This window comes from Stenotrophomonas sp. Ker107b (assembly GCF_053847245.1).
Genome location: NZ_JBSPHX010000002.1, coordinates 56,348 through 111,013, shown reverse-complemented (window position 1 = coordinate 111,013; position 54,666 = coordinate 56,348). Strand labels below are relative to the sequence as shown.

Sequence of the window (54,666 nt, the reverse complement as noted above, 5' to 3'; positions counted from 1 at the left end):
GATGCCATCGCGCTGCAGGCCACGCGCCATCGCGAAGTAGCCCCTCAGCGGCTCGGCATCGACGAGCGCGCGGTAGCGGCTCGGGATCGCATCGAACAGGAAGGCCGCATCCAGCACCTGGTCATACAGGCTGAAATCGTTGCTCGGCGGCACATCCACGCCGGCCTCGCGCTGCAGTTGCCAGTGGCGTTCACGCAGCTCGGCCGCGGTGTCCTGCAGCGACGCGGCGGTGCTCTCGCCGGACCAGAAGGCTTCGAGCGCGCGCTTGAGTTCGCGCTTGGCGCCGATGCGCGGAAAACCCAAATTGGTAACAGTGGTCATTGGAACGTGTCCTCATTGCGTAGGGGCATTGAGGAACGAAGGAACCGCGCGCCGTCCGGGGCCTTGCAGCCCGTTCCGCCCCGCCAGCGACCTTCGCCCCCGCGGGCGAACCGGATGCCGTGAAGCGGACGCACGGGGGCAGCGCCATGCAGGCGACATGGCGGCAGGCCCCGGCAACCTCCCCGCGGACGTTCCAGGTCGAATCGGAGGACGGTCATGTCCTCCGGCCGGGGCCGGTATTCGGGCTGATGGACACGGGCGCGGGCGCCCACCTAGTACCTGCCGCTTCCCAGGCGCGAAGGCCCAGTGCTGTTGGCAGGAGTCGTTTCCATTCACCGCTGCGGGGCAGCTCCGGAATGGGCGCGCGAGGCGCCTTCACCGGATTCCCGTTTAAATCCATCCCTTCATCTGCATGAAGCGATGGATACCTTCGGCGAGCACAAGGTAGGCCGAAGGCGAGCGATGGTCAAGTGGCGAGGAGCAGCTCCACGCCCGTACTGTGAATGGCTGTGTCTGTTACGTGCCGTCAGGCCGCGCGGTGATGCGGCTCGATGGCGGCAAGTACGTCCGTCAATGCGTCTTTGGCAGCGGCCACATCGTGGGCGACCTGGAGATTCAGCCAGAACACGTCGGTCGTGCCGAAGAAGCGGGACAGACGAAGTGCGGTGTCCGCACTGATGCTGCGACGGCCGGCCACGATCTCACCAATGCGGGTCTGCGCCACACCGATTCCCTTTGCGAGCTTGTACTGGCTCAAGCCGAAAGGCACGAGGAATTCCTCTTGGAGGATTTCACCCGGATGAGGGTAGGGGATGGCGCGCATAGCGGGACCTCTCAATGGTAGTCGCAGATTTCAACATTGCAGGCGCCAGCATCCGTCCAGGTAAAACAGACACGGAACTGATCGTTGATGCGAATGCTCCACTGACCTGCGCGATCTCCACGCAGTGCCTCAAGCCGATTTGCGGGTGGAATGCGCAGGTCAGCCAGAGAATCCGCAGCATTCAACATCGCCAGCTTCCGCATGGCGACAGTGCCGATGCGTTCCAGCCGTTTGACCTTCGCACCTGAGAAAAAGCGTCGCGTCGCCATGCATCGGAAAGACAGAATCGGCACGAGGCTTCCTGCAGTGAGAATAGTAACGTGAGGCGATACTATCGTCAAACGTTATCATCAAAATGATTGGGTCCCGCTACTGTTCCTTTACCGGAACAGGAGTGCCAATACGTTCGTTCGATGCGAGTCCAGCCTCCAGTCGTCACTGCCGATGGCGCCCGATCTCCTCCGCGCTGCATCCAAACCACTGCCAACTGCGTATCTCCCTGCAAGCCCGCCCGTTTGGACTCCCATGCGCCAGCCCTTGTCCTGCCTGATCCTGCTGCTGTCGGTGATCGCCGCCCCCGTGAGTGCCGCCGCGCAGACCGTGCAGCGCCAGGAAGGCCGCGCGTATGCCACCGCAAATGGGCGCCTGCTCTACCGCGAGACCCATTGGCTGCAGGGGCCGGCAAGCGCACAGTCGCGGTTGGTGCTCTATCGCTGCAGCGATGGGCGTCCCTTCGCGCGCAAGTGGATGACCCCGCAGGGAAATCCGCAGACGCCGGATTTCACCCTGGACGATGGCCGCGACGGCTATCAGGAAGGTGTGCGCGGCGGTGCCGCCACCCGCCAGGTATCGGTCCGCGCCAGCGCGCAGGCACCGACGTTCAGCCGCGCGATCGCGGTTCCGCCGGGCGCGGTGGTGGATGCCGGTTTCGACGCGGCGGTGCGCAGCCATTGGGCGGCGTTGCAGGCGGGGCAGAGCGTGGCGTTCCAGTTCCTGCTGCCCAGCCGTCAGCGCCTGGTACCGCTGAAGCTGCAGCGCACGGGTGCGGTGACCTGGCAGGGTCAACCGGCCGAGCAGCTGCAGATGAAGCTCGATGCGTGGTTCGGTTTCGCGGTGCCCCCGGTCACCCTGGTCTATGCCACCGCGGACCAGCGGCTGCTGCAGTTCACCGGCACCGGCAACGTCCGCGATGAGAAGGGCAAGTACCCGCAGGTGCGGGTCGAGTTTCCGGCGGCTCCCGTTGCCACGCCTGCGGCCGAGTTGTCCGCCGCGCGTACGCAGCCGCTGGTGAAGACATGCGGTGCCTGAGCGCCCCCTTGCAGACAGCGGCGGGAGCAAGGAGGATGCCGATACGCCCGTTATCGACATTGAGCCTGCAATGCCCGAGCTGGACGCCGCCGCTGCCGCATCACACCGTCTGGACGAGCTGCTCGTCCGCGTCGCCGGCGGTGATCGCCAGGCGTTCGAATCGGTCTACCAATTGTCTTCGGGACGCCTGTTCGCGATCTGCCTGCATGTGCTGCGCGACCGCGGCGATGCCGAAGAGGTGCTGCAGGACGTCTTCATCACGGTCTGGAACAAGGCGGCGCAGTTCGACCGCGCCAAGGCGGCGGCCATGACGTGGCTGTCGATGATGGCGCGCAACCGCTCGATCGACCGCTTGCGGGCCGCGCCGCCGCGCGCGCTGGATGATCTGTCGGTGGCGGAGGAGATTCCCGATCTCGCGCCACAGCCTGCCGTTGCCGCCGAGCAGGCCTCCGACCACGAGCGCCTGCAGGCGTGCCTGGAAACGTTGGAACCGCGCCGTCGCTCCCTGATCCGGCTGGCCTTCCTCGATGGCGCCAGCTATGAAGAACTCGCGCGCCGCATCGGTTCGCCGCTGGGCTCGGTGAAGAGCTGGATCCGCCGCGGGCTGGGTCAACTGCGGGTGTGCCTGGAACGATGAACGTTCGCGACCTCCACGATCTGCACGACGACGGCGAGCCGCCGAGCGCCGACATCCTGGCCGGGGAATACGTGCTGGGCGTACTGGATGCCGCCCAGCGTGCCGAGGTTGAACGCCGCATCGCCAGCGATGCCGGCTTCGCGCGATTGGTCACCCAGTGGGAGAATCGCCTTGCGCCCCTGCTCGAGTCGCTGGGTACCGAAGCGGTGCCCGCGCATCTGTGGCCGCGCATCCGCACCTCGCTGGGCTGGCCAGCAGCAACGGCCCCCTCGCCACGGGTCTGGCAGCGCACCGGTTTCTGGCAGGGCATGACCGCGCTGGCCGCCGCGCTGGCCCTGGTGGCGGTGTTCAGCCGCCGCGATCTGGAGCCGACCGCGCCTTCGCCTACGCCCGTGGCGGTCACGCCGACCGCGCCGACGACACCGGCCGAGCCGGAGCAGGCCACCAAGCCGGTCACGCCGCTGTTGCACGACGATGGCACGCCGGGCTGGCTGGCGTCCGTCGACAAGGCCCAGGGCAAGGTGCTGATGGTGCCCGTCCCGGCCGCGGCCGATGCGTCCGGCCGTGCCCCCGAGCTGTGGTTGATCCCGGCCGGCGGCGCACCGCGTTCGCTGGGCCTGGTCTCCATCGACCGCGCGCATACCGTGGCCGTACCCGACACGCTGCGTGATGCGCTTGTGAACGGCTCGGTGCTGGCGATCACGCTGGAACCGTCGACCGGTGCGCCGCAAGGCATTCCGACCGGCCCGATCATCGCCAAGGGCGACATCGCCAACCTGTAATCGCACGGAGTCGCGGTTTTTTTCCGGATCCGTGCATCCAAACGTCATGCCCTGTCGTATCTCCTGTTAACGCCTCAGGAGAAGCGAGTCATGTCGGACAGCCCCACCCCGGACGCAGGACGCACCGCACAGCCACGTCGCTGGGCGACGCTGCTGCGCTGGTTCGACACCCGCACCGATGCGGCTGCCGTGACCGGCCAGCCGCAGCGTGTGGACTGGGTGCGGGCCATCCCGTTCGCGGCGATGCACCTGGCCTGCCTGGCGGTCATCTGGGTGGGTGTGTCGTGGGTCGCGGTCGGCGTGGCGGTCGCGCTGTACGCGGTGCGCATGTTTGCGATCACGGCCTTCTACCACCGCTACTTCTCCCACCGCACGTTCCAGACGTCGCGGGCCGTGCAGTTCATCTTCGCGCTGATCGGCGCTTCCAGCGTGCAGCGCGGCCCGTTGTGGTGGGCGGCGCATCATCGCAATCACCATCGTCATACCGATACCGCCGCCGATCCACATTCGCCCTCCGTGCATGGCTTCTGGTGGAGCCACATGGGCTGGTTCCTGACGGTGGAAGGCTTCCGCACGGATTGGTCACGCATTCCCGATCTCGCCAAGTACCCCGAACTGCGCTGGCTGGATCGCTTCGACACGCTGGTCCCGATCGCGCTGGCCGCGGCACTGTTCGGCCTGGGTGCACTGCTGGAACGTATTGCGCCGTCCTGGGGCACCAGCGGTGGGCAGATGCTGGTGTGGGGCTTCTTCATTTCCACCGTGGTGCTGTTCCACGCCACGGTGACGATCAACTCGCTGGCGCACCGCTTCGGCCGCCAGCGTTTCAACACCGGTGACGACAGCCGCAACAACCTGTGGCTCGCCCTGCTGACCTTCGGCGAAGGGTGGCACAACAACCACCACTTCTTCCCGGGCACCGCGCGTCAGGGCTTCTACTGGTGGGAAGTGGATGTCACCTGGTATGGCCTGCGTGCGATGGCCGCGCTCGGGCTGGTGCGTGATCTCAAACCTGTGCCGGCCTGGGTGCTGGCCAAGGCGGAGCACTGACATGCGTATCGCCGTGATCGGATCGGGTATCGCCGGCCTCTCCAGTGCGTGGTGGCTGAGCCAGCAGCATGAAGTGACGCTGTTCGAGGCCAATGACTACCTCGGGGGTCACACCCATACGCATGAGGTGGAGGTCGATGGCCGCACGCAGGCGGTGGACACCGGCTTCATCGTGTTCAACCCCGCCCACTACCCATTGCTGACCGGCCTGTTCGACGAGCTGGGGGTGGCGTCACAGCCGACCACGATGAGCTTTTCGGTGCACAGCGAGCGCAGCGGGCTGGAGTACAACGCGACCTCGCTGGACACGTTGTTCTGCCAGCGTCGTAATCTGCTCTCGCCGCGCTTCTGGGGGATGCTGCGGGATCTGCGCCGGTTCTACCGCGAGGCGCCTGCGCTGCTGGAGCGCGACGACGAGGGCCCGTCGCTGGGCGAGTTCCTCGCACAGGGCCGTTACGGCCGTACCTTCATCGACGAACACCTGCTGCCGATGGCCTCGGCGCTGTGGTCGTCGCCGACGGCCAGTCTGGCCGCCTTCCCGGCGCGCTATCTCGTGCAGTTCATGGCCAATCACCAGATGCTGCAGATGACCGGGCGCGCGCCGTGGCGGGTGGTGCAGGGCGGTTCGGCCAGGTACGTCGATGCACTGCGCAGCCGCTGGCAAGTGCGCGAGCGCTTGGAGTGTCCTGTGTTCGGCGTGGAGCGGCATGAGCATGGCGTGCGCGTACACAGCGCTGCCGGCCTGGAAGGCTTCGACCAGCTGGTGCTGGCCTGTCACAGCGACCAGGCACTGGCGTTGCTGTCCGATGCCGATCTCACCGAGCGCGCGGTGCTGGGCGCGATCCGCTACCAGCCCAACGAGGTCGTGCTGCATACCGACGCCAGCCTGCTGCCGCGTGACCGCAAGGCGTGGGCGGCCTGGAATGCGCATGTACCGCGCGACCCGCTCGCACCGTGCACGGTCAGCTACTGCATGAACCTGCTGCAGGGCATCGACACGCCGACGCCCTTGGTGGTCACGCTCAACCGCAGCGAGGCGGTCGATCCGGCCACCGTGCTGCGCCGCCTGCAGTACGCCCACCCCGTACATGACCACGCGATGGTGCGGGCGCAGCAGCGCTGGGCCGAGATCCAGGGCCATCGCCGTACCTGGTTCGCGGGTGCGTATTGGGGCTGGGGCTTCCACGAAGATGGCATCCGCAGTGCCCGCCGCGTGGTCGATGCGCTGCAGGCGCTGGATGCAGAGTCTTACTGGCCGCTGGCCGAGGCACTGCCGGCATGACCGCCAGTGCGATCTACCGTGGCTGGATGCGCCATCGCCGGCACGCGCCGCATGCGCATGCGTTCGGCTATCCGATCGCGCAGCTGCTGCTGGACCTGGACGAACTGCCGCGTCTGTTCGAGCGTCGCTGGCTGTGGTCGGTGGGCCGTCGCAACGTGGTCGAGTTCCGCCGCAGCGACTATCTCGGTAAGCCCGATCAGCCGCTGGCCGATGCCGTGCGCGCACGCATCACCGAGGCATTGGGCCGCGCGCCCGCCGGGCCGATCCGCCTGCTCACGCATCTGCGTTATGCCGGGCATGTTTTCAATCCGGTGAGCTTCTATTACTGCTACGCCGCCGATGGCACCACGCTGGACAGCATCGTGGCGGAGATCACCAACACGCCCTGGAAGGAGCGCCACGCCTACGTGCTGCCGGTGGCGCAGGCCGATGCCCAAGGCCGCGCACTGTGCTGGTCCTTCGACAAGCAGTTCCACGTTTCTCCCTTCATGCAGATGGACTGCGAGTACCGCTGGCGCTTCACCGCGCCGGGCGATGACCTGCACGTTCACATGCAGGTGTGGCGCGAGGGCGTGTGCCAGTTCGATGCCGATCTGGTGATGCAGCGCCATCCGCTCACCGGTCGTGGCCTGGCCGGCGTGCTGCTGCGTTACCCGCTGATGACCCTCAAGGTCGTTGCCGCGATCCACTGGCAGGCGCTGCGCCTGTGGCTCAAGCGCAACCCCGTTCACGACCATCCATCTCTTGCCGGAAAATCCCCATGAACGACATGACCCGTGCGGTGGCCGTGCCGCAACCGTCCGCCCTTGAAGGGTTCCTGCGCGGGCGCCTGCTGGCGCAGCTGGCACCGCTGCGCGGCGGGCATCTGCGGCTGCGCGATGCCGTGGGCGATGTGGTGATCGGCGATCCGAAGGCCACGCCACAGGTGACGGTATGGGTGGACGATCCCGGTTTCTACCGCGCGGTGGCCGCGCAGGGCAGCGTGGGTGCGGGCGAGGCCTACATCCGCGGCGACTGGCGCTGCGATGACCTGGTCGCGCTGGTGCAGCTGCTGGTGCGCAACCGCGATCTGCTCGATGGCATGGAGGGCGGCCCGGCGCGCATTGGCGGCTGGCTGCTGAAAGGCTGGAACCGGCTGCGCCGCAACACGCGCGAAGGCAGCCGCCGCAACATCGCCGCGCACTATGACCTTGGCAATCCGTTCTTCTCGCTGTTCTTGTCGCCGGACCTGATGTACTCCTCGGCGCTGTATGCCAGCCCGGAAGACACGCTGGAGGTCGCGTCCGAGCGCAAGCTGGCCCGCATCTGCGAGCAGCTGCAGCTGACCGCGGCCGATCGCGTGGTCGAGATCGGCACCGGCTGGGGCGGCTTTGCGCTGTACGCGGCGCGCCATATCGGCTGCCACGTCACGACCACCACCATCTCGGTGGAGCAGTACACGCTGGCCAGGCAGCGGGTCGAGGCGGCCGGGCTGCAGGACAAGGTCACCCTGCTGCTCAAGGATTACCGCGATCTGGAGGGCCAGTTCGACAAGCTGGTGTCCATCGAGATGATCGAGGCGATCGGCGCGCAGTACCTGGACACCTACTTCGCCACGCTGACCCGCCTGCTCAAGGATGACGGTCTGGCGCTGCTGCAGGCCATCACCATCGAAGACCAGCGTTACGAGCAGGCGCGGCGGAGCGTCGATTACATCAAGCGCTTCGTGTTCCCCGGCAGCTTCATCCCCTCGATCAACGCCATCGTCGCCGCCAAGACCCGCAGCAGCGATCTGCAGCTGATCGGCCAGCACGACTTCGGCCCGTCTTATGCACTGACGCTGCGCGCGTGGCGACAGCGCTTCCTGGCCCAGCTCCCGGCGGTGCGTGCACAGGGCTTCGATGCGGGCTTCATCCGCATGTGGGAGTTCTACCTGGCGTACTGCGAAGGTGGCTTCCTGGAGCGCTCCATCGGTGTCTCGCACCTGCTGATGGCGCGTCCGGGCTACCGGCCCGCATTGATTGCGGGGGAGGGCTGAGGTGCCACGTTTCTGGGCCAACGTGATCGGCAACCAGCTGGTCTGGCTGTGTGCCGTGATCGGGGCCGGCCATGGGCTGCGCTGGCCCGCGCTGTTGGCGGCGGCGGTCTACGTGGGCACTCAGTTGGTCTGGTCCGCGCAGCCGTCAGTGGAGATCAGATTGATGCTGGTGGCGATCGCCTGCGGGTTGGTCGTAGACGGGCTGGCCGGCGCCTCCGGTTGGGTGACGTACGCGGCCGGCAATGATCCGGCGTGGCTGGCCCCGGTCTGGATCCTCGCGCTGTGGGCCGCGTTCGCGATGACGCTCACGGTGTCATTCGCGGTGCTGCAGCGGCATCTGGTTGCGGCAGCGCTGGTTGGCCTGCTGCTGGCCCCGCTGGCGTATCTGTCCGCCGCGCGCGGCTGGTCGTCGGTGGTGTTCGCCGCACCGCAGTGGCACGGCGTGCTGCTGCTCGGCCTGGGTTGGGCGATCGCATTGCCGGTACTTGCGGCGTGCGCCCGTCATTGGCAGACCCGTGCGGTACCCCTCGCCACACTTGCTCCAGGAGACACGCGATGAAGATGCTGTGGGTGGTGTGGCTGTACGCCGCCGTGATCATGACCTGGGGGTGGTGGTGGCAGCGCCGGCACCAGAACATCGGCGTGGTCGATGCGCTCTGGGCCAAGGGTGTGGGCGCCTCCGCCCTGTTGCTGGCACTGCTCGGCGATGGCGCGGCGATGCCGAGGATCGCGCTGGCGGTGCTGGGCGGTCTGTGGGGTTCACGCCTGGCGCTGCACCTGTGGCACCGCGTGCGCAGCGAGCCCGAGGATGGTCGCTACCAGCATCTGCGCAAGCATTGGAACAGCCACCAGGGAAAGATCTTCGGCTTCTTCCAGTTCCAGGCGCTGTTGATCGTGCTGTTCGCGTTGCCCTTCGTGGCGGTGTCGGTGAATCCGGAAGCACATGGCTGGGGTTGGGTGATCGCGGCCGTGGCGATGTGGCTGCTGAGCGTGGGCGGCGAATCGCTGGCGGATCGTCAGCTGGCGCGCTTCCGCGCCGATCCGGCCAACAAGGGCAAGACCTGCCGCGACGGGTTGTGGCGCTACTCGCGGCATCCCAACTATTTCTTCGAATGGCTGCACTGGTTCACCTATGTGCTGCTGGCCGCGCAGTCGCCGTTGTGGTGGCTGGCGTGGGCCGGCCCGCTGGTGATGTATGTGTTCCTGCGCTGGGTCAGCGGCATTCCCTTCACCGAGGCGCAGGCGCTGCGCTCGCGCGGTGAGGATTACCGCGAGTACCAACGCACCACGCCGATGCTGTTTCCGTGGTTCCCCTCCCGTTCGTCGTCTGCCCGCAAGGAATCTTCACCATGAATGTCGCCAGTGACCGTCTTCCGCTGCCGGACTACGCACCGGGCCTGACCGGCCTGGCCGAGCGCGGGGTACTTCCCGATGCGCTGTTGCGGCTGGGCATCCGCCGCCAGTGCGAGCAGCGCCTGCGCGAAGAGCTTGCCGGTGGCCAGCAGGTCCAGTCGCAGCGCTTTGCCGCGCGCATCGCCGGGCTGGCCAGCAGCGCGGTCGCGCTGCACGTGGATGCAGCCAATCGCCAGCACTATGAAGTCCCGGCCGAATTCTTCCACCGCTGCCTCGGCAAGCGCCTGAAGTACAGCAGCTGCTACTACGCCACCGGCACTGAAACCCTGGACGAGGCCGAAGAGGCGATGCTCGCGCTGTACGGTGAGCGTGCACAGCTGGCCGATGGGCAGCACATTCTGGAGCTGGGCTGCGGTTGGGGGTCGCTGACGCTGTGGATGGCCGAGCGCTACCCGAACGCGCAGATCACCGCCGTCTCCAACTCCAACAGCCAGCGCGAGTACATCCTGGGCCAGTGTCGTGCACGTGGCCTGATCAACGTCACCGTGCTGACCCGTGATGTGAATCACCTGACGCTCGATGCCGAGACCTTTGATCGCTGTGTCTCGATCGAGATGTTCGAACACATGCGCAACTACCCGCAGCTGCTGCAGCGCATCCATTCGTGGCTGCGGCCCGAAGGCAAGCTGTTCGTGCACATCTTCGTGCACCGCACGCTGATGTACCCGTTCGAGACCGAGGGCGACGACAACTGGATGGGCCGCCACTTCTTCACCGGTGGCCTGATGCCGGCGGCCGATACCCTGCTGTTCTTCCAGCAGCATCTGCAGCTGCAGCAGCGCTGGCTGTTGGATGGCACCCACTACGAGCGCACCGCCAACCACTGGCTGGCCAACCAGGACCGTGAGAAAGAGGCCGTGATGGCGGTGCTGCGGCAGACCTATGGCGACGCCTCGGCCGCGCTGTGGCATCAGCGCTGGCGCATGTTCTGGATGGCCTGCGCAGAGTTGTTCGGCTACCAGCAGGGCCAGCAGTGGCAGGTGGCCCACTACCTGTTCAACCGTCCGTGATCACCCCACGTTCCTGGAGGAAGCCGTCATGTCCATCCGTGCTCTCGTTCCCCTGCTGGTTGTCGGCATGATGCTCGGCGGCTGCAGCGGCAACACCCGTCCGATCCCGCCCGTGGCGCATGTGGACGTGCCGCGCTTCATGGGCGACTGGTATGTGATCGCCCATATCCCCAGCCGGCCCGAACGTGAAGCGTTCGATGCGGTGGAGTCCTACGCACTGCGTCCGGACGGCCGCATCCAGACCACCTTCCGTTATCGCAAGGGCAGCTTCCAGGCACCGATCAAGACCATGCACCCGGTCGGTACGGTCAAGGAAGGCACCGGCGGCGCGATCTGGGGCATGCAGTTCATCTGGCCGATCCAGGCCGAGTACGTGATCGTGGATCTGGACCCGGACTACAAGCAGACCATCGTGGGCCGCAGCAAGCGCGACTACATGTGGCTGATGGCGCGTACCCCGACCATCTCCGATGCGGATTACCAGGCCGCGATGACCCGCATCGCCGCGCTCGGTTACGACCTCTCCCAGGTGCGGCGCGTGCCGCAGTCCGGCAACGCCGAATAAGCCGTTCCGTGCCGCGCTTCTCAGGCCCTGAGAAGCGCGCAGGCGATACTGTCGCTATCGATCTCCCCGGTGCCTGCCTCGTGGCGGGTACCGCTGGGGAGGGTGCGTGGATCGGCCACGCACGGGCGGACAGAGGACGGCAACGTGGCGGACAAGTACTGCGATCTGGTCATGAAGGGCGGCATCACCAGCGGCATCGTGTATCCCAACGCGGTGCTGTCGCTGGCCCGTGAGTACCGCTTCAAGAGCATCGGCGGCACCTCGGCCGGCGCCATTGCCGCCGCCGTGGCAGCGGCGGCCGCGCTGGGCGATCGGCGCCGCCAGGCCGGGGAGCCGGCAACGGCGGCGGTGGGTTTTCCGGGGCTGGCCGAGGTCTCGGCGCAGCTGTCCCGACAGGGTTTCATCCACAGCCTGTTCCAACCGGCGTATGGCGCGCGTACCGCGTACCGCCTGCTGGTGATGTTGACCGGCAAGGCCGGCCTGCTGCGCAAGGTCGCCTGTCTGCTTGCCGCGGTATTCGCGATCGCGCCGCTGGAGGTGCTGGTGTCGCTGGCCGGCCTGCTGGGCATCGGCTATCTGGCCGGTGGCATCGACGGCATCTGGGCGACGTTGCTGCCCTCGCTGCTGTGCGCCTACGGCGCCGGTGTACTGGCCTCGGCGTTGCGCGTGGCCAGGGTGGCACGGCGTAACCTGCTCGGCCTGTGCAACGGCAGCACCCAGCCGAATGCCTCCGCGCCGGCGTTGACGGATTGGCTGCACACCCAGCTGCAGGCCTTGGCCGGCAAGCCGCATGACCAGCCATTGACCTTCGGCGATCTGCACACGGCGCCACGCTATCCGGGCGAACCAAGCGGTGCGCATGCGATCACGCTGCAGATGATCACCACCTGCGTGTCGCACAGCGAGCCGCGCACGCTCCCGTTCAACGCGGCGCACTTCTGGTTCCTGCGCGAGGAGTTCGCGCAGCTGTTCCCGGCCAGCGTGGTCGCGTGGCTGGTTGCACGGGCCGGCGCACCAGAGCGGGTCGATGGGCGCGATTACTACCGTCTGGTCGATGGCGAGGAACTGCCAGTACTGGTCGCCACGCGCATGAGCCTGAGCTTCCCCCTGCTGATCAGCGCGGTGCCGCTGCACGAGCCGGCCCGTCGCGAACGTCGCTGCGAGCCCGTGGCGGATGCCGAGCCACCGCGCGACAACACCAACGTGGCTGACAGCATGGAAGGGCTGACCAGCGGGGGTCAGAGCTGTGGTCCGGTGATCACCGCCTTCCGTGTGTGCTGGTTCTCCGATGGCGGGATCAGCAGCAACTTCCCGATCCACCTGTTCGATGCCGCGCTGCCGCGCTGGCCCACGTTCGGCATCAATCTGGTTTACGCGCAGGCCGCCGAGGCGATCAGTGCCGTGCCGGAGGGTGAGACGAACGCGCATGCGCGTGCGGAGCAGGCGGTGTTCCTGCCGACCGAGAACCGGCATGGCTGGCAGCGCACCTACCAGTCCATCGCGCGGCCGCTGGCCGCCGCGGAGATGTCCGGCTTTCTGTTCTCGATCGTGTCGACCATGCAGAACTGGCGCGATGTGCTGCAGGCCCGTGCGCCGGGCTACCGCGACCGCATCGTGCATGTCGCGCTGGAGGGCGACGAAGGCGGCATGAACCTGGACATGCCACAGGCCGTGCTCAGCCGCATCGCTGACAAGGGCAGCATCGCCGGGGAGCGCTTCTGCGATTTCTCCTTCGCCAACCACTACTGGATCCGCTGGCGCAATCTGGCCTCGGCCTACCAGCGTTACACGCTGGATGTGGCGCGTACCGATGACCCCGCACAACGCGTGGCGGCATACGAAGCGGCGTATCAAAGTGTGGCCACCGGCACGCCGGTGCCGCCGTCCTACCGCTTGGGCTCGGAAGACAAACGCCGCGAATCGCAGCAGTTGTGGCGGCACATGGTCGAGCAGGGCCAGACCTGGGAAGACCTCGGGCCGGACCTCACCGACGGCGCGCCGCGCCCGCTGCCGCAGATGAAGGTGACGCCGATCTACTAGACCAACCGCCACCGGTCCGCATCAGCCCCGCCCCGGCAGCTGCGGGAACGCGCGCTGCATGCAGTCCTCGCGCGGGCACACCCGGCAGCCCGGGCCGATCGAGACCGAGTTGCCCGGGCTCTGGATATCCAGCCCGCGCGTGTAGATCAACCGCTCGGCGTGCTGCAGATCGCAGCCCAGCGCCACCGCGAACGTTTTGCGCGGCTGCCCGTGCCCGATCGGGCCGCTGCTCACCTGCCGCGCCAGCCAGAAGTGGCGGCGTCCGTCAGGCATCCGCGCGGTCTGGGTCAGTACGCGCCCGGGTTGGTTGAAGGCTTCGTACACGATCCACAATGGGCACGAGCCACCCACTTGTGAGAAGTGGAAATCGGTGGCCGAATGCCGTTTGGAGACATTGCCGGCGCGGTCCACCCGGATGAAGAAGAACGGCAGGCCGGGCGCGCTGCGTCGCGCCAGCGTGCTCAAGCGATGGCAGACCGCTTCGAAGCCCACGCCGAAGCGGTGGGCGAGCGCATCGATGTCGTACGCGCTGTGCTCGGCCGCGCGCAGGAACTGCGCATACGGCATCACCAGCGCACCGGCGAAGTAGTTGGACATGCCGATCCGCGCCTGCGCGATCTGCTCTGCCTCGCCAAACCCCGCGCGTGCGATCACCGCATCGATCTGCGCCGCATACCCGAGCAGGGCCAGCTCGGCCGCCATCTGGAACGCCTGCTGGCCCGGCTCCAGGTAGTCGGGCAGCCACAAGGTGCGGCTGCCGCCGTCGTAGACGCGCTTCTCGCGCCCGGCCTGCAGCGGCCCCACTTCCACCAGCACGCCGTGGCGGTCGGCCAGCAGCTGGCGCAGTCGCGGCGCCACATGCCCGGCCACCAGCCCCCATTCGCCGAACAACTGCTCGGCCAGGTCGTCCAGCTCGGGGATGTGGTTGTGCATGCGGTTGAAGAAATCGCGGACCTGGTCGCCCGCGGGCAGCGCCTGCCCGGCATGCACATCGCCCAGCTGGAACTCCAGCGCGGCGGCATGCTCGCGCAGCATCAGGTGGCGGCGGTGCAGGTCGAGCAGGGCGCGGCTGATCTGCGGCAGGTTGCCGGCCATCGCGCGCAGTTCGGTGCTGCTGACATCGGCCAGGCCCAGGTCGCGCAGGGTCTCGCCCAGCGATTCCTGCAGCGCGCCGGGGTCATCGACCTCGAACAGCTCGCTGACGTTGCCCAGTACGTCGCGCAGCTTGCCCTGCACCGCCGGGGTCAGCGGCCGCTTGTTGCGCTCGATCTGGTTCAGGTAGCTGGCCGACAGCCCGAGCGCCTTGGCCAGCGCCAGCTGGCTGTAGCCGCGCTGCTCGCGCAGCTTGAGCAGGCGCAGGCCGATCTGGCGTTGGACGGGTTGGCTATTCACAGAATTCACAAAAATCGTAGCGGGCATTGGCCAGATTAAGCGCATACAGGCCGGAAATCGAGGGTGGCACTGTGAATAATGCAAACAACTTTCGACCCGCCGGGATTGTCCATGACTGTTGCAGCGCCCCGTATCCGTATGTTGATCGATGGCCAGTTCATCGAATCGGCCAGCTCGCAGTGGCAGAACGTGGTCAATCCGGCCACCCAGGACGTCCTGGCCCAGGTTCCGTTTGCCACCCCCGGTGAAGTCGACGCGGCCGTCGCCTCGGCCAAGGAAGCCTTCAAGACCTGGCGCAAGACCCCGATCGGCACCCGCGCGCGCATCTTCCTGAAGTACCAGCAGCTGATCCGCGAGAACATGAGCGAGCTGGCGCACATCCTCAGCGCCGAGCAGGGCAAGACCGTGCCGGATGCCGAGGGTGATGTGTTCCGTGGCCTGGAAGTGGTTGAGCACGCCGCGGCGATCGGCAACCTGCAGCTCGGTGAGCTGGCCAACAACGTGGCCAACGGCGTGGACACCTACACCCTGCTGCAGCCGCTCGGCGTGTGCGCGGGCATCACCCCGTTCAACTTCCCGGCGATGATTCCGCTGTGGATGTTCCCGATGGCCATCGCCACCGGCAACACCTTCATCCTCAAGCCGTCCGAGCAGGACCCGATGGTCACCATGCGCCTGGTCGAACTGGCGCTGGAAGCGGGTATCCCCAAGGGCGTGCTCAACGTCGTGCACGGTGGCGAAGAGGTGGTCAACGCGATCTGCGACCACCCGGATATCAAGGCGGTTTCCTTCGTTGGTTCCACCCGCGTCGGCACCCATGTGTACAACCGCGCCTCGCTGGCCGGCAAGCGCGTGCAGTGCATGATGGGCGCCAAGAACCACGCCGTGGTGCTGCCGGACGCCAACAAGGAACAGAGCCTCAACGCGATGGTTGGTGCCGCCTTCGGTGCGGCCGGCCAGCGCTGCATGGCCGCCTCCACCCTGGTGCTGGTCGGCGAAGCGCGCGAGTGGGTGCCGGACCTGGTGGCCAAGGCCAAGACGCTGAAGGTCAGCGGTGGCAGTGTCGCCGGTACCGATGTCGGCCCGGTGATCTCCTGCGCCGCGCGTGAGCGTGTCGAAGGCCTGATCGCCTCGGGCGTGGAGCAGGGCGCCAAGCTGGTGCTTGACGGCCGCAACCCGCAGGTCGATGGCTTCGAGAAGGGCAACTTCGTTGGCCCGACCATCTTCGCCGGCGTCAAGCCGGGCATGCGCGTGTACGACGAAGAAATCTTCGGGCCGGTGCTGGTGATCCTGGAAGCGGACACGCTGGAAGACGCCATCGCACTGATCAACGCCAACCCGAACGGCAACGGTACCGCGCTGTTCACCCAGTCCGGTGCGGCCGCCCGCAAGTTCCAGGAAGACATCGACGTCGGCCAGGTCGGCATCAACGTGCCGATCCCGGTGCCGGTGCCGCTGTTCTCGTTCACCGGTTCGCGCGCCTCCAAGCTCGGCGACCTGGGCCCGTATGGCAAGCAGGTGGTGATGTTCTACACCCAGACCAAGACGATCACCTCACGCTGGTTCGATGACGAGACGCTGGGTCATGGCGTCAACACCACCATCAGCCTGAAGTAAGCAACAGCAACAACGGAGTTCGACCATGAGCCACTCGATGACGACGGAACTCGACGAAGCGCAGCAGGCCTATAGAGAGGCAGCGCGTGACTTCGCCCAGGCCGAACTGGCGCCGCACGCCGCGCAATGGGATGCGGAGGGCATCTTTCCGCGCGAGGCGATCGCCAAGGCAGGGGAACTCGGGTTCTGTGGGTTGTACATGGACCCCGAGGTCGGTGGCAGCGGCTTGAGCCGTCTGGACGCCGCCGTCGTCATCGAGGAGCTCGCCAATGTGGATCCGTCCACGGCGGCCTATGTCAGCATCCACAACATGGCGTCGTGGATGGTGGCCAAGTGGGGCCAGCAGAGCCTGCGTGCCGCGTGGGGTGCAGAGCTCTCGTCCGGCACCAAGTTGGCCTCGTACTGCCTGACCGAGCCGGGTGCCGGCTCGGACGCGGCCTCGCTGAAAACCAGCGCGGTGCGTGACGGCGACGATTACGTACTCAACGGCTCCAAGGCCTTCATCTCCGGCGCCGGTGCCACCGAGCTGCTGGTGGTGATGGCGCGTACGGGGGGTCCAGGCGCGGGTGGCATCAGCGCGATCGCGGTGCCGGCCGACCTGCCGGGCATCAGCTACGGCCGCAAGGAAGAGAAGATGGGCTGGAACAGCCAGCCGACCCGTGGCATCACGTTCGAGAACGTGCGCGTGCCGGTCAGCCATCTGCTCGGCGAGGAAGGCAGTGGTTTCAAGCTGGCCATGAAGGGCCTGGACGGGGGCCGCATCAACATCGCCGCCTGTTCGCTGGGCGCTGCCCAGGGCGCACTGGATGCCGCCCGCCGCTACATGGGCGAGCGCCGCCAGTTCGGCAAGGCGCTGTCCGAGTTCCAGGCACTGCAGTTCAAACTGGCCGACATGGCCACCCAGCTGGTCGCCGCCCGGCAGATGGTGCACACCGCCGCGCGCAAGCTCGACGCGGGCGCCAGCGATGCGAATGTGTGGTGCGCGATGGCCAAGCGCTTCGCCACCGATGCCGGTTTCAACATCTGCAACGACGCGCTGCAGATTCACGGCGGCTACGGCTATATCCGTGAATACCCGATTGAACGGCTGCTGCGCGATTCGCGCGTGCACCAGATCCTGGAGGGCACCAACGAGATCATGCGTGTGATCGTGGCCCGCCACCTGCTCAACACTGAAGAGGAACTGCGATGATGGAGTGGCGCCAGCATGATCATGTGGGCCTGAAGGTCGAGGCCGATGGCCACGTCGCGGTCATCACCCTCAACAACCCGCCGGCGCATACCTGGACCGTGCACAGCCTGTCCGCGCTGCGCGATCTGGTCGGCGCGCTCAATGCAGACCGCGATATCTACGCGCTGGTGATCACCGGCGATGGCGAGAAGTTCTTCTCCGCCGGCGCCGACCTCAAGCAGTTCGCTTCCGGCGACAAGGCCGCCGCACGCGAAGCTGCACGTCGCTTCGGTGAAGCCTTCGAAGCGCTGTCCGGGTTCCGTGGCGTGTCCATCGCGGCGATCAACGGCTACGCGATGGGCGGCGGCCTGGAATGCGCGCTGGCGTGCGACCTGCGCATCATCGAAGAACACGCCCAGGTGGCGCTGCCGGAGGCCACCGTCGGCCTGCTGCCGTGTGCCGGCGGCACCCAGAACCTGCCGCGTCTGGTCGGCGAAGGCTGGGCCAAGCGCATGATCCTGCTGGGCGAGCGCATCGATGCGGATACCGCACTGCGTATCGGCCTGGTCGAAGAAAAGGTGGGCAAGGGCGAAGCCAAGGCGCTGGCCCTGGCATGGGCGCACAAGGCCGGCAAGCAGAGCCCGACCAGCATCGCCGCGTGCAAGACGCTGGTGCAGGCCACCCGCACCGGTACCCACGCCTCGGCGCTGGTGGCCGAGCGCGAAGCCTTCGTCGATCTGTTCGACAGCGCCGACCAGGCCGAAGGCGTGAACGCCTTCCTGGAAAAGCGCGCCGCGCAGTGGAAGAACGCATGAGCACGGTCGTCGCCAACGACGAGGCGCCGGTGCTGTTCGAGGAGCGCGCCGCCGCCAATGGCACGCGCATCGGCATCGCCACGCTCAACGCCGCGCGCACCCTCAACGGGTTCTCGCTGCCGATGGCGCACCTGCTGCGCGAGCGGCTGGAGGCCTGGGCCGTTGATGACGGCATCGCGCTGGTCGTGCTGCAGGGCGCGGGCGAAAAAGCCTTCTGCGCCGGCGGCGACCTGCACAGCCTGTACCGCAGCATGGTCGACTACCGTGAGAGCGGGAAGACCGACATCCGCGACAACGCCTACGCTGCTGAATTCTTCGACGTCGAGTACCGCGTCGACTACGCGATCCACACCTATCCCAAGCCGATCCTGTGCTGGGGCCATGGCATCGTCATGGGCGGTGGCATCGGCCTGATGTCCGGCGCCAGCCACCGCGTGGTCAGCGAGCGCTCCAAGCTGGCGTTCCCGGAGATCACCGTCGGCCTGTTCCCGGACGTGGGCGGCAGCTGGCTGCTGCCGCGCGTGCCCGGCCACGGCGGCCTGTTCCTGGCCCTGACCGGCGCGCCGCTCAACGCAGGCGATGCGATCTACGCCGGCCTGGCCGATATCCACATCGCCGAGGCACAGCGCGAGAGCGTGTTCAATGCGCTGGCGGACGTGCACTGGAGCCGCGAGGCCAAGCGCAACCACGAACAGTTGACCGCGCTGCTGCAGCAGCACGCCAGCGATGCGGCCACCGGCCCGTTGCTGCGCAATGCCGCCACCGTGGATGCGCTGTGCGCCGGTGACGACGTCGGCGCGATCGTCGAGGCGATCCTTGCCCTGGAGACCGAGGACGCCTGGTTGAAGACCGCGCAGGCCACGCTCGCCGCCGGTGCGCCCGGCTCGGCGCGGCTCGCGTTCGAGCTGCAGCGCCTGGCCGAGGGCGCCTCGTTGGCCGAGGTCTACCGCATCGAGTACATCGCAGCACTGCATGCGGCTGCCCACGGCGATTTCGCCGAAGGCATCCGCGCGCTGCTGATCGACAAGGACCGCACCCCGAAGTGGCAGCCGCGCACGCTGGCGGACGCCACGGCCGAGTGGGCCCGCACCTTCTTCGTTTCGCCGTGGTCCGATGCCGCGCATCCGCTGGCCGACCTCGGTGCCACCGTCCCTGAAAGGAGCCACGCATGAGCCGTATTGCATTCATCGGGTTGGGCAACATGGGTGGCCCGATGGCCGCCAACCTGGCCAAAGCCGGTCACGCCGTGCGCGTGTTCGATCTGGTGCCGGCTGCCGTGCAGGCCGCCGTCGATGCCGGCGCCACCGCCGCCAGCTCCGCGCTGGATACCCTGACCGACGCCGAGATCGTCATCTCGATGCTGCCGGCCAGCCGCCACGTGGAAGGCGTCTACCTCGGTGATGATGGCCTGCTGGCAGATATCCCGGGTGGCGCGCTGATCATCGATTGCAGCACCATCGCCCCGGCCACCGCCCGCAAGGTCGCCGAAGCGGCCGCGGCGCGTGGCCTGCAGATGCTGGATGCCCCGGTGTCCGGCGGTACCGCAGGTGCACAGGCCGGCACGCTGACCTTCATCGTCGGTGGCGAAGCAGAGGCACTGGAGCGGGCGCGCCCGCTGCTGCAGGCGATGGGCAAGAACATCTTCCATGTCGGCGCCAGCGGTGCCGGCCAGGTGGCCAAGCTGTGCAACAACATGGCGCTGGGCGTGATCATGGCGGTGACCGGTGAATCGATCGCGCTGGGCGTCGCGCACGGGCTGGACCCGAAGGTGCTCTCGCAGATGATGGCGGTCAGCACCGGCCGCAGCTGGGCCACCGAAGTGTGCAACCCGTGGCCCGGCGTGCTGGAAAACGCCCCGGCCTCGCGCGGCTACAGCGGCGGTTTCGGCAGCGATTTGATGCTCAAGGACATGGGCCTGGCGGTGGAAGCAGCGATGAGTGTCGGTGCCTCGATCCCGCTGGGCGAGCTGGCCCGCAACCTGTATTCGATGAATCACCAGGCCGGTCGCGGCAAGCTGGATTTCTCCAGCGTGGTGCAGCTGATCACGCACGACAAGTAAGACTCAGGACGCATCCCGTAGGTACGCCCACGGGATCCACCGCGGTGGGATGGGCGGTTGCCAGACGATCAAGTCCGGCAGCCGCCCATTTTTTTTTCAGACCACCGTCAGCGTCACGTCGATGTTGCCGCGGGTCGCGTTCGAGTACGGGCACACGATGTGCGCCTTCTGCACCAGGTCTTCGACCTGCTCGCGCGGCAGGCCCGGGACCGAGATTTCCAGCGCCACTTCGATGCCGAAGCCGGTCGGGATCTGGCCGATGCCGACCTTGCCGGTGATCTGCGTTTCAGCCGGCAGAGCGACCTTGGCCTGGCCGGCCACATACTTCAGCGCGCCCAGGAAGCAGGCCGAGTAGCCGGCGGCGAACAGCTGCTCCGGGTTGGTGCCCGGGCCGCCCGCACCGCCCAGCTCGCGCGGGGTGGAGAGCTGGATGTCCAGCACGTTGTCGGAAGAGACGGCGCGGCCGTCGCGGCCGCCGTTGGCAGTGGCCTGGGCGGTATACAGAACGTTGGCAATGGACATGGGAATCTCCTGCGGAGTGAAAGGGGTGGGCCAGATGGCAGGTGTACTTTGCGCGTCTGCTCCGTACTTGTGGCAACATTTCGTCCAGAAAACTTGATCTGGAGTCCGCCATGGTCGACCGACTGCAATCCCTGCTGGACCGTTTCGCGGTGTCCGCCGAGGTCTTCCACGCTGGCGCGCTGTGCGGCATCAACGATCTGCCAGCAGACGGTGAGCGCGGCCAACTGCATCTGATCCGCGACGGCGATGTACGCGTCGAGCACCCGGACGGCAGCACGCTGCAGATCACCACCCCCAGCGTACTGCTGTACCCGCGCCCGCTCGCGCACCGCTTCGTCACCGATGCCACGCGGGGCGCGGATTTCGCCTGCGCCAACCTGCAGTTCGAAGGCGGCCCCAACAACCCGGTCGCCGCTGCGCTGCCGCCGATCGTCTGCCTGCCGCTGGAGGGCTTGTACGGCGGCCAGCCGGTGCTGTCGCTGCTGTTCGAAGAAGCCTTCGCGCAGCGCTGCGGCCGCCAGGCACTGCTGGATCGCCTGTTCGAAGTGGTGCTCATCCAGATCCTGCGCGCGCTGATGGAAAGCGGCCAGATCCGCGTCGGCCTGCTCGCCGGTATGGCCCATCCGCGTCTGCGCCACGCGCTGGTGGCCATGCATGAAGCACCCGCCGATGAGTGGACGCTGGAGTTGCTCGCGCAGCGCGCCGGCATGTCACGCAGCGCCTTCGCCGACAGCTTCCGCGACACCATCGGCAGCACGCCCGGGCACTATCTGCAGGGCTGGCGTACCCGCCTCGTGCAGCAGGCACTGCGCCGCGGCCATCCGCTCAAGCGCATCGCGATCGATGTGGGCTACGGTAGCGAAGCCGCGTTGTCGCGCGCGTTCAAGGCACAGACCGGGCAATCGCCGCGGCAGTGGAAACAGGGCAGCGTGGCGACCGAGCGATAACGCGATGCGCGTCGCCAGCGCTCAGATCGCCCACTCCCGATCCGTCGTGAACATGATCGTCAGCCACCGGTCCGGCGACTCCTCACCCAGCGCCTCACCGATCTCATCGCGCAGGCGATCCCATTCGATCAGCGCCCGCGGCGGATCATCGGCGCGCACCACGAAGAACAATTCGATCTGCTCACCGCGCCCGACCTTGGCCACGTAGCTGCGGTATTCCAGGAAACCGTGCCTGGCCACGATGTCGCGCGCGACTTCGTCCACATGGGTCTGCAGATCCAGCGGGGTGATCAGCAGGATGTCCGACAGCGCCTGTCGTACCGTGCCCATCGGCGCGACGACCACGAACAGGCAGACCACCAGCAGGATCGCCGGATCGATGTAGGGCACCAGCCACGCCCAATGCGTGCCGCCCAATACATAGCCGCCGAGGAAGGCGACCAGATAGGCGGCTGACATGCTCGCCGCGACCACCCAGTTCTTCGCATCCAGCGCGATGAAGTCCGAGCCGATCGTTCGGTTCGCGCGGCGCACGAACAGCGCCAGACCGGTTTCGGCCACGATCGAGATCACCGCGAACAGGATCGCCGGTCCGAGCGCGATCTCGCGCCCGCCGGACATCAGTGCATCCACCGCATTGACCGCTGCGTACAGGGCGGCACCGATCATCAACGTGCCGCTGACCCCGAGCACGATCGGCTCCAGGTGCCAGAAGCCCATGGTGAAGCGCTGGTTCAAGCGCGACTGCAGGGTATCCACGTGGGTCGACAGGCTGATCAGGCGCACCACCAGCAGCGACAACCAGGTCATCACCACGTCGATGAGGCCGTAGATGCCGTCGAAGATGATCAGCGAGGAGTTGGCGAGCAGGCCAAAGGCCACCGCCGCGGCGGCCATCGCCAAAGAGGCGGCGATCGACAGGCGCAAGACGCCTTGTTCGGTGGTGGGGTCGAAGCTGGGAAGGCGGAGTGCGGGCATGGATGCCAGGGAAGGGCGTGCAGAGATGCATTGTCTACTGCCCTCATTGCAGCCGGGTACTCCGCGAGACCTCCGACGGCCGCAATAGCCCTCGGGCAGCATTCATCGGAAGCGGGTAAACTATTGATTGCGCTGGCAATGCCAGTGAATCCAGATGCGCCTGCAGCCGATGACCACCCAGCCCGCCACCGACGCCGCCGCGCGTTACGCCGCCTCCCTGCGCCTGTCCGTCGCCCCCATGATGGACTGGACGGACCGCCATTGCCGGTACTTCCACCGGTTGCTGGCACCGGGCGCGCGGCTGTATACCGAAATGGTGCACGCCAACGCGGTGATCCACGGCGACCGTGAGCGCCTGCTCGGCTTCGACGGCAGCGAGCACCCGCTGGCCCTGCAGCTCGGTGGCAGCGATCCGGCCCTGCTGGCCCAGGCCGCCCGTATCGCGCAGGAATGGGGCTACGACGAGGTCAATCTCAACTGTGGTTGCCCCTCCGATCGCGTCCAGGCCGGGCGCTTCGGCGCCTGCCTGATGCGCGAGCCAGCTTTGGTGGCCGAGTGCGTGGGCGCGATGGTCGCTGCGGTGGACATCCCGGTCACGGTGAAGTGCCGCTTGGGCGTGGATGACGACAACGACTACGAAAGTTTCCTGAACTTCGTCGATCAATCGGCCAATGCCGGCAGCGCGATGTTCGTGGTGCATGCCCGCAACGCGTGGCTGAAGGGCCTTTCGCCGAAGGAAAACCGCGAAGTGCCGCCGCTGCGCTACGACTGGGCGCACCGGCTCAAGGCCGACCGTCCGCAGCTGCAGATCGTCCTCAACGGCGGCTTGGCCACGGTCGAGGCCGCGCAGGCCCAGTTGCCGGCGCTGGACGGGGTGATGCTGGGCCGTGCGGCCTACCACGACCCCTACGTGCTGCATCAGCTGGAGGCCGCCCAGACCGGTGCCCCGCTGCAGTCGCGCGAGGCGCTGCTGCGCGCCATGCAGCCCTATATCGAGGCGCAGCTGGCCCGTGGGCTGGCGCTCAAGCACATCACCCGCCACCTGCTGGGCCTGTTCCATGGCCAGCCGGGCGGCCGTGCCTTCCGCCAGATCCTGAGCGAAGGCTCGCACCGGGTCGGTGCCGACTGGAGCCTGATCGAGCAGGCGTTGGCGGTCACCCGTGCCCAGGCCGAGCGTGTCGCGGCGTGAGCCGCGTCACCTTGTCAGCTTGACAAGGACCCCGGTTTAGCCGCCAATGTTCACTTAGATGAACAAAGCGGGGAGGCAGGCGGAAAAGTTCAGACCGGATTCACTGGCTAAAACCAAGAATTCGCTAAAGATTCGTAAAGCGCCGGCCCAGGCTGGCGGTTGCCGATTCACAACTTTTGAACGTTTAGCCGCGCTCCGCTAGGATCAGACCGATGTTCTCCGTGACCCGCCACCGCCGCATTGCCGCCTTCGCCCTTCTGGCGACGGGCGCAGCTGCCTCCACCAGTGCGTGGGCGCAGATGCCGCCGCCGGAAGCGGCCCGTGCCGAGATGCTGCGTACGGCCGAACGCGGCGGTCCGCAGGAGCGCTCGCTGTCCGATGCGGTGCGTCGCGTGCAGCGGACTACCGGTGGACACATCCTCGGCGCCGAGCGCGTGCCCTTCGATGGGCGCGACATCAACCGGGTGAAGTACATGGATGATCGCGGTCGCGTCCGCTATATGGACGATCCGGCGACATCGCGTTCACAGCCCCGCACGCCGCGCTCGGATATGTCATCACTACGCGGCGATAACCCCTGAACAGGGATAGTTGTCCGCAGTCATCTGCATTACCCACTGGCCCCATGGGGCCATACCCAGGACACTAGGGAGAGTTCATGCGTATCCTTCTGGTCGAAGACGAAGCCCCGCTGCGGGAAACACTGGCAGCCCGGCTCAAGCGCGAAGGCTTTGCCGTCGATGCTGCGCAGGACGGTGAGGAAGGTCTGTACATGGGCCGCGAAGTTCCGTTCGACGTCGGCATCATCGATCTTGGCCTGCCCAAGATGTCGGGCATGGAGCTGATCAAGGCCCTGCGCGACGAGGGCAAGAAATTCCCGGTGCTCATCCTGACCGCGCGTTCGAGCTGGCAGGACAAGGTCGAGGGCCTCAAGCAGGGCGCCGACGATTACCTCGTCAAGCCGTTCCATGTGGAAGAGCTGCTGGCCCGCGTCAATGCGCTGCTGCGCCGTGCCGCCGGTTGGAGCAAGCCGACGCTGGAGTGCGGCCCGGTCGCGCTGGATCTTGCCGCGCAGACGGTCAGCGTCAACGGCAGCAACGTGGATCTCACCAGCTACGAGTACAAAGTGCTGGAGTACCTGATGATGCATGCTGGTGAACTGGTCTCCAAGGCCGACCTCACCGAGCACATCTATCAGCAGGACTTCGACCGCGACTCGAACGTGCTGGAGGTTTTCATCGGCCGCCTGCGCAAGAAGCTCGACGCCGACGGCGAACTCAAGCCGATCGAAACCGTGCGTGGCCGCGGTTACCGGTTCGCCATTCCGCGCAACGAAGGCTGAGCTGCGGCTGGCGATAGATGATGTCCGGCCGTCTGTGGTTCTTTAAACGCTGGCGGCCGCGCTCACTGCAGGCGCGCCAGCTGTTGGCCGCCTCGGTGGGCCTGGTGGCCTTCCTGGCCCTGGCCGGCTACGCGCTGGACGCGGCCTTCGCCGATACCGCGAAGGCCAACCTGCGCGAGCGGCTGAAGAACTACGCCACAGCCTACGCGGCCGGCATCGACTTCACCCGCGACCGCTCGCTGTACATCCGCGAGCAGCCACCGGATCCGCGCTTTGACGTCCCGGGCAGCGGCCTCTACCTGCAGGTCGTGATGCCGGACGGCAAGGGCAACTCCATGTCTGCCGAGGGCCCGATGCTGCCCACGGTAGGCGGCGGCATGCTGGCCCCGCGCCAGGAAGTCTTCGAAGGCCCGTTGCCGATGATCCAGATCGATGGCAGCGAGGGCTCGGCCTACCGCTATGGCATGGGCCTGGTCTGGGATGCCGACGCCGACCCGGCCACCGAATTCCCGTACACGATCTACGTGCTGGAAGACTCGCGCGCGCTCGGCGCACAGCTGCGCGTGTTCCGCGGGCGCGTGTGGTTCTACCTCGGCGGCATCGGCCTGATCCTGCTGCTGCTGCAGACGGTCATTCTGCAGTGGAGCCTGCGCCCGATGCGGCGCGTGATCAACGAACTGACCAAGGTGCAGCGCGGTGAAACCGAGCGCATGAGCGAACGCCATCCGCGCGAGCTGGAGCCGCTGACCGACAGCATCAACGCCTTCATCGAAAGCGAGCGCGAGAACCTCGAACGCCAGCGCAACACCTTGGCCGATCTCGCGCACAGCCTGAAAACGCCGCTCGCGGTGTTGCGTACGCAGCTCGACAGCGGCGCACGCGATGAGGATCTGCGCGAAGAGTTCGACGTGCAGCTGCGGCGCATGAACAACCTGGTGTCCTACCAGCTGGCGCGCGCGGCTTCTTCGGGGCACAAGCTGTTCTCCGCCCCACTGCCGATCGAATCCAACGCCGAAGAAATCGTGCGGGGCCTGGAAAAGGTCTACGCCTCCAAGGGCGTGCTGTGCGAATTCGATATCGACCCGGCCGCGCGTTTCCACGGCGAGCCCGGTGATCTGCAGGAACTGCTCGGCAACCTGCTGGAGAACGCCTTCAAGTGGGCCAAGCGTCGCGTGCTGCTGACCGCGCATCCGTTGCCGGCCCCCGGTGCGCGTCGCGCGGGGCTGGTGCTGTCGGTGGATGACGATGGCCCGGGCATCGCACCGGAAGACATCGCCAAGGTGCTGCAGCGTGGCGTGCGTGGCGATGAGCGGGTGCAGGGTCACGGCATCGGCCTGTCGATCGTGCAGGACCTGATCAAGGATTATCGCGGCGAACTGCAGGTGAAGCGTTCGCCGGAATTGGGTGGTGCACGCTTTGAAGTGAAGCTGCCGCCCGGACCGTAACGCATCACCGCGTCAGCGGTGACGGACCGTAGAACCGCAGCAGATGCGCGGCGACTGCCGGCATCTCGCGTGCCAGCAGCGCCGGTGCGGAGAAGTGGTACTCGCTGACCACGGCAAAAAACTCCTCCGGCGCTTCGGAGGCATACGGATCGATCAGCGTCTCGCGACCCTGGTCCACCTCGGCGCAGAACGCGTCATAGGCCTGCTGGAAATCCGCCGCCCATTGTTGCTGCCACGCGCGCGGCAACGGCGGCGTGCCGTCGATCGCCCCGTCCAGCGCATCGATCTTGTGCGCCATCTCATGCACCGCCACGCAGAACCCGGCTTCCGGATCGGCGATGTCGGCCTGGATGTCGGCCCACGACAGAATCAGTGGACCGCTGTCCCACGATTCGCCGATCAGCGCGTCGTCCCATTCGTGCAGTACGCCGGCCGCATCCACCTGGCTGCGGTGCACGCGGAACGCCTCGGGATACACGATCAGCTGCGACCAGCCACGCAGGCCGATCTCGCCGATTTCCAGCAGTGGCAGGCAGCAGAGCGCGGCCAGCAACACGCCATCGGCGTCCTCCAGCTGCAGTTCGGCGGCGGGGCTGATGGTTTTCTCGTGCAGGAAGCGGGCCGCCAGGGCACGCAGGCGTTCGCGGCGGGCAGGATCCAGCTGCTGCAGCCAGGCGGCGCGGCGGCAGGTGGTGTCCCAGAGGGTAGGGTCGATCTCGCGTGGCGTGCGGCGCAGCCAGCCCAACAGTCGTTCGATCAGCGGAACATACCCGGCAGGAAGCTGTGCCACTTCGGCGCGCGCAGGCGCGGCAGCACGTCGTCATCGCCGCCACCGCCGGTGCTGGTACCGCTGCTGGCGCTGGGCTTCACCGTGGCCGGTGCCGCAGCCGCCGAAGCAGATGCCGGTGCGCTGCGCTCGTTCTCGTTGGCCGAATAGACACACGCGCCGCGGCCCGCCGTGGTGAGCGCATCGGAAGCATGCGCGGCCAGCGGGGCCATCAGGAGGAGCAGGCAATGGGCGAACGGGCGCATCGTCAACATCCAGCGGCGGGTCAAGTTCTCGATTCTAGCCCGATTCGGCCGGGGGATTGGAAGGCCCCCCGGCGGGCGCTGGCGGCGGCTTTCCCGCATACTTTTCCCGTTTACCCCGATGGAAGCTGCCGTGGACGACCGCCAACTGCTGGCCAAACTGGGCGCCGGGCGCCTGTCCGGCGACGCGCTGGCGCGCGAGCTGGGCCAGACCCGTGCCGCGATTTGGAAGCGGATTCAAGGACTTAGGGCGGCTGGCATCGATATCGACGGCCGCGCCGGTGACGGCTACCAGTTGCAGCAGCCGCTGGATCTGCTGGATGCCGAGGCGATCCAGGCCGCGTTGCCGGCCGCCGTCGGCGGCCAGCTGAGTTCCCTGCAGGTGGCGTGGTCGGTCGCGTCAACGAACACCGAATTGCTGCGCTGCAGCGCGCCGGAGCGCGGGGCGATGGTCCTGCTTGCCGAGCGCCAGACCCGTGGCCGCGGGCGCCGCGGGCGGGTCTGGGCGTCGCCGCTGGCGGCGCATATCTACCTTTCGGTGCTGCGCGGGTTTGCCGGTGGTCTCTCGCGGCTGGGCGGGCTGAGCCTGGTCGCCGGGGTCGCGGTGGCCGAGGCGCTGCGCGAGGCCGGCTACCCCGGTGTATCGCTGAAGTGGCCGAACGATCTCATTGTCGATGGCCACAAGCTCGGCGGTCTGCTGATCGAAGGCGGCGGTGAATTTGCCGGTCCGGCGCGCGCGGTGATCGGCCTGGGCGTCAACGTGCGCATGCCCGCTGCGTTCGCGGCGGAGATCACCCAGCCCTGGACCGATCTGGACACGCTGGCCGGCGCACAGACCTCACGCAACGCCGTGGTCGCGCACATCCTCGCCGCCCTGCTGCCGGCACTGGACGCGTTCGAGCAGGACGGCCTCGCGCCGTTCCTCGCGCGGTATGCCGCGTTGGACAGCCTGGCCGGGCGCGAGGTGCAGGTGGAAGAAGGCGGCGTACTGTTTGCCGGCACGGCGCTGGGGTTGGCCGATGACGGGGCGCTGCGCGTGCGCATCGACGGCAGCGAACGGGTTTTCCATGCGGGCGAAGTCAGCGTGAGGGCGCAATGAGCGACTGGTTGTTTGATCTGGGCAATTCGCGCTTCAAGTTCGCGCCGCTGCAGGGCGTGCGCGCGGGCGACGTGCAGGCGTGGCCGCATGGTGCTGAAGCGATGCCGGTCGCGGCGCTGGAGGCGCTCCCGTCGGGCGACACCGCCTACGTTGCCAGCGTCGCCGCACCCTCGTTGACCGCCGCCATGCTGGATGTATTGCAGGCCCGCTTCCGCCATGTCCGGGTGGCGCGCACCGAAGCCGACTACGCCGGTGTGCGGATCGCCTATGCCGATCCCACCCGCTTCGGCGTGGACCGCTACCTGGCGCTGCTGGCCGTGGCCGCGCGTGGCCAGGCCGTGCTGATTGCCGGCGTGGGCACAGCGCTGACCATCGATCTGCTGGATGCCGACGGCCAGCATCATGGCGGGCGGATTTCGGCCTCGCCCACCACCATGCGCGAAGCCTTGCATGCACGTGCCGTGCAGTTGCCGGCGGCGGGCGGTGACTACAGCGAGTTCGCCAATGACACTGCCGATGCGCTGGCCTCCGGCTGCGATGGGGCGGCAGTGGCCCTGATCGAACGCAGCCGTGTGCAGGGCGGCGAACGGCTCGGCGCGTTGCCGCACCTGCTGGTCCACGGCGGCGGTGCGCCGGCCCTGCTGCCGCTGCTCGGCGATGCCGAATTCCAGCCCGCACTGGTGCTTGATGGGCTGGCCCGCTGGGCCGTGCATCAACCGCCGTCGGCAGGCTAGGATCAGCCGATGCTTACCCGTGCCCTGATCGTCGTCCTGGTCATCCTCAACCTCGGTGTCGCGCTGTGGTGGCTGTTGCGTGGCGAACCGGCCAGCGCACCGCCGGCATCGCCGGTCGGTGTGGCGCAGCTGGAAGTGCTGCCGAGCACGCAGGCGCCGCCGGCCACGGCGACGCCGGTGACCGTCGCGCCGGCACTGCAGGACGTCACGCCCGCCTCCGCGTCCGCGCCTGTGACACAGCCGCCGGTGACCACCGCCGCGCCGACCACCGCCGTGGCCGACACGCCTGCGCCAACGCCGGCTGCCAGCGTGCCTGCACCGGCCCCGGTGGCCGCAGCGCCCACATCGGCCGCCGTACCCGTACCCGTCACCGCGACAGCCACTCCCGCCCAATGCGTGAGCCTGGGGCCCTTCGCTGACCGCGCTGCCGCCCAGGCCGCCCAGTCGCGCGCCGGGGGTGCCCTGCGTGGCGCCAAGCTGCGTGAGGTTGCCGATGCTGGCGCCACCCGCTACCGCGTTCTACTGCCGCCCGCCGCCAGCCGTGAGCAGGCGCAGGCCACGGTCAAGCGCATCGTCGCGGCCGGGGTGAGCGACTACTACATCATTGCCCAGGGCGAGGACACCAACGCCATCGCGCTGGGCCAGTACCGCAATCGCGAAGGCGCCGATCGCCGTCTGGCCGCCCTGAGCGCGGCCGGTTTCAAGGCGACCATGGTCGCCAGCGGAGGCGACGGCAGCGCGCAGTGGTGGCTGGATGCGACCCTCGCCGAGGGGACCGACCCCGCCGTGGCCCGCCAGCGCAGCGGTGCGGCCCAGCAGCGCTCGCTGGAATGCGTGCGCTTGCGCTAGAATCCCGGCTCCGCGACGGGTCGTCCCGCCGCGATGCCCATGCCGGCATAGCTCAGTTGGTAGAGCAACCGCCTTGTAAGCGGTAGGTCCCCAGTTCGAATCCGGGTGCCGGCACCATTGCTGCACGGTCGATGACGACTGCTGCAGCGCCGCGAGTCGTATCGCCCCGCGCTGGCTATGCTGGTCCTCTTTGCAATGGAGGCAACAGCGATGGCGATGTATTCCCCGGTTTCCCTGATTGGCGTGCCCACCGATGTTGGCGCGGGCCACCGTGGCGCGGGTCTGGGACCGGACGCCCTGCGCATCGCGGGCCTGGGTGACGCGCTCACCGCGCGCGGCGTGGACGTACGCGACCTCGGCAACCTGGCCGGTCCGCGCAACCCGTGGACGGCACCGGTGCAGGGCTACCGCCATCTGGATGAGGTGGTGGCCTGGAACCGTGCGTTGATGGACGCCACCTACGCCGAGCTGCAGGCCGGGCGCATGCCGATCATGTTGGGCGGCGACCACTGCCTGGGGATCGGCTCGATCACCGCGGTCGCGCGCTGGTGCCGCGAGCAGGGCAAGGACCTGCGCGTGCTGTGGCTGGACGCGCATTCGGACTTCAACACCAGCGAGGTCACGCCGTCGGGCAACGTCCACGGCATGCCGGTAGCCTGCCTGTGCGGGCTCGGCCCGGACGCATTGACCCGGCTGGGTGGCGATGCCCCGGCGATCCGCCCACAGCAGGTGCACCAGATCGGCATCCGCTCGGTGGACCAGGAAGAAAAGCGCCTGATCAAGCAGCACCAGGTGGATGTCTATGACATGCGCTACATCGACGAAGCCGGCATGAAGCGCACGATGGAGGCAGCGCTGGCCGGCATCGACGCCAACACGCACCTGCACGTCAGCTTCGACGTGGATTTCCTGGATCCGAGCATTGCACCCGGCGTCGGCACCACCGTGCCGGGCGGGGTCAATTACCGTGAAGCGCAGCTGGTGATGGAGATGATCGCCGACACCGGGCGCATGGGCTCGCTGGATATCGTCGAGCTGAATCCGCTGCTGGACAACCGCAATGCGACCGCCGAACTGGCCGTCGATCTGGTCGAAAGCCTGTTCGGGAAATCGACGCTGATGCGCGATTGAGAACGCTTGGCTGAACCGCGTTTTCCTGCGTTCACATCCGCTGCACGCCTCTCCAGCCAGATTGCACGTCACGCGGCGCCGTGTGTTTCGACTCACGGCACTGCAGGTCAGGAAGGGGGGCTGCGCTGGCGTGCTCTCCTGACAGGCGGGACCGGATTTCGGTATTGAATTTGAACAACCAGGAGAACCCCATGAAGCGTGTTATCGCACTGATGCTGTTGTCGATGTTCTCGGTGGCCATGCTGTCCGGCTGCAACACCGTTGCTGGTGCAGGCAAGGACGTGCAGAAGGCCGGTGAATCGGTCGAAGACGCTGCCAAGGGCAACTGATCCGCGGATCAGCAGTCAACGGAAAAGGCCGGGGATTCCCGGCCTTTTTCATGCGCGCGAGATAACCGCGCGATCACGGTGTGGCTGCATGCCGTAGTGAATCCATTCAAGCTCGTGAGCGCGTGTTTCATCGCTGGTTGACCGTATGCCAACGTGCACCGTCGCATTCTGGTCCCACGGCGAGATGGCCGTTGCAATCAAGGATGCGAACCCATGAACAAAGACATCATTTCCGGCAAGTGGACGCAGCTCAAGGGCAAGGCGCAGGCCAAGTGGGGCGACCTGACCGACGACGATTTCAAGGTGGCCGAAGGCAATGCCGAGTATCTGGCAGGACGCCTGCAGGAACGCTATGGCTGGGCACGTGACCGTGCTGAAACCGAGGTCCGCGACTTCGAAGCGGCCATGCGCAAGGATTATCCGGATTACCACTGAGTGGTGATCCAGTACGACGGATCAGCCGTCGGGGGTTGAAACCGGGACGGGCCGCGAGAGCGGCCCGTTTTTCATGCGCGTCGTTCGCGATCAGCGGCCTGGATACGGCGGCGGATCCGGCACGTACCGGTTGGGGAATGCCTGGGGTTCACCGCGTGCCGGTGTGCCTGTCCGTGGAATGATCCCGCGGGCGATCAGAGTGCGTTCGCTGTCGTAGCGGACCTGCACCTGCTGCGCCGGGTAGTGGGTATCGCGTTCAAAGGCGGTGTTGCGTACCCGCGAGGCCTCGCGCTCGCCATGACCGGTGCCGAGCTGGGGGGCCGGTGCGGAGGCGCCGGTGACACGCACACTTTCCAGTGAGGACGAGCGTGCCTGTGGGCGCGCCTTGGCATCGGCCGATCCCGCCGCCGCTGGGGCGACTGCCATGGACACCCGCCCGGCCTCGTGGAAGACCGCCACGCCGATCACGCCGATGTTGTCCGGGCGCCCGGTGCGGCCGGCGTAGCTGCGGTCCGGATCGGTGAACACGAACTGGGCGACCTCCTCCGACGACTTGCGCCAGCCGTGGATGTCCGTGGTCTGCCAGGGGTTGAGGACGTAGCCGGTCTGGCTGGGTGCGGCCACTTCACCGCTGATGGCGTTCAGCCCATCGACCGAAAGCACCACCAGCACGCGCTCGGCGCTGCCGTTGCGCAGGCGCACGCTGTAGCGGTGGCCCTGTTGCCCGGCCACCCAGCGCTGCGGGCCTTGGCGGTACTGGGTCAGGGCCTTGCCGCTGTCGCGGTCGATCACCGTCAGGTGGACTGGACCGGTGTCGTAGCGCAGTGGGAGCCCGGGTTTGAAGCCGCACAGGGCCAGCACGGCCAGCAGGGGCAGGATCAGACGCTTCATGGCAAGGCTCCGCAGGGCAGGTGCAGTATCAAACGCACGGCCCCGGCCAACGGGGTTGAGCGCGGGCAGGTAAACTGGGGCGGTTCACTTGTCAGCACTGATTCCCCCATGACGACCCGCGTTCTTACCGGCATCACCCCCTCCGGCACGCCCCATCTGGGCAACTATGTCGGTGCCATCCGCCCGGCGATCGCCGCCAGCCAGGCCTCGGATATCGAGAGCTTCTTCTTTCTGGCCGACCTGCACAGCCTGATCAAGGCGCAGGAGCCCGAGCGCACCCAGCGCTCCACGCTGGAGATCGCGGCAAGCTGGCTGGCCTGTGGGCTGGACCCGGACAAGGTGTGGTTCTACCGGCAGAGCGACATCCCGGAAACCACCGAGCTGATGTGGTTCCTGACCGTGATCGCCAGCAAGGGCATCCTCAACCGCGCGCACGCCTACAAGGCCGCCGTGGACAAGAACCGCGAGGAACAGCTGGACGACGACGCCGGGGTCAGCGCGGGGTTGTTCATGTACCCGGTGCTGATGGCCGCCGACATCCTGATCTTCAAGGCCAACCGCGTGCCGGTCGGTCGCGACCAGATCCAGCACATCGAGATGGCGCGCGATTTCGCGCAGCGCTTCAACCATGTCTACGGGCAGGCGTTCTTCCCGCTGCCGGAGGTGGTGATCGATGAGCAGGTCGCCACACTGGCGGGCCTGGACGGCCGCAAGATGAGCAAGAGCTATCACAACACCATTCCGCTGTTCGCCCCGCGCGCGGAGCTGAAGAAGCTGGTGTTCTCGATCCTCACCGATTCGAGCGCACCCGGCGAGCCCAAGAGCACCGAAGGCTCGGCGCTGTTCCAGATGTACCAGGCGTTTGCCACCCCGGAGCAGACCGCGGCGTTCGCGCAGGCCTTCGCCGACGGCATCAGCTGGGGCGATGCCAAGCAGCAGCTGTTCGAGCGCATCGACAGCGAGATCACCCCGCTGCGCGAGCGCTATGACGCACTGATGGCCGAGCCGGAAAAAATCGAGGCGCTGCTGCGTCGTCGTGGCCAGCAGCTGCGCGAGCAGTTGGCCGTGCCGTTGCTCAAGGAGCTGCGTCATGCGGTGGGCCTGCGCGATCTGTCCACCGCCGGTGACGTGCCCAGTGAAGAAAGCGGGGCCGCACGCGCTGCACCGCCGCTGTTCAAGCAGTACCGCGAACAGGATGGCCGCTTCTACTTCAAGCTGCAGGCCAGTGACGGCACGCTGCTGATCCAGAGCGAAGGTTTCGATTCGCCGCGTGACGCCGGCCAGCTGATCGGCGTGCTCAAGCAGACCGAACATGGCGACGGACTCCAGAGCGAATTGTTCAAGCTCGAGGCCGAGGTGGATGTCGTGCTCGCCGCCTTGCAGGCGCTGCGCGGGTAACCCCCGCCGCGGGCCGACAACCGGGCTATGGCATGATGCCCCTGCACGCCGCAGGGGCGTGTTCCTGCACGGGAGACTGCGATGGCCTGGTTGTCGTTGTTGTTGTTCCTGCCCTGGTTCGTGCTGCTGGGCACGTTGTACTGGCTGTTTCCGCGCCAGCCGCGTGGCACCGCGCGCCGCCTGTTCGATGGTGCTGCGCTGGTGCTGGCCTTCGTGCTGAGCATCCTGGCGATGTTGTGGGGCCACCACATCGGCGTGGTCCAGAACGATGCCGGGCCGATCTGGCGACAGGTGCTGGCGGTGCTCTATGCCTACGGCGCGTTCCTGGCGGTGATGGTGGCCGCGTTGCTGCTGCGAGGGCCACTTCTGAGCGCGACTGCGACCAAAGCCGCATCGAAGCCGCTGCACTGATCGACGTAAGATGGGGGCGTTTCGCGCCAGGGAGGTGGTGATGCACGTCGACCCCAGCATTCATACGATCGACACCGCGTTCCAGCGCGATGATTTCGACGCCGCCTACCTGATCGTCGAGAACGGCCGGGCGGCCTTCATCGATTGCGGTACCGGCCTGGCCGTCCCGGCGATGCTCGCCGCGTTGACGCGCGCCGGCTGCACGCCCGAACAGGTCGAGTGGCTGATCCTGACCCACGTGCACCTGGATCATGCCGGCGGCGCAGGCCTGCTGATGCAGCAGCTGCCCAACGCCACGCTGGTGGTGCATCCGCGCGGTGCGCCGCACATGGTCGATCCGACCCGCCTGATCGCCGGTGCGACCGAGGTCTATGGCGAAGCGGAAATCGCGCGCAGCTATGGGCCGATCCTGGCGGTCGCCGCCGACCGGGTGGTGATCGCCGAGGATGGCCATACCGTGGATCTGGCCGGCCGCCCGCTGCTGTGCATCGATACGCCCGGGCACGCGCGTCATCACCTGTGCGTGTGGGATGCGCGCAGCCGCAGCTGGTTCACCGGCGATACCTTCGGGCTGTCCTACCGCGAGCTGGACAGCGCGCAGGGGGCCTTCATCGTGCCGACGTCATCGCCGGTGCAGTTCGATCCCGAGCCGCTGAAGCAGTCGATCGCGAAGATGCTGGCCTACGATCCACAGGCCATGTACCTGACCCACTACGGGCGCGTGGCACCGCCGCGGAAGCTGGCTGACGATCTCGTCGAGCAGATCGATGCGATGGTCGAGATCGGCCGCCAATGCGACGGTCGGCCGGATCGGCATCGCTGCCTGGTCGCCGCGCTGACGGCGTTGTACCTGGAACGCGCACAAGCCCACGGCTGCCCGTTGGACGATGAGGCGGTGACCCGGGTGCTGGCGATGGACATCGAGCTCAACGCCCAGGGCCTGGCCTGCTGGCTGGATCGCGACCGCCGCTAGTGCACGGTCATGCGGGTGTCACGTTACACTCCGGTGTCCTGTTTTCCGTCCTGGTGTCTGCCGTGAATCCGATGCGCATGCTGCTGCTGTCGTCCTGCCTGTTCGTGGGCGGCCTGGCCCACGCCGCCAATGACCTGCCCGGCGGCGGCATCGACCCGCAGGCCCTGTCGCGGCACGTACGCATCCTCGCCTCGGACGAGTTCGAAGGCCGCGCCCCGGCCACGCCCGGCGAAGAGCGCACCGTCCAGTACCTGATCGAAGAATTCAAGACGTACGGCCTGCAGCCCGGCGGCGTTGACGGCGGCTGGGTGCAGCCGGTGCCGATGGTGCGTGCGCAGGTCGATGGTCCGGTGCGTGCGCAGCTGCGCCAGAAGGGCAAGCAGCGCGCCCTGGTCAATGGCGAGGACGTGACCCTGCAGAGCCTGCGTCCGCAGGATGCGGTGGCGATCAAGAACGCCCCGCTGGTGTTCGTGGGCTACGGCATCGATGCGCCCGAGCGCCACTGGAACGATTACAAGGACGTCGATCTGCACGGCAAGATCGCCGTGGTGCTGATCAACGACGCCGATTTCGAGGCCGACCAGCCGGGCGCGTTCGATGGCATGGCGGTGACCTACTACGGCCGCTGGACGTACAAATTCGAAGAAGCCGCGCGCCGTGGTGCGCAGGGCGTGCTGATCGTGCATGAGACCGCGCCGGCCGCGTACGGCTGGGCCACGGTGAAGAGCTCGGGCACCTCGCCGCTGTTCGATATCGAACGCACCCGCGAGCAGGCCTTGGCCCAGCACGTGCCGGTGCGCGGCTGGATGCAGCGCAGCCTGGCTGAGCAGCTGTTCCGCGACGCGGGCCTGGATTTCGAGGCCGAGAAGCGCCGCGCGATGACCCCGGCCTTCAAGCCAGTCGCGCTGGGCGATGCGCAGCTCTCGGTGGACTTCAAGCTCAAGCGCGAGCAGGTGATCACCCGCAACGTGGTGGCCAAGCTGCCGGGCGGCGCACACGCTGATGAAGCGGTGATCTTCTCCGCGCATTGGGATGCCTTTGGTATCGGCCAGCCCGATGCCAAGGGTGACCGCATCCGTCGCGGTGCGATCGACAACGCCACCGGCGTGGCCACCGTGCTCGAGCTGGGCCGTGTCTTCGCTGCCGGCCCGCAGCCGCAGCGCACCCTGTACTTCGTGGCGCTGACCGCCGAAGAGAAGGGCCTGCTCGGCGCCAGCTACTACGCCGCGCACCCGCTCGCCCCGCTGGACAAGACGGCTGCAGTGTTGAACATCGAGATGTTCAGCCCGGATGGCCCGACCCGTGATATCGCCTCGTGGGGCAAGGGCCGGGTCTCGCTGGAAGGCGACCTGGAGCGCGTGGCCAAGGCACGCGGCCGCACCTACTCGCCGGATCCGAATCTGGAAGCCGGCTTCTTCTACCGCGCCGACCACTTCGCCTTCGCCCGCCTCGGCGTGCCGGCAATCACCATCGGGCCGGGGCTGGACATGCGCGAGGGTGGGGTCGAGAAGGGCCGTGAACTGCGCGATGCGTATTTCGCCGCCTGCTACCACCAGGCCTGCGATGCCTGGACCCCGAACTGGGATCCGAGTGGCCATGCCGCCGACACCCTGCTGGTCTACGACCTGGGCGCGGAGCTGGCCAACAGCCGTCGCTGGCCGCAGTGGGAAGAAGGCTCCGAGTTCCGCGCCGAGCGCGAGAAGAGCGAATCGGCCCGCCGTTAAGGCGAGCCGTCGGCGGCGCTCAAGGCCGCCGCAACAGGCGCCAGGCGCCCCAGCCACTGGCCGCGAGCGCGGCCAGATAACAGGCGATCATCCAGCCGAACCGCGTCGGCTGGGTGTCGGCACTGGCGGCATGCCGGCCAAAACGCAGCTGCAGCGCGCTGTGACCGCTGCCGAGGTCGGCCGCCAGTTGCAGTGCCAGGGCGACCATTACCGCCAACAGCGCCAGACCGAAACCGATCCGCGGCCAGCGGGCCTGCGCCGATGGCCGACCCAGCAGCCACGCCACGGTCGTGCCGGCGGCGAGCAGGGCTGCCCCCCATAGCAATACAGCGCCCGCAGGGGCGCTGATTGCATGGGCAGAGCTGCTGGCCTGGGCAAACGCCGGGACCAGCACCGCGAGCATTCCCCCGCCCCGCGCGAGCGCGGGGCGGGCGGGGCAGCGCTTACTTGCGGGTGCCATCGAGCCAGTTCGGGCCCTTGTTGGTCAGGAAGAACATGTAGACCACCAGCGACACCGCGATGATCGCGGTGACGTATACCGCGAACAGGTTGACCTGGCCGGTCTTCAGCGCGCCCTGGTACAGCAGCGGCGCGGTACCACCGAACAGCGAGTTGGCCATCGCATAGCCGAAGCCCACGCCCAGTGCACGCACATGGGTCGGGAACAGCTCGGCTTTGACGACCGCGTTGATCGAGGTGTAGCCGGTCAGGATCACGAAGCCGATCCCCAGCACCAGGAAGGCCATGAACGGATCATGCTGGTTGGGCAGCTCGGTGATCAGGTACCAGCTGTACAGCACGCCGCCGATCCCGAAGAACACCAGCAGGCTCTTGCGCCCGACCATGTCCGACAGCCAGCCGCCGATCGGCTGCAGCACCATCAGGAAGGTCAGCACGCCGAGGTTGATGAGCGTGCCGGTCATGACGTCATTGCCCGCGAACGCGCTCTGGATCATCTTCGGCCCGTTCACCGAGTAGGTGTAGAACGCGACGGTGCCGCCCGCAGTGATCAGGAAGCACAGCAGCAGCGGACGCCACTGGTTGACGAACAGCTCACGCATCGAGCCGGAGGCCTTGGCACGGCCATCGCGTGCAGCTTCGATGGAATCGGACTGCAGCGATTCGTCCATGGTCCGGCGCAGCCAGAACACCACGATCGCACCGATGCCGCCGATGCCGAACGCCACGCGCCAGCCCCACGCGGAAATCTCCGGCTTGTCCCAGAAGGTCAGCATGCACAGCAGAGTCAGCTGTGCGAGCACATGGCCACCGACCAGGGTGACGTAATGGAACGAGGACAGGAAGCCGCGACGCCCGGGAATGGCGGCCTCGGACATGTACGTCGCGCTGGTGCCGTACTCGCCGCCGGTGGCGAAGCCCTGCAGCAGGCGCGCGAACAGCAGGATCACCGCCGCCCAGATGCCGATCTGCGACGCGGTCGGGGTGATCGCGATCAGGAACGAACAGGCGGCCATCATCGTGACCGACACCGTCAGGGCCAGGCGGCGGCCGTAGCGGTCGGCGAAGCGGCCGAAGTACCACGCCCCGATCGGGCGCATCAGGAAGGTGGCGGCAAAGATCGCCCACACGTACATGGTGGAGTTCTTGTCGGCGGCCGAGAAGAACTGGGATTCGAAGTAGACCGCGAAGACCGAGTAGACGTAGACGTCATACCACTCGACCAGATTGCCGGCCGAGCCTTTGAGGGTATTGGAGATGGAACGCCGCAGGGCGGCCCGGTCGGAAGGTGCCGCGGTGGCGGGGACGGATGTACTCATACAGGGTAGGGGGTCCTGGCGGGGAAGCGTTGATGGCTCTTGTTACCTTACCGCACGTCAAAAACGGGTGCGTGTCAGGCATCACGATGCGGCCTGATGAAAACAGCGTGCCACCTCAACGCGTGCCGCGCCATCGGCAACGGCCTAGAATTCCCCTTCCCCCGTACCGTGGTGGCCCATGGCCGTCCTACCGCACTCCCCGTCGGCCGCTCCCCGCAGCGGCCTGGTCGTCCTGGCGCTGCTGCTGGTGTACGTGGTCTGGGGGTCCACCTATCTCGGGATCCGGCTGGCGCTGGAAGGTGGCGCATTGCCGCTGACGATGGTCTCCGGGGGCCGCTTCATCATCGCCGGCACGCTGATGTACGCCGTGCTGCGCTGGCGTGGCTCGCCTGCCCCGACCAGGCGCCAGTGGCGCAACCTGGCGATCATGGGCCTGACCATGCTGGTGCTGGGCAACGGCATGGTGGTGCTGGCCGAGCGCACGGTGTCTTCCGGCCTGGCCGCCACGGCCGTGGCCTCGGTGCCGTTGTGGATGGCGCTGTTTGGCGCGATGCGCGGACAGAACGCCAGCCGCGGTGAGTGGCTGGGCATCGCGATCGGCTTCCTCGGCGTGGTCTGGCTCAACGCCGGCAGCAGCCTGACCGCCTCGCCGCAGGGCTTGATCCTGCTGCTGATCGCCCCGATCGGCTGGGCCTTCGGCTCGATCTGGGCGCGCGGCCTGGACCTGCCCAGCCCGTTCATGACCGCCGCCGGGCAGATGCTCTGCGGCGGCGTGATGCTGGTCGTGCTCGGCCTGCTCAGCGGCGAACGCCCGACCACCTGGCCCAGCATGAATGGGCTGCTGGCGGTGGCCTACCTGTGCGTGTTCGGCTCGATCGTCGCCTTCACCGCGTACGTGTGGCTGCTGCACAACGTGCGCCCGGCGCTGGTGGCCAGCTACGCCTACGTCAATCCCGTGATCGCGGTGATCCTGGGCGTGATCATCGGCAACGAGCATTTCGGCGGCCGTGACTTTCTCGCCATGGCCGTGATCCTGGCCGGCGTGGTGGTGCTGACCCTGGCCCGGACGCGCGCGAAGTGAGCCTGCCCGCCCAACACAGCCTGCAGGAACAGCGCCGCGGGTTCGCGATCACCGCCTTCACCTTCACCCTGTGGGGCCTGGTGCCGGTCTACTGGCACCTGCTCAAGGCCGTGCCGTCGCAGCAGATCATCGCCCACCGCATCATCTGGAGCACGGTGCTGGTGGTGGCCTGGCTGCTGCTGAGCAATGGCCTGGGCTGGTGGAAGGCCATCGCCGCGCAGCCGCGCGCGCTGCCGACGCTGGCGTTGAGCAGCGTGGCGATCGCGTTCAACTGGGGCCTGTACATCTGGGCGATCAACGCCGGGCATGTGATCGAGACGAGCCTCGGCTATTTCATCAATCCGCTGGTCAGCGTGGTACTCGGTGTGGTGGTGCTCAAAGAGCGCCTGCGCCGCCTGCAGTGGCTCGCGGTGGGCTGCGCGGCGCTCGGTGTGGCATGGCTGACCTTCGATGCCGGAACGCCGCCCTGGATCGCGCTGGGGCTGGCCTGTTCGTTCGGCCTGTACGGGCTGCTGCGCAAGATGATTTCGGTGGACCCGGTGGCGGGGCTCGGGATGGAGAGTCTGTATCTGTTCCTGCCGGCGATCGGGTTTGCGCTGTGGAGCGAGAACGGGCACGGCGGCGGGTTCTTCAGTGGCTGGGGCTGGCGCACCGATGCGTTGTTGATCTTCGGTGGTGCGGTGACGGCGTTGCCGTTGATCGGGTTTGCATACGGGGTGAAGCGGATTCCGCTGTCGCTGGTGGGGATTCTGCAGTACATCGCGCCGAGTATCGGGTTGTTGTTGGGCGTGTTCTTTTTCCGCGAGCCGTTCGATATGGCCAAGGCGGTGGGCTTCGCGGCGATCTGGACTGGGCTGCTGCTGTTCATCGGCGACGGGGTGTGGCGGTCGCGGGTGGGTGGTGCGTTGAAGCGCTGAAGGCTAAGAAGCTTGAAAGCTTGAAAGCTTGAAAGCTTGAAAGCTTGAAAGCTTGAGAGCTTGAGAGCGGGAGCGGGAGCCTTGGTTTGCCGGGCTGCTTGGCTGGGCGGGGTGTGGGTGGGTGCGCGGGACCCGCCGTGAACCCATCCATGGGGGCTCATATGCCGCCATCCATGGCGGCATATGGTCCCGCACACCCACCCACGCCCCGCCTCCGACAGTGGGCTGGTGGCCAAGGTCAACGCGACGGGCGGCTCGGCACTTCGGCGCCATTGCTGCTGCGCCAAGCGTATTGATCCGGTGGAAGCAACGACGGTCGAAGCGTGGACATGACAGAGCGCAGCCACGCACGTCGAGCGAACTGGCGCGGCGTCTGTGAGGCAGAGCAAAGCAACGCTGAGCCGATCAAGCTGGGCGGATCAACGCCGAGCAGATCAAGAGCCGAGTAGATCAAGAGCCGACGCCGCGGTGCCGCTTTTCCGTTGCGCACCAGCCCATTGTCAAAGGGTGGGCACGGGTGGGTTGGCGGGACCATATGCCGCCATGGATGGCGGCATATGAGCTTACATGGACGTACTTGCAGCGGGTCCCGACAACCCACCCGTGCCCGCCCAAGCCAGGGCGAGTCCAGCACTGAAGGCTCTTGCTCTGAAGGCCGTCGCTCTAAGCGCCGTTGCTCTAAGAGCCATTGCTCCAATAACGAAGATAAAAAAAAAGACGGCGCCCGAAGGCGCCGTCTTACTTCCACTCAGCGGCTTGGAGAGAGTAAGCCGCAGATCAGAAAAGGTTGATCAGGCGAACCCGATCAGAAACGCTGCTGATACTTCATGTACATATAGCGGCCGATATCGAACCCACCGTAGTACGTAAAACTGCTGTTCGGCTGGCTGTACATGATCGGACCCTGATGGTCGAACACATTGTTCACGCCCATCGACACCGTGCCATTCCACGGCAGCACATAACGCACCTGGATATCGTGGAACGTGTTCGAACCCACTTTGTTGATGCCCTGGCGGCCCGTGTACGCCGAACTGAAGCCCGGATTGCTGCACTCCGTCGTGTACGCACAGTTCTCCTTCATGCTGGAGTAGTAACGCGCCGTCCAGCCCAGACCGAAGTTGCCGAACTGATAGTCCAGATTGAGGTTCGAACGCACGCGGAAGTTGCCTTCCCAACCCGTGTACTGACGCACCGGGGTGGTGTCGACGTTGTCGTTCTTGCGCTCCAGATAATCCACGTACGTGGTGTTCCAGGAGACCGCGAACTTGCCGATCGCCAGTTCCGGCAGGCGGTAACGTACGGAGAGATCGTAGCCGGCCGTTTCCTGGTAGCCCGCGTTCAACAGCGTGCGGTCCAGACCGTTGACCTGACCGATCGTGCGGCCCGAACGGGCGCGCGTGAAGCGGTCGCACGCCGCGTCCACACCCAGCACGTAGCACTGGTTGAGCATGTCCGTGGCCGACTCACCGACGATCACGTCGTTGATGCGGATCTTCCACCAATCCAGGCTCAGGTCCAGGCCCGAGACGAACTCCGGGCTGTAGACCACGCCCACGGTCCAGGTCTTCGCGGTTTCCGGCTTCAGTTCCGGGTTGGAGCCCGAGCTGAAGTCCGTGCCGCCCTGCTGGCCCGGCACCGTCGCGGCAGTGCCGTCAGCGGCGAGCTGGCGGAAGTTGGCCGGAACACCGTTGGCCAGGCAGCGCGCCAGGACCTGCGGGTTGTTGGCGGCCGCGCCGAAGTTGGTGTCGCACGGATCGGTGTAGGAATCGCGCGTGCTGGTGGTGCCGCCGTACAGATCTTCCACGGTCGGTGCACGGAAGCCGGTGCCGTAGGTGGCGCGCACCAGCAGGCTGTCGATCGGCTTCCACTTCAGGCCGAACTTGGTGTTCGTGGTCGAGCCGAAGTTGTTGTAGTCCGAATAGCGACCGGCCATGTCCAGCGACAGTTCACGTGCGAAGGCCATGTCGGCCAGCAGCGGGACCTGCAGTTCCAGGTAGACCTCGTTGAGCGAGTAATCGCCCTGGGTCGGCTGGCCGGTGGTGCCGGCGATCTGGCCGTTGCGGACCATCAGGTCCGGCGAGTAGCTGGCTTCTTCACTGCGGTGCTCCACGCCCAGTGCACCCAGGATGTCACCGGCCGGCAGGCTGAACAGCGAGCCGGAGATGTTCGCGCTGGCCACCTTGGTGGTGCTCTGCATCGTGTCGGTGAAGCGGGTGAACAGGAAGTCCTGCACGTCCTGGTTGCTCAGCGAGCCCGGGCCGGTGTAGCCCATCGGGGCCAGCGGATTCCACGGGGTGCAGCCGGCGATCACGTTGCCGACGCTGCCGCAATGGGCGACGTTGTTGGCATCCAGGAACGACGGGCCGACCGACTGGTTCACGTTCGGCTGGAACATGCTGCCCGTGCCGATGCGCTCGCCTTCATTGCGGTTGTACATGTAGCTGACGTTCCAGTCCCAGTACCGCGAACCGGTCTCGAAGCTGCCTTCCAGGCCCAGGCTGGCGCGCTTGGTGGTCAGGTTGTTTTCGGTGCCGCGCGGCAGCTCTTCGGTGCGATGCGCGAAGGCAACGTCACGACCGAACGGATTGAACGCGCTGTCCTTGGACAGCAGCGCACGCGAACCGGTGCTCTGGTACGGATAGCCGGCCAGCTGCTTGCTGGACTCGCGCTCGCTGTACAGCGCATCGGCGACCAGACGCAGGTTGTCAGTGATCGAGAAGCCACCGTTTGCGAACACCGACTTGCGCTGCAGACCGGTGAGCAGGCTCATGTTGGTCTTGGTGTTGGCGTCGTTGGCCTTGTCCGCCGGCTTGAAATTGCCCAGCTGGGTCGGATCGCCGCCCGGGCCCACGCTGAGGTTGCTGCCGTTGACGGTCGCATAGCCCCACGGGGTGACGCCGCTCAGGCCGTCGCCGGTGTGGCGCGGGCCGTTCGGGTACGCGGTGAACGCACGCGTGCCGCCCAGGACCGGATCTTCGTCGGTGTACTCGCCACCCACGGTGACCCAGCCACGGTCGAAGGTCTTGCCGAAGGTCGCGCTGTAGGCGGTCTTCTGGCCGTCGCCCTCGCTGTACTGGCCGACGTAGGCGCTGACTTCGGCACCGTCGAAGTTCTTGCGGGTGATGATGTTGACCACGCCGGCGATGGCGTCCGAGCCGTACAGGGCCGAGGCGCCGTCGGTCAGCACTTCCACGCGCTCCACGATCGAGGACGGGATCGAGGCCAGATCGGAGTAACCGCCGGCGCTGACGCCCATGCGGCGGCCGTCGATCAGCACCAGGCTGCGTTCCGGGCCCAGGTTGCGCAGGCTCACGTACATGCCGCCGAAGTCGCGACCCGATTCCAGCGAGGAGGCACGGCTCATGCTCGGCGAACCGGCGGCGGTGACGTCCTGCAGGATGTCGGCGACGTTGACGTAGCCCTTCTTCTCGATCTCGGCGCGGTTCAGCGCGACGACCGGCTGGGCCGATTCGACGCTGGCCTGGCGGATGCGCGAGCCGGTGATCTCGATGCGATCGAGGTTGGTGGTGCCGTCATCGGCACTCTGTGCGAAGGCGGGGGCACTGCAGCTGGCGACAAGCGCGATGGCAATCGCGTTGCGCAGCGGATTGGTCTTCAAATACATCCGTGCGTTTCTCTTTCTCTGTAAAAACATTCGCCCGTTCGGGCGGCGTGGGGAACAACACACCACGACGTGGGGGGCGGGAGTCTAATGACTTTTCAAAATTTTTACTTTCATTTGAAAGCGTAAAAAGCGCTGTAAATGAACGATGGCTGACAAAATCACGCATTCAGACGAAACCTTTTTCACTTCGTCATGCCGCGCACGAAAAAACGTCGCGCTGTGTTGGGCAGAGGCACCGATAGCGGCGAGGCGCGCGGCAACTTGAGCGCGTGCGGGATCGTGTCGCAGCGTGCGTACAGCCGCGCCTTTACGTGCGCGCGCTACACCTAAACGCGCAGTGAATGCGGCACGCAAAAAAAGAACCGCACTCTTGCGAGTGCGGCGCCGGAGTTGCTATGTCGCGTGCGCGATCACGCGCACGCGCGTTGTTCAAACGTCTCGCTCAGGTCTCACGCAACGCCGTGGTGATCGGCAGCCGCGCCGCGCGCAGCGCCGGGAACAGACCACCGACCAGGCCGATGCCCAAGGCCCACTTCAAGCCCGTCCACAGCAGCTGCGGCGAGACCTGGAACTGGAACACCACCTGGCTGAAATTGTTGCCCAGCGTGGAGACGGTGTAGTTGTTGAACACCAGCCACGCCACCAGCCCACCGAGCAGGCCGCCGAGCAGGGCCAGCAGCATCGTCTCCAGCATCACCGCGGTCACCACCGGCACGCCGCGGAAGCCGATCGCCCGCATCGTCGCGATCTCGCGGGCACGTGTGGCCACCGCCGCATACATGGTGTTGAGTGCACCGAACACCGCGCCGATTGCCATGATCGCGCCGATCACCGTGCCCAGGATGCTGATCAGCTTGCTCAGGCCGCCGGACTGCTTGCGGTAGTAGTCGCGGGTGGTCTCCACATCCAGCTTCAGGCGCGGGTCGGCCTCCATGGCGTCCTTGAACTGCTTGAAGCCCGCCGCCCCTTCGGTGCGCACGTTGACCGACTGATACGCACTGCGGTTGTAGGTGGTGGACAACGTCTGCGTGTCCGACCACAGCTCCGACTCATGCACATCGTTGGAGGCGAACACGCCCACCACCGTCCATTCCTGCTTGCCCAGCTGCAGGGTCTTGCCGATCTCCAGGCCCTCGAACTGCGCCTGGGCGCCCTTGCCGACCACGATCTCGCGCAGGCCCGGTTTGAACCTGCGGCCGGCGATGATGCGCACGTTGTCGCGCACGGCCCACGCCTGCTCGCCGACGCCGCGGAACTGCACGTTGGTATCGCTGTGGTCGCTGCGCGAGAGCAGGCTGATCACCTGCGACAGCTCGGCGGAGATCAGCGGCTTGCCGTCGCTGCCGCGGGCCACGCCGGGCAGGTTCTCGATCAGCGGGACCTGGTCGCGCATGATCACCGAGTTGGTTTCCGCCTGCGAGCCGCCGCGCAGCACGATCGCCACGTCATCGCTGCCGCTGCGCTCCAGGGTGGCCTTGAAGCCATCGCCCATGGCCAGCATCGCCACCAGCACCCCGACCACGCCGGCGATGCCGACCACGATCACCGAGGACGCACCCCAGCGCTGCGGCAGGCTGGCAATGCCGATCCGTGCGGCTGCCAGCGACAGCCGGCCACTGCGGGTAAGCACCAGCCACGCGGCCAGCAGCACGGCGATCGCCAGCACCATCCACCACGGCAGCACGATCCACACCACCAGGGCGACCAGCAGCGCCACCACAGTCAATACGTTCCACATCCAGTGCGTTTTCATGGTGGTCTCCTCAGCGCCCGGCCAGTGCATCGACGATCTTCAACCGCTGCGCGCGCAATGCCGGCAGCAGGCCCACCACGATCCCGATCACCGCCATCAGGCACAGCGCCACCACCCACGTCTGCGCCGGTACGCCGGGCAGGCTGATCATGCCCTGGCTGCTGGCGCTGATCACCGGCATCACGACCGAGGCCAGGCCCATGCCGATCAGCCCGCCGAGCACGATCAGCAGCACCGACTCGACCATCACCAGCACCAGCACGGTGCCGTCCTTGAAGCCCAGTGTCTTGAGGATCGCCAGCTCCGGGATGCGCTCGCGCACGGCCTGGGCCATGGTGTTGCCGGTCAGCAGCACCAGAGTGAAGAACACCGCGGCCATGATGCCGGTGACGATCAGGCCGATATCGGCGAACTGCTTGGCGAAGGCCTGTGAGAACGACGCCTCGGTCTGCGACTTGGTTTCGTGATCGGAGTTCAGCGACAGCGCATCGATCGCCTGGGCCACGCGCGAGGCGTGCGCGGGGTTCTCCAGCTGCACGGTGTAGAAGCTGACCTGGTTCTTGATGTAGTCGTTGGATTCGTCGAAGTAGCTCCAGTGCAGCAGCAGCTGATTCTCCGCACCGGCGTTGTTGCGGTCCTTGGCCCGGTAGATGCCGCTCAGTTCCAGCGGCCAGTCGTTGCTGCCCTTGCGCGGGAAGATCGTGGCCTGCATCGGAATGGTGTCGCCCACCTTCCAGCCGAAACGCTTGGCCAGGGCTTCACCGACCAGTGCACCGGTGCGGTTGTTCTTGAATGCCTCGGCCTGCTCGGGCGGCAGCTCGAACTCGGGGTACAGGTCCATGTAGTTGTCCGAGACCGAGAAGCTCGGGAAGAAGTTCTTCTGGTCCTGGTAGATGCCGCCGAACCACATGGCGTAGTTGACCTTGCGCACGCCCGGGGTGGCTTCGATGTCGCGCAGCAGCCGCAGCGGCAGGCTCTGGGTGATCGAGAGCTTGGAGGAGACCACCAGCCGCTTGGCGCCTTCGATGGTGTCACCGCCGGAGTTGAACGCCACCCGGACCGAATCGAGCATGCCGAACAGCAGGAAGGCCGCCACCACCGACAACAACGTCAGCAGGGTGCGGGTCTTGCTGCGGAACAGCTGTGCCCAGACCAGCGAGAAGTATTTCATCGCCGCATCCTCCGTCAGTGGGCCGCTGGCGCGTCGGCCAGTTCGCCCTTGTCCAGGTGCACCGTGTGCGTGGCGTACTCGGCGGCCTTGGGATCATGGGTGACCATGATGATGGTCTTGCCGTGTTCGCGGTTGAGCTGCTGCAGCAGCCCCAGGATCTCCTCGGCGGATTGGCGGTCCAGATCGCCGGTCGGCTCATCGCAGATCAGGAAGGTCGGGTCGGAGACGATCGCACGGGCGATCGCCACGCGCTGCTGCTGGCCACCGGAGAGTTCATTCGGGCGGTGGCTGCGGCGGTCGGCCAGGCCGACCAGGGTCAGTGCGATCTCCGCGTTGCGCTTGCGCTGCGCTGCGCCCAGGTGGGTGAGCAGCAGCGGCAGCTCCACGTTCTTCTGGGCGGTCAGCATCGGCATCAGGTTGTAGAACTGGAACACGAAGCCGACGTGGTGGCTGCGCCAGGTCGAGAGCTGGCCGCCGCTCATGCGATCGATGCGCTCGCCTTCGATCTCGATCTCGCCGGCGGTGGGCGTATCCAACCCGCCGATCAGATTCAGCAGGGTCGTCTTGCCCGAGCCGGACGGACCCATCAACGCGACGAAATCGCCGGCCTGGATGTCCAGGTCGATGCCGTGAAGCACCTGCACTTTCTCGGGGCCGCGCTGGTAGGTCTTGGTGATGTTGCGGAGCGAAACCAGGGTGGACATGGGTGGTTCTCCGTGGATCGGGAAGAAAGGGCGTACGGCGCGCCCGGGCGAAGGCCGCCGGGTTCCGCAGTGACGGGCAGCCGCCACCGTGCGCGCCGTGACGGCACGAGGGAATCGCACTTGCCGCGAGCGTGAGAGCGGCTCGCGTGACGCAGCCGGTGGCCGGTCAGGGGGTTTCGGTGACCTTGTTGCCGTCGCGCAGCTCGGCCGGTGGTGTGGTCACCACGACCTCGCCGGCGCTCAGGCCTTGGGTGACCTGGCGGTCGTTGTTGAGCGTGGTGCCCACGGTGATCGCGCGCTGTTCCACCCGCGCATCGTCCTTGACCACGAAGGCGACGGTCTTCTGCCCGCGCTCCACGATCGCCGACGCCGGTACGCGTACGCCCTGCGGTTTGGCGGCTTCGGCAGGCGGGGCACTTTCCAGGAAGCTGACCCGCACGCCCATCTCGGGAACGATGCGCGGGTCCTTGATCTTCAGTGCCACGCGCACTTTCACGGTGGCCTTGCCGCGGTCGGCGGTGGGGATGATCGCGATCACTTCGGCCGGAATCTTCCAGTCCGGGTAGGCATTGAGGGTGGCTTCGACCGGCATCTTCGGCTGCACGCGGCCGATGAAGGATTCGCCGACCTCGACTTCGATCTCCAGCGAATCCATGTCCACGATGGTGCCGATGCCGGTCCGGGTGAAACCGCCGCCCGCCGACAGCGGGGAGACGATTTCGCCCGGCTGCGCGGCCTTGGCGGTGACCACGCCGGAGAACGGCGCGCGCACGATGTTGTTGTCCACGCCGAGGTCGGCGATCGCCAGCGAATCGCTGGCCACGGTGGTGTTGCGTTGGGCGGTTCTGAGCTGGGCGCGGAGGTTGTCGCGCTGTGCGATGGCCAGGTCGTACTGCGAGCGCGAGACCAGCTGCTGGCCGACCAGTGCCTGCAGGCGACCGGCTTCGGCATCGGCCTGGGCCACCTGTGCCTGCAGACCGGCCAGCTGGCTGCGCGCGGCCTCGAGCTGCGAGGCGGAGAGGCTGCGCTGGGCGTTGGCGTCGATCGGGTCGAGTGTGGCCATCACCTGGCCCTCTTCCACGCGCATGCCTTCCTCGATCATCACCTCCCGGACCTTGCCGGTGATCTTGGCCGAGACGGTGGCCATGCGCCGGGCGACCACGTAGCCGCTGGCGTCGAGCACCGAGCTGCTGGCGCCGCCCTGCTGGATCGCCACCACGGGCGCGGTGGTCACGGCGATCGGGCGCTCGCGGCCGAGCACGAACCAGGCCAGGCCGGCCAACACAATGAGAAGGACGATCGCCAGCACGATCCAGCGGCCACGTCGCGAGGGCGACGGGGGCGGCGAACCGGCCTTGCGGTCGATGCGGAGTTCCTTGAGCAGTTCAGCGGATGCGTTCATCGTGAGTCTGGACGGGGAATCGGGCCGAGTGTGACCGCATCGGCGGCCGGGGGGCAAACCGGCACGGTGCCGGGGTGGCCCACAGCATGCCCGGCAGCGTGGCGCTGCGGCAGTGACAGCTGTCACCTGCATGGGCTGACGACGGCCACTGGGGCGGCCGCGGCCAGCGGCAGAAGCTGTGGCTGTCCTCTCCGGGAATCCGTCATGACCGAACCCACCGCCTCGCCCCTGGCCAGTCTGCACAACGTCCAGGTCCACTACGGTGATGTTGCCGCCCTGCAGGGCGTGAGTTTCTCGCTGCACCGCGGTGAAGTGCTGGCCCTGCTCGGCCGTAATGGTGCCGGCAAGAGCACGGCCATTTCGCTGCTGCTGGGCCTGCGCCGGGCCGATGCGGGCCGGGTCGAACTGCTTGGCGGCGACCCGCAGGACCGCAACCGTCGCGGCGGTATCGGGGTGATGCTGCAGGCCACCGCGTTGCCACCGGTGCTGCAGGTACGGGAGCTGATCGATCTGGCGCGCACCTGCTATGTCGATCCGCGCTCGCTCGAGGACTGTCTTGCCCTGGCCGGCCTGACCGATCTGGCGCGTCGCCGCTATGGCCAGCTGTCCGGCGGCCAGCAGCGCCGCGTGCAGTTCGCCATCGCGGTCTGCGGGCGGCCGCAGTTGCTGTTCCTCGATGAGCCGACCACCGGCCTGGACATCCAGGCACGGCAGCAGCTCTGGCAGGCGATCCGGCAGCTGGCGGCCGAGGGTTGCGGTGTGCTGCTGACCACGCATTACCTGGAAGAAGCCGAAGCGCTGGCCCAGCGCGTGGTGGTCATCGAACAGGGCCGCGTGGTGGCCGATGGTCCACTGGCGCAGTTCCGCCAGCAGTTGGCACCGCGCCGCATCCGCTGCCGCAGTGCACTGGATGTGGAGACGCTGAAGACCTGGCCGGGCGTGCGCGAGGTGGTCCGCGATGGACTGCGCCTGCAGCTGCTGGCCGAACCGGCCGAGCCGGTGGTCGCGCGCCTGCTGGCCGAAGATCCGCAGCTGCAGGAACTGGAAGTGCATGGCGGCGGCCTGGCCGACGCCTTCGTTGAACTGACCCGGGAGGCCGCATGAATACCGTGACTGAAACCGTATCCGCCACGCCCGCCCCGCCCGCCCGCGCGCCCGCCTGGCCGATCTACCGCGCCGAGATCGCGTGCGAGCTACGCCGTGCCTGGCGCTACCCGGGTTTCGTGCTGCCGTCGCTGCTGTTCCCGGTGTTGTTCTATTCCCTGTTCGGTGTGCTGCTCGGCCGTGGCCAGGCCTCGATCTATCTGCTCGCCACCTACTGCGTGTTCGGTGCGATGGCGCCAGCGCTGTTCGGCTTCGGCGTGCAGTTGGCGCTGGATCGCGAGGGCGGCCTGCTCACGCTCAAGCGCGCGTTGCCCATGCCGCCGATGGCTCCCTTGCTCGCGCGCCTGTTGATGGCCGTCCTGTTCGCGGTGCTGGTGGCGATGCTGCTGATCGCGGTGGCGACTGGCGCGGGTGTGGCCGTCACTCCGAGCGCTGCACTTCATCTACTGGCGGTGGCGGCGTTCGCGGCGCTGCCGCTGGGCGCGATCGGCCTGTTGATCGGCAGCCATGTCAGCGCCAACGCGGCGCCAGCGGTGGTCAACCTGGTCTATCTGCCGTTGGCGTTGTTGTCCGGGCTGTGGCTGCCGCTGTCGATGTTGCCACCGCTGTTCAGCGCCATGGCGCCGCTGTGGCCGACCTGGCATCTGGCCCAGCTGGCGTTGCCGGCGGTCGGTCAGCCGGCGCAGGGCAGTGCCTGGGTGCATGTGGCCGTGCTGCTCTGCATTACCGTCATGGCGCTTGGGCTGGCACGGCGCCGCCTGCGGCGGATCGGCTGAAGTGGCATGATCGCGCCTGTTCGTTCTGCCTTGGAATCGTCCGTGTCCTCCAGTCGGCTCGCCTCCCTGTTGCGCCCTGCGCCGGATTCGGCCGTGGCCGAGAACCTGCGGCGCGGCAGATCGCCTTGGGTGGACGCGATCCACCTGCTGTGGACGCTGTGGGTGTTCCTGACGCCATTGTTCGGCGGTGGTTACACGTGGCGCTGGGCGGCGCTGACCTTGCTGACCTACCCGGTGTTCCTGGTCCTGTACGCCGGTGTGCTGCTCGCACCGCGTTGCCACGCACCGCGCTATGCGCTGTCGATGGTGGTGCTGGGGCTGGTGCCGCTGGCGTGGTACCCCTCGGCGGTGAGCTACTTCATTTTCGGCTGTGTCACCCTGCGCGTCTCGCGCCGCAGTGGCTACGGGCGCTATCTGCTGCAGCTGGTGGGCTTGAACGCGTTGTTCGTGGTGGTGGGTCTGTTCGCCCACTATCCGTGGCAGGCACTGATCTGGATCCCGAGCATGGCGATGATCATCAGCCTGGTGGTCAATTTCGAAACCGCGAGCCATGAACACGATGCAGCGCTGCAGCTGTCCCAGGATGAAGTGCGTCGGCTGGCGGCGACGGCCGAACGCGAGCGCATCGGCCGCGATCTGCACGATCTGCTGGGGCATACGCTGTCCTTGATCACCTTGAAGCTGGAGCTCTCGCGCAAGCTGGCCGACCGCGATCCAGCCGGCTCGCGCCGCGAAGTGGACGAGGCTGAAACGATCGCGCGGCAGGCGCTGGCCGAAGTGCGCAGTGCGGTGACCGGTATCCGCGCCAGCGATCTGGCGGCCGAACTGGCTTCGGCCCGGTTGCTGCTGGAGTACCAGCATGTGCATCTGCACTACGCGCCGCCGCCGCCGATGCCGGTCGATACCGAGCGTGCGCTGTCGCTGGTGCTGCGCGAGGCGGTGACCAATATCGCCCGCCATGCACAGGCGCGGCAGGCGTGGATCACCTTCGAACAGGACGGACGCAGTCTGATGATGCAGATCCGCGATGATGGACGCGGCGGTGCCCATGTTGATGGCAACGGCCTGACCGGGATGCGCGAACGCGTCGCTGCACTGCGTGGCACCCTGGCGCTGCAGTCGGCAAAAGGGGAGGGTACGAGCGTGACGGTGCGGGTCACCTTGCCGGCCGCGACCACCACCGTGGTGGCGCCGGTGGAGGTGCCCACAGCGCCGTCGCTGCCTGCCGGGGGCGCGCCATGATCCGCATCGTGCTCGCCGAAGACCAGGCGATGGTGCGTGGCGCCTTGTCAGCACTGCTCGGGCTGGAACCAGACATCGAGGTGCTGGGCAGTGCGGCCGATGGCGAGGCTGCGTGGCGGATGCTGCAGCAGCTGCAGCCGCACATCCTGGTGACCGATATCGAAATGCCCGGCCTGTCCGGGCTGGAACTGGCGCAGCGGATCGCCCGCCAGGGGCTGCCGATCAAGGTGGTGATCGTCACCACCTTCGCGCGCTCGGGTTTCCTGCGCCGCGCGCTGGATGCCGGCGTCTGCGGCTACCTGCTCAAAGACGCCCCGGCCGAACGCCTGGCCGATGCGCTGCGCCAGGTACAGCACGGCGGCCGCGCGATTGATCCGCAGCTGGCGCTGGATGCGTGGTCGCAGGCCGATCCGCTCAACGACCGCGAGCGTCAGGTGCTGCGTCTGTCAGGCGACGGCCGCTCTGCCAGCGAGATCGCCACGCAGTTGGGGCTGTCGCACGGTACGGTGCGCAACTACCTGTCCGAATGCATCGGCAAGCTCGGCGTGGCCAACCGCATCGAGGCGTATCGGCTGGCGCGGCAGAAGGGCTGGTTGTAACGCGGTCGGTGGCTACCAGGATGCCAGGCAGCGTGATTCATCCGGCATCGTCGTTGCGCTCTTTCTCCGGCCCCTTCGCCATCGCCTGGAACACGCCATCGCGGCGCACCCACAGGTGGAACAGCGCCGCCGACAGGTGCATCACCACGGTGGCGAACAGCACATAGGCCAACAGGCTGTGCGCGTTGCGCAGGGCGGCATACAGCGCCGGGTTGTGCGGCAGGATCGCGGGCAGGTGTACGCCGCCGTCCATCACGATCGGGTAGCCGCCGGCAGAGAGCATGCCCCAACCGACCAGCGGCATGGCCAGCATCAGCCCGTACAGCACCCAGTGCGAGGCATGCGCGGCCGCAGCCTGCCAAGCGGGCAGGTCGGCCGGCAGCGGCGGCGGGCGATGCCGCAGGCGGTTGTACAGGCGCACCAGCACCAGCAGCAGGATCGCGATGCCGAGTGGCCGATGCAGATCGATCAGCATCGGCCGCCAGTGCAGTGAAGCGACCATGGTCACGCCGACGAACAGCATGGCCAGGATCATCGCCGCCATCAGCCAGTGCAGGACGCGTGCGAGGAGATTGAAATGGCCGGCATCACGGTTCATCGCGCACCTTCCTTGCCCGTGGCAGCGGGCGCTTTGCCGCTGGCGATTTCGCGCTCGCGGCGATTGAACGATTGCGAATACACCGCCGAGCGTGCGGCCAGGATCGGGTCATCCGTGCCGGCCACGCCGCTGGGCAGGATCAGCGGATCGTAGTTGAGGTCGCGGCAGGCGCCGGTGGCCTGCGG

Annotated in this window: 57 protein-coding genes, 1 tRNA gene and 1 riboswitch (2 of these 59 only partly in view); of the genes, 39 read left to right on the top strand and 19 right to left on the bottom strand. The window is 67.0% G+C overall.

What is annotated here, in order from left to right; genetic code table 11:
• The 3 genes from metE to ACWV8V_RS10525 form a co-directional block, all read right to left on the bottom strand.
• Positions 1–321: the start of a 5-methyltetrahydropteroyltriglutamate--homocysteine S-methyltransferase gene (gene metE, locus ACWV8V_RS10535; RefSeq protein WP_455899699.1), read on the bottom strand. The gene continues 1,977 nt to the left of window position 1, outside the view; 321 of the gene's 2,298 nt are visible here — the first part of the coding sequence; the start codon lies at positions 319–321; its stop codon lies beyond the left edge, outside the window.
• Between the two features lie 214 nt (positions 322–535).
• Positions 536–769: riboswitch (cobalamin riboswitch) on the bottom strand.
• 78 nt (positions 770–847) lie between these two features.
• Complete coding sequence (locus ACWV8V_RS10530; protein WP_259260529.1) at positions 848–1,144, bottom strand: HigA family addiction module antitoxin; 297 nt, start codon at positions 1,142–1,144, stop codon at positions 848–850.
• A gap of 11 nt (positions 1,145–1,155) precedes the next feature.
• A complete protein-coding gene (locus ACWV8V_RS10525; RefSeq protein WP_455899698.1) occupies positions 1,156–1,437 on the bottom strand; it encodes a type II toxin-antitoxin system RelE/ParE family toxin in 282 nt (93 codons plus the stop codon).
• A 232-nt stretch (positions 1,438–1,669) separates the two neighbouring features.
• Here ACWV8V_RS10525 and ACWV8V_RS10520 point away from each other — a divergent pair, with 232 nt between their 5' ends.
• The 12 genes from ACWV8V_RS10520 to ACWV8V_RS10465 all read left to right on the top strand — a co-directional run bounded on the left by ACWV8V_RS10520 (position 1,670) and on the right by ACWV8V_RS10465 (position 13,248).
• Entirely contained in the window at positions 1,670–2,452 is a 783-nt protein-coding gene (locus ACWV8V_RS10520) for a hypothetical protein (protein WP_455899697.1), read from the top strand.
• A 70-nt stretch (positions 2,453–2,522) separates the two neighbouring features.
• Entirely contained in the window at positions 2,523–3,089 is a 567-nt protein-coding gene (locus tag ACWV8V_RS10515) for a sigma-70 family RNA polymerase sigma factor (protein ID WP_259260527.1), read from the top strand.
• The gene (locus ACWV8V_RS10510; RefSeq protein WP_259260526.1) at positions 3,086–3,871 is read left to right on the top strand and encodes an anti-sigma factor; all 786 of its coding nucleotides are present in this window, start codon (positions 3,086–3,088) and stop codon (positions 3,869–3,871) included. The genes ACWV8V_RS10515 and ACWV8V_RS10510 overlap by 4 nt, the downstream gene beginning before the upstream one ends.
• A 90-nt stretch (positions 3,872–3,961) precedes the next feature.
• Entirely contained in the window at positions 3,962–4,921 is a 960-nt protein-coding gene (locus ACWV8V_RS10505) for an acyl-CoA desaturase (protein WP_121044295.1), read from the top strand.
• Position 4,922: 1 nt separating this feature from the next.
• Complete coding sequence (locus ACWV8V_RS10500; protein ID WP_259260524.1) at positions 4,923–6,203, top strand: NAD(P)/FAD-dependent oxidoreductase; 1,281 nt, start codon at positions 4,923–4,925, stop codon at positions 6,201–6,203.
• On the top strand, positions 6,200–6,967 hold the full coding sequence (locus ACWV8V_RS10495; RefSeq protein ID WP_455899696.1) for a DUF1365 domain-containing protein: 768 nt from the start codon (positions 6,200–6,202) through the stop codon (positions 6,965–6,967). Before ACWV8V_RS10500 ends, ACWV8V_RS10495 begins: the two co-directional genes overlap by 4 nt.
• A complete protein-coding gene (locus ACWV8V_RS10490) occupies positions 6,964–8,220 on the top strand; it encodes a class I SAM-dependent methyltransferase (protein WP_455899695.1) in 1,257 nt (418 codons plus the stop codon). Before ACWV8V_RS10495 ends, ACWV8V_RS10490 begins: the two co-directional genes overlap by 4 nt.
• A gap of 1 nt (position 8,221) precedes the next feature.
• Positions 8,222–8,779, top strand: coding sequence for a DUF2878 domain-containing protein (locus ACWV8V_RS10485; RefSeq protein ID WP_455899694.1), 558 nt, complete (start codon positions 8,222–8,224; stop codon positions 8,777–8,779).
• Positions 8,776–9,573 carry a DUF1295 domain-containing protein gene (locus tag ACWV8V_RS10480; RefSeq protein WP_455899693.1) on the top strand — a complete coding sequence of 266 codons (798 nt, stop codon included), beginning with the start codon at positions 8,776–8,778 and terminating at the stop codon, positions 9,571–9,573. Before ACWV8V_RS10485 ends, ACWV8V_RS10480 begins: the two co-directional genes overlap by 4 nt.
• Positions 9,570–10,643, top strand: coding sequence for a class I SAM-dependent methyltransferase (locus tag ACWV8V_RS10475; RefSeq protein WP_455899692.1), 1,074 nt, complete (start codon positions 9,570–9,572; stop codon positions 10,641–10,643). The genes ACWV8V_RS10480 and ACWV8V_RS10475 overlap by 4 nt, the downstream gene beginning before the upstream one ends.
• A 28-nt stretch (positions 10,644–10,671) precedes the next feature.
• Positions 10,672–11,208 (top strand): lipocalin family protein, encoded by a 537-nt coding sequence (locus tag ACWV8V_RS10470; RefSeq protein WP_259260518.1) that lies wholly within the window; start codon positions 10,672–10,674, stop codon positions 11,206–11,208.
• 144 nt (positions 11,209–11,352) lie between these two features.
• Entirely contained in the window at positions 11,353–13,248 is a 1,896-nt protein-coding gene (locus ACWV8V_RS10465) for an RpoH suppressor (protein WP_455899691.1), read from the top strand.
• A 21-nt stretch (positions 13,249–13,269) separates the two neighbouring features.
• On the opposite strand, the gene ACWV8V_RS10460 is transcribed toward ACWV8V_RS10465, so the two are convergent.
• Complete coding sequence (locus tag ACWV8V_RS10460) at positions 13,270–14,667, bottom strand: helix-turn-helix domain-containing protein (protein ID WP_455899690.1); 1,398 nt, start codon at positions 14,665–14,667, stop codon at positions 13,270–13,272.
• 84 nt (positions 14,668–14,751) lie between these two features.
• Between ACWV8V_RS10460 and ACWV8V_RS10455 the strand changes: the two genes are divergently transcribed.
• The 5 genes from ACWV8V_RS10455 to mmsB are packed head-to-tail and all read left to right on the top strand — an operon-like array spanning position 14,752 to position 20,302.
• Entirely contained in the window at positions 14,752–16,257 is a 1,506-nt protein-coding gene (locus ACWV8V_RS10455; RefSeq protein ID WP_455899689.1) for a CoA-acylating methylmalonate-semialdehyde dehydrogenase, read from the top strand.
• A gap of 25 nt (positions 16,258–16,282) precedes the next feature.
• Positions 16,283–17,449, top strand: a complete 1,167-nt coding sequence (locus tag ACWV8V_RS10450) for an acyl-CoA dehydrogenase family protein (RefSeq protein ID WP_455899688.1) — start codon at positions 16,283–16,285, stop codon at positions 17,447–17,449.
• A complete protein-coding gene (locus tag ACWV8V_RS10445) occupies positions 17,446–18,243 on the top strand; it encodes an enoyl-CoA hydratase (RefSeq protein WP_088432482.1) in 798 nt (265 codons plus the stop codon). Before ACWV8V_RS10450 ends, ACWV8V_RS10445 begins: the two co-directional genes overlap by 4 nt.
• Positions 18,240–19,415 carry an enoyl-CoA hydratase/isomerase family protein gene (locus tag ACWV8V_RS10440; protein WP_455899687.1) on the top strand — a complete coding sequence of 392 codons (1,176 nt, stop codon included), beginning with the start codon at positions 18,240–18,242 and terminating at the stop codon, positions 19,413–19,415. The genes ACWV8V_RS10445 and ACWV8V_RS10440 overlap by 4 nt, the downstream gene beginning before the upstream one ends.
• Positions 19,412–20,302 carry a 3-hydroxyisobutyrate dehydrogenase gene (gene mmsB, locus ACWV8V_RS10435; RefSeq protein ID WP_259260513.1) on the top strand — a complete coding sequence of 297 codons (891 nt, stop codon included), beginning with the start codon at positions 19,412–19,414 and terminating at the stop codon, positions 20,300–20,302. Before ACWV8V_RS10440 ends, mmsB begins: the two co-directional genes overlap by 4 nt.
• 96 nt (positions 20,303–20,398) lie before the next feature.
• On the opposite strand, the gene ACWV8V_RS10430 is transcribed toward mmsB, so the two are convergent.
• Entirely contained in the window at positions 20,399–20,824 is a 426-nt protein-coding gene (locus ACWV8V_RS10430; protein ID WP_346469083.1) for an organic hydroperoxide resistance protein, read from the bottom strand.
• 110 nt (positions 20,825–20,934) lie between these two features.
• Between ACWV8V_RS10430 and ACWV8V_RS10425 the strand changes: the two genes are divergently transcribed.
• On the top strand, positions 20,935–21,771 hold the full coding sequence (locus tag ACWV8V_RS10425; RefSeq protein ID WP_455899686.1) for a cupin domain-containing protein: 837 nt from the start codon (positions 20,935–20,937) through the stop codon (positions 21,769–21,771).
• Between the two features lie 21 nt (positions 21,772–21,792).
• Here the strand turns inward: ACWV8V_RS10425 and ACWV8V_RS10420 are convergent, their stop codons facing one another.
• Positions 21,793–22,749 (bottom strand): cation diffusion facilitator family transporter, encoded by a 957-nt coding sequence (locus tag ACWV8V_RS10420; protein WP_455899685.1) that lies wholly within the window; start codon positions 22,747–22,749, stop codon positions 21,793–21,795.
• Between the two features lie 154 nt (positions 22,750–22,903).
• On the opposite strand from ACWV8V_RS10420, the gene dusA reads away from it, so the two are divergent.
• The 4 genes from dusA to ACWV8V_RS10400 all read left to right on the top strand — a co-directional run bounded on the left by dusA (position 22,904) and on the right by ACWV8V_RS10400 (position 26,725).
• On the top strand, positions 22,904–23,938 hold the full coding sequence (gene dusA, locus ACWV8V_RS10415; protein WP_455899684.1) for a tRNA dihydrouridine(20/20a) synthase DusA: 1,035 nt from the start codon (positions 22,904–22,906) through the stop codon (positions 23,936–23,938).
• 212 nt (positions 23,939–24,150) lie between these two features.
• Positions 24,151–24,519, top strand: coding sequence for a hypothetical protein (locus ACWV8V_RS10410; protein WP_123731132.1), 369 nt, complete (start codon positions 24,151–24,153; stop codon positions 24,517–24,519).
• Between the two features lie 77 nt (positions 24,520–24,596).
• A complete protein-coding gene (locus tag ACWV8V_RS10405; RefSeq protein ID WP_019185514.1) occupies positions 24,597–25,280 on the top strand; it encodes a response regulator transcription factor in 684 nt (227 codons plus the stop codon).
• Between the two features lie 20 nt (positions 25,281–25,300).
• Positions 25,301–26,725: an ATP-binding protein gene (locus ACWV8V_RS10400; protein WP_070474511.1), complete on the top strand. Its 1,425-nt coding sequence runs from the start codon at positions 25,301–25,303 to the stop codon at positions 26,723–26,725.
• 4 nt (positions 26,726–26,729) lie between these two features.
• Here ACWV8V_RS10400 and ACWV8V_RS10395 read toward each other — a convergent pair whose 3' ends face one another.
• Positions 26,730–27,515 carry a M90 family metallopeptidase gene (locus ACWV8V_RS10395; protein WP_455899683.1) on the bottom strand — a complete coding sequence of 262 codons (786 nt, stop codon included), beginning with the start codon at positions 27,513–27,515 and terminating at the stop codon, positions 26,730–26,732.
• On the bottom strand, positions 27,482–27,757 hold the full coding sequence (locus ACWV8V_RS10390) for a hypothetical protein (protein WP_259260506.1): 276 nt from the start codon (positions 27,755–27,757) through the stop codon (positions 27,482–27,484). The genes ACWV8V_RS10395 and ACWV8V_RS10390 overlap by 34 nt, the downstream gene beginning before the upstream one ends.
• Before the next feature lie 130 nt (positions 27,758–27,887).
• Here ACWV8V_RS10390 and birA point away from each other — a divergent pair, with 130 nt between their 5' ends.
• The 7 genes from birA (at position 27,888) to ACWV8V_RS10355 (ending at position 32,331) form a co-directional block, all read left to right on the top strand.
• Positions 27,888–28,853 (top strand): bifunctional biotin--[acetyl-CoA-carboxylase] ligase/biotin operon repressor BirA, encoded by a 966-nt coding sequence (gene birA, locus ACWV8V_RS10385; RefSeq protein ID WP_455899682.1) that lies wholly within the window; start codon positions 27,888–27,890, stop codon positions 28,851–28,853.
• The gene (locus ACWV8V_RS10380) at positions 28,850–29,587 is read left to right on the top strand and encodes a type III pantothenate kinase (protein WP_259260504.1); all 738 of its coding nucleotides are present in this window, start codon (positions 28,850–28,852) and stop codon (positions 29,585–29,587) included. The genes birA and ACWV8V_RS10380 overlap by 4 nt, the downstream gene beginning before the upstream one ends.
• A 9-nt stretch (positions 29,588–29,596) precedes the next feature.
• Complete coding sequence (locus ACWV8V_RS10375; RefSeq protein ID WP_455899681.1) at positions 29,597–30,436, top strand: SPOR domain-containing protein; 840 nt, start codon at positions 29,597–29,599, stop codon at positions 30,434–30,436.
• A 41-nt stretch (positions 30,437–30,477) separates the two neighbouring features.
• A tRNA-Thr gene (locus tag ACWV8V_RS10370) sits at positions 30,478–30,553 on the top strand.
• 93 nt (positions 30,554–30,646) lie between these two features.
• Positions 30,647–31,567, top strand: coding sequence for an arginase (rocF, locus tag ACWV8V_RS10365; RefSeq protein WP_346469092.1), 921 nt, complete (start codon positions 30,647–30,649; stop codon positions 31,565–31,567).
• Positions 31,568–31,758: 191 nt separating this feature from the next.
• Entirely contained in the window at positions 31,759–31,896 is a 138-nt protein-coding gene (locus ACWV8V_RS10360; RefSeq protein WP_123731139.1) for an entericidin A/B family lipoprotein, read from the top strand.
• 213 nt (positions 31,897–32,109) lie between these two features.
• Positions 32,110–32,331, top strand: a complete 222-nt coding sequence (locus ACWV8V_RS10355) for a CsbD family protein (protein WP_019185523.1) — start codon at positions 32,110–32,112, stop codon at positions 32,329–32,331.
• 90 nt (positions 32,332–32,421) lie between these two features.
• On the opposite strand, the gene ACWV8V_RS10350 is transcribed toward ACWV8V_RS10355, so the two are convergent.
• Positions 32,422–33,222: a hypothetical protein gene (locus ACWV8V_RS10350; protein WP_455899680.1), complete on the bottom strand. Its 801-nt coding sequence runs from the start codon at positions 33,220–33,222 to the stop codon at positions 32,422–32,424.
• A 108-nt stretch (positions 33,223–33,330) separates the two neighbouring features.
• On the opposite strand from ACWV8V_RS10350, the gene ACWV8V_RS10345 reads away from it, so the two are divergent.
• The 4 genes from ACWV8V_RS10345 (at position 33,331) to ACWV8V_RS10330 (ending at position 37,728) form a co-directional block, all read left to right on the top strand.
• On the top strand, positions 33,331–34,620 hold the full coding sequence (locus ACWV8V_RS10345) for a tryptophan--tRNA ligase (RefSeq protein WP_455899679.1): 1,290 nt from the start codon (positions 33,331–33,333) through the stop codon (positions 34,618–34,620).
• 81 nt (positions 34,621–34,701) lie between these two features.
• Complete coding sequence (locus tag ACWV8V_RS10340) at positions 34,702–35,031, top strand: hypothetical protein (RefSeq protein WP_259260499.1); 330 nt, start codon at positions 34,702–34,704, stop codon at positions 35,029–35,031.
• Between the two features lie 40 nt (positions 35,032–35,071).
• Positions 35,072–36,004, top strand: a complete 933-nt coding sequence (locus ACWV8V_RS10335; protein WP_455899678.1) for an MBL fold metallo-hydrolase — start codon at positions 35,072–35,074, stop codon at positions 36,002–36,004.
• Positions 36,005–36,075: 71 nt separating this feature from the next.
• Complete coding sequence (locus ACWV8V_RS10330) at positions 36,076–37,728, top strand: M28 family metallopeptidase (protein WP_455900121.1); 1,653 nt, start codon at positions 36,076–36,078, stop codon at positions 37,726–37,728.
• Between the two features lie 19 nt (positions 37,729–37,747).
• Here the strand turns inward: ACWV8V_RS10330 and ACWV8V_RS10325 are convergent, their stop codons facing one another.
• Together ACWV8V_RS10325 and ACWV8V_RS10320 are read right to left on the bottom strand one after the other, a co-directional pair.
• Positions 37,748–38,131, bottom strand: a complete 384-nt coding sequence (locus tag ACWV8V_RS10325; RefSeq protein WP_455899677.1) for a hypothetical protein — start codon at positions 38,129–38,131, stop codon at positions 37,748–37,750.
• A gap of 40 nt (positions 38,132–38,171) precedes the next feature.
• A complete protein-coding gene (locus ACWV8V_RS10320; protein ID WP_123731145.1) occupies positions 38,172–39,506 on the bottom strand; it encodes an MFS transporter in 1,335 nt (444 codons plus the stop codon).
• Between the two features lie 178 nt (positions 39,507–39,684).
• Here ACWV8V_RS10320 and yedA point away from each other — a divergent pair, with 178 nt between their 5' ends.
• Both yedA and rarD read left to right on the top strand, forming a co-directional pair.
• Positions 39,685–40,587 (top strand): drug/metabolite exporter YedA, encoded by a 903-nt coding sequence (gene yedA, locus ACWV8V_RS10315; protein ID WP_455899676.1) that lies wholly within the window; start codon positions 39,685–39,687, stop codon positions 40,585–40,587.
• On the top strand, positions 40,584–41,504 hold the full coding sequence (gene rarD, locus ACWV8V_RS10310; RefSeq protein ID WP_455899675.1) for an EamA family transporter RarD: 921 nt from the start codon (positions 40,584–40,586) through the stop codon (positions 41,502–41,504). Before yedA ends, rarD begins: the two co-directional genes overlap by 4 nt.
• An 805-nt stretch (positions 41,505–42,309) precedes the next feature.
• Here the strand turns inward: rarD and ACWV8V_RS10305 are convergent.
• The 6 genes from ACWV8V_RS10305 to ACWV8V_RS10280 form a co-directional block, all read right to left on the bottom strand.
• Complete coding sequence (locus ACWV8V_RS10305) at positions 42,310–45,132, bottom strand: TonB-dependent receptor plug domain-containing protein (protein ID WP_455899674.1); 2,823 nt, start codon at positions 45,130–45,132, stop codon at positions 42,310–42,312.
• A gap of 84 nt (positions 45,133–45,216) precedes the next feature.
• Complete coding sequence (locus tag ACWV8V_RS10300) at positions 45,217–45,486, bottom strand: hypothetical protein (RefSeq protein ID WP_455899673.1); 270 nt, start codon at positions 45,484–45,486, stop codon at positions 45,217–45,219.
• An 88-nt stretch (positions 45,487–45,574) separates the two neighbouring features.
• Positions 45,575–46,885, bottom strand: a complete 1,311-nt coding sequence (locus ACWV8V_RS10295) for an ABC transporter permease (RefSeq protein ID WP_121044514.1) — start codon at positions 46,883–46,885, stop codon at positions 45,575–45,577.
• A 10-nt stretch (positions 46,886–46,895) separates the two neighbouring features.
• Positions 46,896–48,056 carry an ABC transporter permease gene (locus ACWV8V_RS10290; RefSeq protein WP_455899672.1) on the bottom strand — a complete coding sequence of 387 codons (1,161 nt, stop codon included), beginning with the start codon at positions 48,054–48,056 and terminating at the stop codon, positions 46,896–46,898.
• A 14-nt stretch (positions 48,057–48,070) separates the two neighbouring features.
• Positions 48,071–48,760, bottom strand: a complete 690-nt coding sequence (locus ACWV8V_RS10285) for an ABC transporter ATP-binding protein (protein WP_102788867.1) — start codon at positions 48,758–48,760, stop codon at positions 48,071–48,073.
• A 166-nt stretch (positions 48,761–48,926) separates the two neighbouring features.
• Positions 48,927–50,162: an efflux RND transporter periplasmic adaptor subunit gene (locus ACWV8V_RS10280; protein ID WP_455899671.1), complete on the bottom strand. Its 1,236-nt coding sequence runs from the start codon at positions 50,160–50,162 to the stop codon at positions 48,927–48,929.
• 204 nt (positions 50,163–50,366) lie between these two features.
• Here ACWV8V_RS10280 and ACWV8V_RS10275 point away from each other — a divergent pair, with 204 nt between their 5' ends.
• Genes ACWV8V_RS10275 through ACWV8V_RS10260 form a run of 4 tightly spaced genes read left to right on the top strand, consistent with a single transcriptional unit; the run spans position 50,367 to position 53,883 of the window.
• Positions 50,367–51,266, top strand: a complete 900-nt coding sequence (locus ACWV8V_RS10275; protein WP_455899670.1) for an ABC transporter ATP-binding protein — start codon at positions 50,367–50,369, stop codon at positions 51,264–51,266.
• Positions 51,263–52,042 carry an ABC transporter permease gene (locus tag ACWV8V_RS10270; protein WP_455899669.1) on the top strand — a complete coding sequence of 260 codons (780 nt, stop codon included), beginning with the start codon at positions 51,263–51,265 and terminating at the stop codon, positions 52,040–52,042. The genes ACWV8V_RS10275 and ACWV8V_RS10270 overlap by 4 nt, the downstream gene beginning before the upstream one ends.
• Positions 52,043–52,048: 6 nt before the next feature.
• The gene (locus ACWV8V_RS10265; protein WP_455899668.1) at positions 52,049–53,284 is read left to right on the top strand and encodes a sensor histidine kinase; all 1,236 of its coding nucleotides are present in this window, start codon (positions 52,049–52,051) and stop codon (positions 53,282–53,284) included.
• Positions 53,281–53,883: a response regulator gene (locus ACWV8V_RS10260; RefSeq protein ID WP_455899667.1), complete on the top strand. Its 603-nt coding sequence runs from the start codon at positions 53,281–53,283 to the stop codon at positions 53,881–53,883. The genes ACWV8V_RS10265 and ACWV8V_RS10260 overlap by 4 nt, the downstream gene beginning before the upstream one ends.
• Positions 53,884–53,920: 37 nt before the next feature.
• Here the strand turns inward: ACWV8V_RS10260 and ACWV8V_RS10255 are convergent, their stop codons facing one another.
• Positions 53,921–54,481, bottom strand: coding sequence for a cytochrome b (locus tag ACWV8V_RS10255; RefSeq protein WP_455899666.1), 561 nt, complete (start codon positions 54,479–54,481; stop codon positions 53,921–53,923).
• Positions 54,478–54,666: the 3' end of a catalase family peroxidase gene (locus tag ACWV8V_RS10250; protein WP_455899665.1), read on the bottom strand. 924 nt of this gene lie beyond the right edge of the window; the window shows 189 of its 1,113 coding nt (coding positions 925–1,113); its start codon lies off the right edge, out of view; the stop codon is at positions 54,478–54,480. The genes ACWV8V_RS10255 and ACWV8V_RS10250 overlap by 4 nt, the downstream gene beginning before the upstream one ends.

Excerpts from the sequence above, each read along its gene's own strand:
- ACWV8V_RS10430 (WP_346469083.1), bottom strand. The coding sequence starts at position 20,824 with ATGTCCATTGCCAACGTTCTGTATACCGCCCAGGCCACTGCCAACGGC.
- ACWV8V_RS10505 (WP_121044295.1), top strand. The coding sequence starts at position 3,962 with ATGTCGGACAGCCCCACCCCGGACGCAGGACGCACCGCACAGCCACGT.
- ACWV8V_RS10400 (WP_070474511.1), top strand. The coding sequence starts at position 25,301 with ATGTCCGGCCGTCTGTGGTTCTTTAAACGCTGGCGGCCGCGCTCACTG.
- ACWV8V_RS10360 (WP_123731139.1), top strand. The coding sequence starts at position 31,759 with ATGAAGCGTGTTATCGCACTGATGCTGTTGTCGATGTTCTCGGTGGCC.
- dusA (WP_455899684.1), top strand. The coding sequence starts at position 22,904 with ATGCGCCTGCAGCCGATGACCACCCAGCCCGCCACCGACGCCGCCGCG.
- ACWV8V_RS10275 (WP_455899670.1), top strand. The coding sequence starts at position 50,367 with ATGACCGAACCCACCGCCTCGCCCCTGGCCAGTCTGCACAACGTCCAG.
- ACWV8V_RS10375 (WP_455899681.1), top strand. The coding sequence starts at position 29,597 with ATGCTTACCCGTGCCCTGATCGTCGTCCTGGTCATCCTCAACCTCGGT.
- ACWV8V_RS10265 (WP_455899668.1), top strand. The coding sequence starts at position 52,049 with ATGATCGCGCCTGTTCGTTCTGCCTTGGAATCGTCCGTGTCCTCCAGT.
- ACWV8V_RS10480 (WP_455899693.1), top strand. The coding sequence starts at position 8,776 with ATGAAGATGCTGTGGGTGGTGTGGCTGTACGCCGCCGTGATCATGACC.
- ACWV8V_RS10475 (WP_455899692.1), top strand. The coding sequence starts at position 9,570 with ATGAATGTCGCCAGTGACCGTCTTCCGCTGCCGGACTACGCACCGGGC.
- ACWV8V_RS10530 (WP_259260529.1), bottom strand. The coding sequence starts at position 1,144 with ATGCGCGCCATCCCCTACCCTCATCCGGGTGAAATCCTCCAAGAGGAA.
- ACWV8V_RS10355 (WP_019185523.1), top strand. The coding sequence starts at position 32,110 with ATGAACAAAGACATCATTTCCGGCAAGTGGACGCAGCTCAAGGGCAAG.
- ACWV8V_RS10440 (WP_455899687.1), top strand. The coding sequence starts at position 18,240 with ATGAGCACGGTCGTCGCCAACGACGAGGCGCCGGTGCTGTTCGAGGAG.
- ACWV8V_RS10470 (WP_259260518.1), top strand. The coding sequence starts at position 10,672 with ATGTCCATCCGTGCTCTCGTTCCCCTGCTGGTTGTCGGCATGATGCTC.
- ACWV8V_RS10405 (WP_019185514.1), top strand. The coding sequence starts at position 24,597 with ATGCGTATCCTTCTGGTCGAAGACGAAGCCCCGCTGCGGGAAACACTG.
- ACWV8V_RS10320 (WP_123731145.1), bottom strand. The coding sequence starts at position 39,506 with ATGAGTACATCCGTCCCCGCCACCGCGGCACCTTCCGACCGGGCCGCC.
- ACWV8V_RS10260 (WP_455899667.1), top strand. The coding sequence starts at position 53,281 with ATGATCCGCATCGTGCTCGCCGAAGACCAGGCGATGGTGCGTGGCGCC.
- ACWV8V_RS10380 (WP_259260504.1), top strand. The coding sequence starts at position 28,850 with ATGAGCGACTGGTTGTTTGATCTGGGCAATTCGCGCTTCAAGTTCGCG.
- ACWV8V_RS10425 (WP_455899686.1), top strand. The coding sequence starts at position 20,935 with ATGGTCGACCGACTGCAATCCCTGCTGGACCGTTTCGCGGTGTCCGCC.
- ACWV8V_RS10350 (WP_455899680.1), bottom strand. The coding sequence starts at position 33,222 with ATGAAGCGTCTGATCCTGCCCCTGCTGGCCGTGCTGGCCCTGTGCGGC.
- ACWV8V_RS10420 (WP_455899685.1), bottom strand. The coding sequence starts at position 22,749 with ATGCCCGCACTCCGCCTTCCCAGCTTCGACCCCACCACCGAACAAGGC.
- ACWV8V_RS10520 (WP_455899697.1), top strand. The coding sequence starts at position 1,670 with ATGCGCCAGCCCTTGTCCTGCCTGATCCTGCTGCTGTCGGTGATCGCC.
- yedA (WP_455899676.1), top strand. The coding sequence starts at position 39,685 with ATGGCCGTCCTACCGCACTCCCCGTCGGCCGCTCCCCGCAGCGGCCTG.
- ACWV8V_RS10410 (WP_123731132.1), top strand. The coding sequence starts at position 24,151 with ATGTTCTCCGTGACCCGCCACCGCCGCATTGCCGCCTTCGCCCTTCTG.
- ACWV8V_RS10445 (WP_088432482.1), top strand. The coding sequence starts at position 17,446 with ATGATGGAGTGGCGCCAGCATGATCATGTGGGCCTGAAGGTCGAGGCC.
- mmsB (WP_259260513.1), top strand. The coding sequence starts at position 19,412 with ATGAGCCGTATTGCATTCATCGGGTTGGGCAACATGGGTGGCCCGATG.
- ACWV8V_RS10490 (WP_455899695.1), top strand. The coding sequence starts at position 6,964 with ATGAACGACATGACCCGTGCGGTGGCCGTGCCGCAACCGTCCGCCCTT.
- ACWV8V_RS10340 (WP_259260499.1), top strand. The coding sequence starts at position 34,702 with ATGGCCTGGTTGTCGTTGTTGTTGTTCCTGCCCTGGTTCGTGCTGCTG.
- ACWV8V_RS10460 (WP_455899690.1), bottom strand. The coding sequence starts at position 14,667 with ATGCCCGCTACGATTTTTGTGAATTCTGTGAATAGCCAACCCGTCCAA.
- ACWV8V_RS10515 (WP_259260527.1), top strand. The coding sequence starts at position 2,523 with ATGCCCGAGCTGGACGCCGCCGCTGCCGCATCACACCGTCTGGACGAG.
- ACWV8V_RS10285 (WP_102788867.1), bottom strand. The coding sequence starts at position 48,760 with ATGTCCACCCTGGTTTCGCTCCGCAACATCACCAAGACCTACCAGCGC.
- ACWV8V_RS10280 (WP_455899671.1), bottom strand. The coding sequence starts at position 50,162 with ATGAACGCATCCGCTGAACTGCTCAAGGAACTCCGCATCGACCGCAAG.
- ACWV8V_RS10305 (WP_455899674.1), bottom strand. The coding sequence starts at position 45,132 with ATGTATTTGAAGACCAATCCGCTGCGCAACGCGATTGCCATCGCGCTT.
- ACWV8V_RS10500 (WP_259260524.1), top strand. The coding sequence starts at position 4,923 with ATGCGTATCGCCGTGATCGGATCGGGTATCGCCGGCCTCTCCAGTGCG.
- ACWV8V_RS10325 (WP_455899677.1), bottom strand. The coding sequence starts at position 38,131 with ATGCTCGCGGTGCTGGTCCCGGCGTTTGCCCAGGCCAGCAGCTCTGCC.
- ACWV8V_RS10330 (WP_455900121.1), top strand. The coding sequence starts at position 36,076 with ATGCGCATGCTGCTGCTGTCGTCCTGCCTGTTCGTGGGCGGCCTGGCC.
- ACWV8V_RS10390 (WP_259260506.1), bottom strand. The coding sequence starts at position 27,757 with ATGCGCCCGTTCGCCCATTGCCTGCTCCTCCTGATGGCCCCGCTGGCC.
- ACWV8V_RS10455 (WP_455899689.1), top strand. The coding sequence starts at position 14,752 with ATGACTGTTGCAGCGCCCCGTATCCGTATGTTGATCGATGGCCAGTTC.
- ACWV8V_RS10335 (WP_455899678.1), top strand. The coding sequence starts at position 35,072 with ATGCACGTCGACCCCAGCATTCATACGATCGACACCGCGTTCCAGCGC.
- ACWV8V_RS10510 (WP_259260526.1), top strand. The coding sequence starts at position 3,086 with ATGAACGTTCGCGACCTCCACGATCTGCACGACGACGGCGAGCCGCCG.
- ACWV8V_RS10495 (WP_455899696.1), top strand. The coding sequence starts at position 6,200 with ATGACCGCCAGTGCGATCTACCGTGGCTGGATGCGCCATCGCCGGCAC.
- ACWV8V_RS10345 (WP_455899679.1), top strand. The coding sequence starts at position 33,331 with ATGACGACCCGCGTTCTTACCGGCATCACCCCCTCCGGCACGCCCCAT.
- ACWV8V_RS10255 (WP_455899666.1), bottom strand. The coding sequence starts at position 54,481 with ATGAACCGTGATGCCGGCCATTTCAATCTCCTCGCACGCGTCCTGCAC.
- rocF (WP_346469092.1), top strand. The coding sequence starts at position 30,647 with ATGGCGATGTATTCCCCGGTTTCCCTGATTGGCGTGCCCACCGATGTT.
- ACWV8V_RS10290 (WP_455899672.1), bottom strand. The coding sequence starts at position 48,056 with ATGAAATACTTCTCGCTGGTCTGGGCACAGCTGTTCCGCAGCAAGACC.
- ACWV8V_RS10295 (WP_121044514.1), bottom strand. The coding sequence starts at position 46,885 with ATGAAAACGCACTGGATGTGGAACGTATTGACTGTGGTGGCGCTGCTG.
- ACWV8V_RS10270 (WP_455899669.1), top strand. The coding sequence starts at position 51,263 with ATGAATACCGTGACTGAAACCGTATCCGCCACGCCCGCCCCGCCCGCC.
- ACWV8V_RS10450 (WP_455899688.1), top strand. The coding sequence starts at position 16,283 with ATGAGCCACTCGATGACGACGGAACTCGACGAAGCGCAGCAGGCCTAT.